Origin of the sequence: Yoonia maritima (assembly GCF_043641945.1) — a bacterium.
GTDB lineage: Bacteria > Pseudomonadota > Alphaproteobacteria > Rhodobacterales > Rhodobacteraceae > Yoonia > Yoonia maritima_B.
Genome location: NZ_JBHZRX010000004.1, coordinates 1 through 53,864, shown reverse-complemented (window position 1 = coordinate 53,864; position 53,864 = coordinate 1). Strand labels below are relative to the sequence as shown.

At 54.7% G+C, this 53,864-nt stretch carries 63 protein-coding genes (1 of these 63 running past the window's edge); 30 read left to right on the top strand and 33 right to left on the bottom strand.

What is annotated here, in order from left to right:
• The 3 genes from ACHUEV_RS09845 to fsa form a co-directional block, all read right to left on the bottom strand.
• Positions 1-290: the 5' portion of a tyrosine recombinase XerC gene (locus ACHUEV_RS09845; RefSeq protein WP_394179385.1), read on the bottom strand. Its footprint begins 625 nt before the window's first position; only the first 290 of its 915 coding nucleotides appear in the window; the start codon lies at positions 288-290; its stop codon lies beyond the left edge, outside the window.
• Between the two features lie 4 nt (positions 291-294).
• Positions 295-990 (bottom strand): DUF484 family protein, encoded by a 696-nt coding sequence (locus ACHUEV_RS09840; RefSeq protein WP_106354801.1) that lies wholly within the window; start codon positions 988-990, stop codon positions 295-297.
• 666 nt (positions 991-1,656) lie between these two features.
• Positions 1,657-2,310: a fructose-6-phosphate aldolase gene (gene fsa, locus ACHUEV_RS09835; protein ID WP_106354803.1), complete on the bottom strand. Its 654-nt coding sequence runs from the start codon at positions 2,308-2,310 to the stop codon at positions 1,657-1,659.
• Between the two features lie 84 nt (positions 2,311-2,394).
• Here fsa and ACHUEV_RS09830 point away from each other — a divergent pair, with 84 nt between their 5' ends.
• Positions 2,395-4,587 carry a primosomal protein N' gene (locus tag ACHUEV_RS09830; protein ID WP_394179382.1) on the top strand — a complete coding sequence of 731 codons (2,193 nt, stop codon included), beginning with the start codon at positions 2,395-2,397 and terminating at the stop codon, positions 4,585-4,587.
• On the opposite strand, the gene ACHUEV_RS09825 is transcribed toward ACHUEV_RS09830, so the two are convergent.
• Entirely contained in the window at positions 4,584-5,174 is a 591-nt protein-coding gene (locus ACHUEV_RS09825; protein ID WP_394179380.1) for a thymidine kinase, read from the bottom strand. The two genes, ACHUEV_RS09830 and ACHUEV_RS09825, sit on opposite strands and share 4 nt — an antisense overlap.
• Positions 5,175-5,418: 244 nt before the next feature.
• On the opposite strand from ACHUEV_RS09825, the gene ACHUEV_RS09820 reads away from it, so the two are divergent.
• Together ACHUEV_RS09820 and arsH are read left to right on the top strand one after the other, a co-directional pair.
• Entirely contained in the window at positions 5,419-5,859 is a 441-nt protein-coding gene (locus tag ACHUEV_RS09820) for a phage regulatory CII family protein (protein ID WP_394179378.1), read from the top strand.
• A gap of 5 nt (positions 5,860-5,864) precedes the next feature.
• Positions 5,865-6,572 (top strand): arsenical resistance protein ArsH, encoded by a 708-nt coding sequence (arsH, locus tag ACHUEV_RS09815; RefSeq protein WP_394179376.1) that lies wholly within the window; start codon positions 5,865-5,867, stop codon positions 6,570-6,572.
• Between the two features lie 89 nt (positions 6,573-6,661).
• On the opposite strand, the gene ACHUEV_RS09810 is transcribed toward arsH, so the two are convergent.
• Positions 6,662-7,780: a beta-ketoacyl-ACP synthase III gene (locus ACHUEV_RS09810; protein ID WP_394179374.1), complete on the bottom strand. Its 1,119-nt coding sequence runs from the start codon at positions 7,778-7,780 to the stop codon at positions 6,662-6,664.
• Positions 7,781-7,964: 184 nt separating this feature from the next.
• Between ACHUEV_RS09810 and ACHUEV_RS09805 the strand changes: the two genes are divergently transcribed.
• Positions 7,965-8,384 carry a BrnA antitoxin family protein gene (locus ACHUEV_RS09805; RefSeq protein ID WP_394179372.1) on the top strand — a complete coding sequence of 140 codons (420 nt, stop codon included), beginning with the start codon at positions 7,965-7,967 and terminating at the stop codon, positions 8,382-8,384.
• 88 nt (positions 8,385-8,472) lie between these two features.
• On the opposite strand, the gene ACHUEV_RS09800 is transcribed toward ACHUEV_RS09805, so the two are convergent.
• Positions 8,473-9,189, bottom strand: coding sequence for a hypothetical protein (locus ACHUEV_RS09800; protein ID WP_394179370.1), 717 nt, complete (start codon positions 9,187-9,189; stop codon positions 8,473-8,475).
• 148 nt (positions 9,190-9,337) lie between these two features.
• Positions 9,338-12,670 carry a carbamoyl-phosphate synthase large subunit gene (carB, locus tag ACHUEV_RS09795; RefSeq protein WP_394179368.1) on the bottom strand — a complete coding sequence of 1,111 codons (3,333 nt, stop codon included), beginning with the start codon at positions 12,668-12,670 and terminating at the stop codon, positions 9,338-9,340.
• 156 nt (positions 12,671-12,826) lie between these two features.
• Between carB and ACHUEV_RS09790 the strand changes: the two genes are divergently transcribed.
• The 3 genes from ACHUEV_RS09790 to aspS all read left to right on the top strand — a co-directional run bounded on the left by ACHUEV_RS09790 (position 12,827) and on the right by aspS (position 16,493).
• Positions 12,827-13,924 carry an aminodeoxychorismate synthase component I gene (locus ACHUEV_RS09790; RefSeq protein ID WP_394179366.1) on the top strand — a complete coding sequence of 366 codons (1,098 nt, stop codon included), beginning with the start codon at positions 12,827-12,829 and terminating at the stop codon, positions 13,922-13,924.
• Positions 13,897-14,547 (top strand): aminotransferase class IV family protein, encoded by a 651-nt coding sequence (locus tag ACHUEV_RS09785; protein ID WP_394179364.1) that lies wholly within the window; start codon positions 13,897-13,899, stop codon positions 14,545-14,547. The genes ACHUEV_RS09790 and ACHUEV_RS09785 overlap by 28 nt, the downstream gene beginning before the upstream one ends.
• Positions 14,548-14,639: 92 nt before the next feature.
• On the top strand, positions 14,640-16,493 hold the full coding sequence (aspS, locus tag ACHUEV_RS09780) for an aspartate--tRNA ligase (RefSeq protein ID WP_394179362.1): 1,854 nt from the start codon (positions 14,640-14,642) through the stop codon (positions 16,491-16,493).
• Between the two features lie 36 nt (positions 16,494-16,529).
• On the opposite strand, the gene ACHUEV_RS09775 is transcribed toward aspS, so the two are convergent.
• The gene (locus tag ACHUEV_RS09775) at positions 16,530-17,237 is read right to left on the bottom strand and encodes a response regulator (protein ID WP_394179360.1); all 708 of its coding nucleotides are present in this window, start codon (positions 17,235-17,237) and stop codon (positions 16,530-16,532) included.
• A 130-nt stretch (positions 17,238-17,367) separates the two neighbouring features.
• Here ACHUEV_RS09775 and mce point away from each other — a divergent pair, with 130 nt between their 5' ends.
• Together mce and ACHUEV_RS09765 are read left to right on the top strand one after the other, a co-directional pair.
• A complete protein-coding gene (gene mce / locus ACHUEV_RS09770) occupies positions 17,368-17,772 on the top strand; it encodes a methylmalonyl-CoA epimerase (RefSeq protein WP_394179358.1) in 405 nt (134 codons plus the stop codon).
• Positions 17,773-17,862: 90 nt separating this feature from the next.
• Positions 17,863-18,150: a DUF1467 family protein gene (locus ACHUEV_RS09765; RefSeq protein ID WP_394179356.1), complete on the top strand. Its 288-nt coding sequence runs from the start codon at positions 17,863-17,865 to the stop codon at positions 18,148-18,150.
• Here the strand turns inward: ACHUEV_RS09765 and ACHUEV_RS09760 are convergent.
• From ACHUEV_RS09760 to ACHUEV_RS09750, 3 genes are all read right to left on the bottom strand, one after another.
• Positions 18,113-18,826: an EI24 domain-containing protein gene (locus ACHUEV_RS09760; RefSeq protein ID WP_394179354.1), complete on the bottom strand. Its 714-nt coding sequence runs from the start codon at positions 18,824-18,826 to the stop codon at positions 18,113-18,115. The genes ACHUEV_RS09765 and ACHUEV_RS09760 overlap by 38 nt on opposite strands.
• A complete protein-coding gene (locus ACHUEV_RS09755) occupies positions 18,823-19,401 on the bottom strand; it encodes a nitroreductase family protein (protein WP_394179352.1) in 579 nt (192 codons plus the stop codon). The genes ACHUEV_RS09760 and ACHUEV_RS09755 overlap by 4 nt, the downstream gene beginning before the upstream one ends.
• Before the next feature lie 279 nt (positions 19,402-19,680).
• Positions 19,681-20,808, bottom strand: coding sequence for a hypothetical protein (locus ACHUEV_RS09750; RefSeq protein ID WP_394179350.1), 1,128 nt, complete (start codon positions 20,806-20,808; stop codon positions 19,681-19,683).
• Between the two features lie 216 nt (positions 20,809-21,024).
• Between ACHUEV_RS09750 and ACHUEV_RS09745 the strand changes: the two genes are divergently transcribed.
• Complete coding sequence (locus ACHUEV_RS09745; RefSeq protein ID WP_394179348.1) at positions 21,025-21,318, top strand: SH3 domain-containing protein; 294 nt, start codon at positions 21,025-21,027, stop codon at positions 21,316-21,318.
• 69 nt (positions 21,319-21,387) lie between these two features.
• Here ACHUEV_RS09745 and ACHUEV_RS09740 read toward each other — a convergent pair whose 3' ends face one another.
• Both ACHUEV_RS09740 and ACHUEV_RS09735 read right to left on the bottom strand, forming a co-directional pair.
• Positions 21,388-22,485 (bottom strand): class II histone deacetylase, encoded by a 1,098-nt coding sequence (locus ACHUEV_RS09740; protein ID WP_394179346.1) that lies wholly within the window; start codon positions 22,483-22,485, stop codon positions 21,388-21,390.
• 61 nt (positions 22,486-22,546) lie between these two features.
• A complete protein-coding gene (locus ACHUEV_RS09735; RefSeq protein WP_106354835.1) occupies positions 22,547-22,789 on the bottom strand; it encodes a hypothetical protein in 243 nt (80 codons plus the stop codon).
• Positions 22,790-22,886: 97 nt separating this feature from the next.
• On the opposite strand from ACHUEV_RS09735, the gene ACHUEV_RS09730 reads away from it, so the two are divergent.
• Positions 22,887-23,597, top strand: a complete 711-nt coding sequence (locus ACHUEV_RS09730; protein ID WP_394179344.1) for a M48 family metallopeptidase — start codon at positions 22,887-22,889, stop codon at positions 23,595-23,597.
• A gap of 134 nt (positions 23,598-23,731) precedes the next feature.
• Here the strand turns inward: ACHUEV_RS09730 and trhA are convergent, their stop codons facing one another.
• Positions 23,732-24,391 carry a PAQR family membrane homeostasis protein TrhA gene (gene trhA / locus ACHUEV_RS09725; protein WP_394179343.1) on the bottom strand — a complete coding sequence of 220 codons (660 nt, stop codon included), beginning with the start codon at positions 24,389-24,391 and terminating at the stop codon, positions 23,732-23,734.
• Between the two features lie 115 nt (positions 24,392-24,506).
• On the opposite strand from trhA, the gene ACHUEV_RS09720 reads away from it, so the two are divergent.
• Together ACHUEV_RS09720 and ACHUEV_RS09715 are read left to right on the top strand one after the other, a co-directional pair.
• Positions 24,507-24,863 carry a diacylglycerol kinase gene (locus ACHUEV_RS09720; RefSeq protein ID WP_394179341.1) on the top strand — a complete coding sequence of 119 codons (357 nt, stop codon included), beginning with the start codon at positions 24,507-24,509 and terminating at the stop codon, positions 24,861-24,863.
• Positions 24,860-25,207, top strand: coding sequence for a YigZ family protein (locus ACHUEV_RS09715; RefSeq protein WP_394179339.1), 348 nt, complete (start codon positions 24,860-24,862; stop codon positions 25,205-25,207). The genes ACHUEV_RS09720 and ACHUEV_RS09715 overlap by 4 nt, the downstream gene beginning before the upstream one ends.
• Before the next feature lie 256 nt (positions 25,208-25,463).
• On the opposite strand, the gene ACHUEV_RS09710 is transcribed toward ACHUEV_RS09715, so the two are convergent.
• Together ACHUEV_RS09710 and rimO are read right to left on the bottom strand one after the other, a co-directional pair.
• Complete coding sequence (locus tag ACHUEV_RS09710; protein ID WP_394179338.1) at positions 25,464-26,210, bottom strand: abortive infection family protein; 747 nt, start codon at positions 26,208-26,210, stop codon at positions 25,464-25,466.
• 4 nt (positions 26,211-26,214) lie between these two features.
• Positions 26,215-27,609, bottom strand: a complete 1,395-nt coding sequence (gene rimO, locus ACHUEV_RS09705; RefSeq protein ID WP_394179336.1) for a 30S ribosomal protein S12 methylthiotransferase RimO — start codon at positions 27,607-27,609, stop codon at positions 26,215-26,217.
• Between the two features lie 183 nt (positions 27,610-27,792).
• Here rimO and ACHUEV_RS09700 point away from each other — a divergent pair, with 183 nt between their 5' ends.
• Genes ACHUEV_RS09700 through ACHUEV_RS09690 form a run of 3 tightly spaced genes read left to right on the top strand, consistent with a single transcriptional unit; the run spans position 27,793 to position 29,005 of the window.
• Positions 27,793-28,143: a GerW family sporulation protein gene (locus ACHUEV_RS09700; protein ID WP_394179334.1), complete on the top strand. Its 351-nt coding sequence runs from the start codon at positions 27,793-27,795 to the stop codon at positions 28,141-28,143.
• Positions 28,144-28,160: 17 nt separating this feature from the next.
• A complete protein-coding gene (locus ACHUEV_RS09695; RefSeq protein ID WP_394179332.1) occupies positions 28,161-28,721 on the top strand; it encodes a DUF2953 domain-containing protein in 561 nt (186 codons plus the stop codon).
• Complete coding sequence (locus ACHUEV_RS09690) at positions 28,718-29,005, top strand: hypothetical protein (protein ID WP_394179330.1); 288 nt, start codon at positions 28,718-28,720, stop codon at positions 29,003-29,005. The genes ACHUEV_RS09695 and ACHUEV_RS09690 overlap by 4 nt, the downstream gene beginning before the upstream one ends.
• A gap of 22 nt (positions 29,006-29,027) precedes the next feature.
• On the opposite strand, the gene ACHUEV_RS09685 is transcribed toward ACHUEV_RS09690, so the two are convergent.
• Positions 29,028-29,423: a YbaN family protein gene (locus tag ACHUEV_RS09685; RefSeq protein ID WP_394179328.1), complete on the bottom strand. Its 396-nt coding sequence runs from the start codon at positions 29,421-29,423 to the stop codon at positions 29,028-29,030.
• A 107-nt stretch (positions 29,424-29,530) separates the two neighbouring features.
• On the bottom strand, positions 29,531-30,301 hold the full coding sequence (locus ACHUEV_RS09680; RefSeq protein ID WP_394179326.1) for an SDR family NAD(P)-dependent oxidoreductase: 771 nt from the start codon (positions 30,299-30,301) through the stop codon (positions 29,531-29,533).
• A gap of 293 nt (positions 30,302-30,594) precedes the next feature.
• On the opposite strand from ACHUEV_RS09680, the gene ACHUEV_RS09675 reads away from it, so the two are divergent.
• Both ACHUEV_RS09675 and ACHUEV_RS09670 read left to right on the top strand, forming a co-directional pair.
• A complete protein-coding gene (locus ACHUEV_RS09675; RefSeq protein ID WP_394179324.1) occupies positions 30,595-30,975 on the top strand; it encodes a hypothetical protein in 381 nt (126 codons plus the stop codon).
• A gap of 436 nt (positions 30,976-31,411) precedes the next feature.
• Entirely contained in the window at positions 31,412-31,681 is a 270-nt protein-coding gene (locus tag ACHUEV_RS09670) for a hypothetical protein (RefSeq protein WP_394179322.1), read from the top strand.
• Positions 31,682-31,795: 114 nt separating this feature from the next.
• Here ACHUEV_RS09670 and ACHUEV_RS09665 read toward each other — a convergent pair whose 3' ends face one another.
• Positions 31,796-32,092, bottom strand: a complete 297-nt coding sequence (locus ACHUEV_RS09665) for a YciI family protein (RefSeq protein ID WP_394179320.1) — start codon at positions 32,090-32,092, stop codon at positions 31,796-31,798.
• Between the two features lie 135 nt (positions 32,093-32,227).
• Positions 32,228-32,842: a GcrA family cell cycle regulator gene (locus tag ACHUEV_RS09660; protein WP_394179318.1), complete on the bottom strand. Its 615-nt coding sequence runs from the start codon at positions 32,840-32,842 to the stop codon at positions 32,228-32,230.
• A gap of 233 nt (positions 32,843-33,075) precedes the next feature.
• Here ACHUEV_RS09660 and ACHUEV_RS09655 point away from each other — a divergent pair, with 233 nt between their 5' ends.
• Positions 33,076-33,879, top strand: a complete 804-nt coding sequence (locus tag ACHUEV_RS09655; RefSeq protein ID WP_394179316.1) for an ABC transporter permease — start codon at positions 33,076-33,078, stop codon at positions 33,877-33,879.
• Here ACHUEV_RS09655 and ACHUEV_RS09650 read toward each other — a convergent pair.
• Positions 33,876-34,754: a DMT family transporter gene (locus ACHUEV_RS09650; protein ID WP_394179314.1), complete on the bottom strand. Its 879-nt coding sequence runs from the start codon at positions 34,752-34,754 to the stop codon at positions 33,876-33,878. The genes ACHUEV_RS09655 and ACHUEV_RS09650 overlap by 4 nt on opposite strands.
• A gap of 239 nt (positions 34,755-34,993) precedes the next feature.
• Between ACHUEV_RS09650 and ACHUEV_RS09645 the strand changes: the two genes are divergently transcribed.
• Genes ACHUEV_RS09645 through argF form a run of 3 tightly spaced genes read left to right on the top strand, consistent with a single transcriptional unit; the run spans position 34,994 to position 37,592 of the window.
• Positions 34,994-36,160: an aspartate aminotransferase family protein gene (locus ACHUEV_RS09645; RefSeq protein ID WP_394179312.1), complete on the top strand. Its 1,167-nt coding sequence runs from the start codon at positions 34,994-34,996 to the stop codon at positions 36,158-36,160.
• Positions 36,161-36,166: 6 nt separating this feature from the next.
• The gene (locus tag ACHUEV_RS09640) at positions 36,167-36,649 is read left to right on the top strand and encodes a GNAT family N-acetyltransferase (protein WP_394179310.1); all 483 of its coding nucleotides are present in this window, start codon (positions 36,167-36,169) and stop codon (positions 36,647-36,649) included.
• Between the two features lie 37 nt (positions 36,650-36,686).
• On the top strand, positions 36,687-37,592 hold the full coding sequence (gene argF, locus ACHUEV_RS09635) for an ornithine carbamoyltransferase (protein ID WP_394179308.1): 906 nt from the start codon (positions 36,687-36,689) through the stop codon (positions 37,590-37,592).
• An 85-nt stretch (positions 37,593-37,677) separates the two neighbouring features.
• Here the strand turns inward: argF and ACHUEV_RS09630 are convergent, their stop codons facing one another.
• From ACHUEV_RS09630 to meaB, 5 genes are all read right to left on the bottom strand, one after another.
• Positions 37,678-39,159, bottom strand: coding sequence for an inorganic phosphate transporter (locus tag ACHUEV_RS09630; protein WP_394179306.1), 1,482 nt, complete (start codon positions 39,157-39,159; stop codon positions 37,678-37,680).
• Between the two features lie 76 nt (positions 39,160-39,235).
• Positions 39,236-39,697: an NUDIX hydrolase gene (locus ACHUEV_RS09625; protein WP_394179305.1), complete on the bottom strand. Its 462-nt coding sequence runs from the start codon at positions 39,695-39,697 to the stop codon at positions 39,236-39,238.
• 71 nt (positions 39,698-39,768) lie between these two features.
• Positions 39,769-42,174: an ATP-dependent helicase HrpB gene (gene hrpB, locus ACHUEV_RS09620; protein ID WP_394179303.1), complete on the bottom strand. Its 2,406-nt coding sequence runs from the start codon at positions 42,172-42,174 to the stop codon at positions 39,769-39,771.
• 161 nt (positions 42,175-42,335) lie between these two features.
• The gene (gene rpmB, locus ACHUEV_RS09615; RefSeq protein ID WP_106354875.1) at positions 42,336-42,620 is read right to left on the bottom strand and encodes a 50S ribosomal protein L28; all 285 of its coding nucleotides are present in this window, start codon (positions 42,618-42,620) and stop codon (positions 42,336-42,338) included.
• A 221-nt stretch (positions 42,621-42,841) separates the two neighbouring features.
• Positions 42,842-43,831 carry a methylmalonyl Co-A mutase-associated GTPase MeaB gene (meaB, locus tag ACHUEV_RS09610; protein ID WP_394179301.1) on the bottom strand — a complete coding sequence of 330 codons (990 nt, stop codon included), beginning with the start codon at positions 43,829-43,831 and terminating at the stop codon, positions 42,842-42,844.
• Positions 43,832-43,969: 138 nt separating this feature from the next.
• On the opposite strand from meaB, the gene ACHUEV_RS09605 reads away from it, so the two are divergent.
• Positions 43,970-44,650, top strand: a complete 681-nt coding sequence (locus ACHUEV_RS09605; protein ID WP_394179300.1) for a site-2 protease family protein — start codon at positions 43,970-43,972, stop codon at positions 44,648-44,650.
• A complete protein-coding gene (locus ACHUEV_RS09600; RefSeq protein ID WP_394179298.1) occupies positions 44,650-45,081 on the top strand; it encodes a low molecular weight protein-tyrosine-phosphatase in 432 nt (143 codons plus the stop codon). Before ACHUEV_RS09605 ends, ACHUEV_RS09600 begins: the two co-directional genes overlap by 1 nt.
• Here the strand turns inward: ACHUEV_RS09600 and ACHUEV_RS09595 are convergent.
• Positions 45,041-45,376 (bottom strand): arginine transporter, encoded by a 336-nt coding sequence (locus tag ACHUEV_RS09595; protein WP_394179296.1) that lies wholly within the window; start codon positions 45,374-45,376, stop codon positions 45,041-45,043. The two genes, ACHUEV_RS09600 and ACHUEV_RS09595, sit on opposite strands and share 41 nt — an antisense overlap.
• A gap of 279 nt (positions 45,377-45,655) precedes the next feature.
• Here ACHUEV_RS09595 and ACHUEV_RS09590 point away from each other — a divergent pair, with 279 nt between their 5' ends.
• The 3 genes from ACHUEV_RS09590 to ACHUEV_RS09580 all read left to right on the top strand — a co-directional run bounded on the left by ACHUEV_RS09590 (position 45,656) and on the right by ACHUEV_RS09580 (position 49,373).
• Complete coding sequence (locus ACHUEV_RS09590; RefSeq protein WP_394179294.1) at positions 45,656-46,210, top strand: hypothetical protein; 555 nt, start codon at positions 45,656-45,658, stop codon at positions 46,208-46,210.
• Positions 46,211-46,509: 299 nt separating this feature from the next.
• On the top strand, positions 46,510-48,309 hold the full coding sequence (gene lepA, locus ACHUEV_RS09585; RefSeq protein ID WP_394179292.1) for a translation elongation factor 4: 1,800 nt from the start codon (positions 46,510-46,512) through the stop codon (positions 48,307-48,309).
• A 92-nt stretch (positions 48,310-48,401) separates the two neighbouring features.
• Entirely contained in the window at positions 48,402-49,373 is a 972-nt protein-coding gene (locus ACHUEV_RS09580) for a hypothetical protein (RefSeq protein ID WP_394179290.1), read from the top strand.
• A 262-nt stretch (positions 49,374-49,635) separates the two neighbouring features.
• Here ACHUEV_RS09580 and ACHUEV_RS09575 read toward each other — a convergent pair whose 3' ends face one another.
• Positions 49,636-49,779: an entericidin A/B family lipoprotein gene (locus tag ACHUEV_RS09575; protein ID WP_394179288.1), complete on the bottom strand. Its 144-nt coding sequence runs from the start codon at positions 49,777-49,779 to the stop codon at positions 49,636-49,638.
• A 145-nt stretch (positions 49,780-49,924) separates the two neighbouring features.
• Between ACHUEV_RS09575 and ACHUEV_RS09570 the strand changes: the two genes are divergently transcribed.
• Together ACHUEV_RS09570 and ACHUEV_RS09565 are read left to right on the top strand one after the other, a co-directional pair.
• Entirely contained in the window at positions 49,925-50,236 is a 312-nt protein-coding gene (locus ACHUEV_RS09570; protein ID WP_106354895.1) for a TraR/DksA family transcriptional regulator, read from the top strand.
• Positions 50,237-50,279: 43 nt separating this feature from the next.
• A complete protein-coding gene (locus ACHUEV_RS09565; RefSeq protein WP_394179286.1) occupies positions 50,280-50,786 on the top strand; it encodes an alkylphosphonate utilization protein in 507 nt (168 codons plus the stop codon).
• Between the two features lie 135 nt (positions 50,787-50,921).
• Here the strand turns inward: ACHUEV_RS09565 and ACHUEV_RS09560 are convergent, their stop codons facing one another.
• The 3 genes from ACHUEV_RS09560 to ACHUEV_RS09550 all read right to left on the bottom strand — a co-directional run bounded on the left by ACHUEV_RS09560 (position 50,922) and on the right by ACHUEV_RS09550 (position 52,322).
• On the bottom strand, positions 50,922-51,281 hold the full coding sequence (locus ACHUEV_RS09560; RefSeq protein WP_394179284.1) for a hypothetical protein: 360 nt from the start codon (positions 51,279-51,281) through the stop codon (positions 50,922-50,924).
• 115 nt (positions 51,282-51,396) lie between these two features.
• Complete coding sequence (locus ACHUEV_RS09555) at positions 51,397-51,513, bottom strand: entericidin A/B family lipoprotein (protein ID WP_394179282.1); 117 nt, start codon at positions 51,511-51,513, stop codon at positions 51,397-51,399.
• A gap of 56 nt (positions 51,514-51,569) precedes the next feature.
• A complete protein-coding gene (locus ACHUEV_RS09550; protein ID WP_394179280.1) occupies positions 51,570-52,322 on the bottom strand; it encodes an alpha/beta fold hydrolase in 753 nt (250 codons plus the stop codon).
• 78 nt (positions 52,323-52,400) lie between these two features.
• Here ACHUEV_RS09550 and ACHUEV_RS09545 point away from each other — a divergent pair, with 78 nt between their 5' ends.
• On the top strand, positions 52,401-52,769 hold the full coding sequence (locus tag ACHUEV_RS09545; protein ID WP_394179278.1) for a hypothetical protein: 369 nt from the start codon (positions 52,401-52,403) through the stop codon (positions 52,767-52,769).
• Here the strand turns inward: ACHUEV_RS09545 and ACHUEV_RS09540 are convergent.
• Together ACHUEV_RS09540 and ACHUEV_RS09535 are read right to left on the bottom strand one after the other, a co-directional pair.
• Positions 52,684-53,538, bottom strand: coding sequence for a DUF817 domain-containing protein (locus tag ACHUEV_RS09540; RefSeq protein ID WP_394179276.1), 855 nt, complete (start codon positions 53,536-53,538; stop codon positions 52,684-52,686). The genes ACHUEV_RS09545 and ACHUEV_RS09540 overlap by 86 nt on opposite strands.
• 113 nt (positions 53,539-53,651) lie before the next feature.
• On the bottom strand, positions 53,652-53,864 hold a 213-nt coding region (locus ACHUEV_RS09535; protein WP_394179274.1), incomplete at its 5' end, for a hypothetical protein.

Genomic DNA, 53,864 nt, shown 5'->3' with positions numbered 1-53,864 from the left:
CGTTCAGCCAGCCAACGATAGAAAGATTTTACCGCAGACAATGACCGCGCAAGCGACCGCGCACCAACACCGCGACCGCGTTCATGTGCCATCCAAGACCGCATGTCGCGCACGCCAATCTTTGCGATTGGGGCTAACCCCTGCGCGCCGCCATGATGTTGGGTCATGAATGACAAAAAACCCAATACGTCGGTTTGATAGGCCTTTAGCGTGTTGTCTGCAGCACCTGACAAGGCGCGCTGGTGATCCAGCCATTTGCCCAAAACATCGGTGAGTGCTGGCGAAATCATCGGCTTATCCCAGCCAGCGGCGCATGACCCGTTCAAAAACGCCTGTAAAGAACGTGAGCAAATCGGTGCCTTGCTGCGCTGTGAATTGCTGCGGGTCTTCGGACCCCATGATCAGCATACCGGGGCGGTTGCCTTCGCCAAGATCAAGCTTCAGACAAGCTTCGGACTGGATATAGCCGGCGCGTTCGCCGTACAGGCTGGCGCCTGCGTTATCGAATTTGCGCAGGGTGATCTGACGGACGGGCATGTTACGACCAAGGGTGATGTAATCGTCAATGAATCCTTCGGGGACCACGGCGACGGCAGGGCCCATGTCATTGTCAGCCTCGGGTTCAGCGCTTTCCAGAACCAACCGGATTGCATCGACGCGCAAGGTATTGGCGACATCGCCCGTTAAATCGTCAAGAAACGCAGTGAACGTATCGGCGTCCATCATGCGTAGGATCGCGCGGTGCACCTGATTGGTGCCAGCCAGATTGTCATAGGCGGCGGCGATGACGTTGCGATGGGTGTCTTCAAGGCGATCAAAACGCGCCTCTAGCCGTTCCATCGCGATGCCGCGCAGGTCAACGATATTCCCGCCTTTGTTATCATCATCGCCCCCCACAAGAGCGCGCATGACGTCGTGATCCTCTAGCAAAAGGTTCGGGTTAGCGATGATCTGCTCGCGGGTTTTTTCGTCCATCTCGGGTTTACTCATAAGCCTGCTCTTTTGTTTTGACGAAAGTGTAGCAGACTGCGGCATGGGGTTCTGCAACTATTTTTGCGCGATGATGCAGGGTGACTTTTGGGGCGCAGTTTACTGCTAAGAAGACTACTGAGCGGTGGCTTTCCGGAGCGCGACTTGAAGTGCGCATGAGCGCTCTACTATGTCCTCGTTGAACCTTCAGCGAAGGTCCGCTCTAGCGAAGGTGCTTTGGTATGCAATCAGCAGGAATGATATGTGTCGAGGGAAACGCGCTATTGCTCTCGGTTCTCTTCGAAAATGTCGGGTGTACAAAAAATGCTGTTTCGGGGTCGGTCGGGTTAGAAACGAGTATGCTGTCCGATGCGTCATCTTGCGCAATAAAATGTAGATTTCTAAGGAATGGAAATAGCACATGATTTGAACCTACTTCAATTCTTAGCTGGTTGGAAACCAATGCCACACGCTTATCGCAGGCAGGTGACCATGTAGACCAGTCTATGTAGATCTTATCGTCGAAGTAGTACTCATCCATGGGTCATTGCGGCCTTTGTAACGTCAAGCAGACAATGGAATACAAAACTCGGAACGTGTTGGCACCTGTTAGACATGCCGCAGTTATTCAAATTTCGATATGATTGCCGCCAAGTCACCCACGGGCAACTTGGCGGCAATCGTCGCTTACAGGATTTTGATACCTGCTTTTTCGATGTCAGCCATGAAGCCAGCCAGACCTTTGTCGGTCAGCACGTGGTTGGCCATAGCTTTGATCACTGCGGGTGGTGCGGTCGCAACGTCGGCACCTATTTTTGCGCATTCTGACATGTGGTTGGCAGAGCGGATCGACGCGGCAAGGATCTGTGTGTCGAAGCCGTAGTTGTCATAGATGGTGCGGATGTCTTCGATCAGTTCCAGACCGTCAATGTTGATGTCATCCAAACGACCGATGAATGGGCTAATGAATGTCGCGCCTGCTTTGGCGGCCAACAGTGCTTGGTTCGCTGAGAAGCACAGGGTCACGTTGACCATGGTGCCTTCGTCGGACAGCGCTTTACATGTCTGCAGGCCGGCCCATGTCAGTGGAACTTTTACAGCGATGTTTTTGGCGATTTTGGCCAGTTTGCGGCCTTCGGCCAGCATGCCTTCGGCGTCAAGAGCGACGACTTCGGCAGAAACTGGGCCATCGACCATGTCACAGATTTCTTTGGTGACTTCCAAAATGTCACGGCCAGATTTAGCGATCAGCGATGGGTTGGTTGTGACACCATCGACCATCCCCAGGTCGTTGAGCTCTTTGATCTGGTCGATCTCAGCGGTATCTACGAAAAACTTCATGTCTTCACTCCGAGTATGGGTTGGTGTTTGTTGTGTCAGCGTTTACCTGATGTCAGGCACAGCGTGAACCCGCAAAAGGCTGATATGACAGATAGCTATTTCCACGAGGGCGATTTGGTTGGGGTTTTGACCGCACAACCGCTTGATCGCTTATTGGATTATAAAGCCCCTGAAGGTGGATGTCACTTGGGGGCCTTTGTTGAGGTGCCTTTGGGCCCGCGCAAAGTGTTAGGCGTTGTTTGGGGCCCGGGTAAGGGTGATTACGATCGTAGTAAAATTCGGTCAGTTATCCGTGTGCTGGATGTCGCCCCGATGCGTGATGAAATGCGGGTGTTTCTAACGCGTGCTGCTGATTACACGTTGACCCCGTTGCATGCGATGTTGCGTTTGGCCACCCGTGCGCCCGGTCTTGGTGATGCGCAGTCGATGCGCAAGGTCTATCGCCTTGCCGACCGTGTGCCTGATCGCATGACCGATGCGCGTGAAAAGGTGCTGGCGGTGCTGCGTGACTACGGTGGGCTATCGTTTACTCTTGGCGAGTTGGCAGAAATGGCGGGTGTTGGGACTTCAGTCGTTAAGGGCTTGGTCAAGCACGGTGCCGTCCGCGAGGAAGAAGCCCCGCGCGATACGCCCTATCCGAAGCTGGACCCAGATTACGGTGGCAAAGAATTAAGCGCCGATCAGGCGGCAGGTGCTGACGCATTGCGTGACGCGTTGCGCAGCGACAAATACGGGACGACTTTGCTGAAGGGGGTGACCGGGTCTGGTAAGACCGAGGTTTACCTCGAAGCTGTTGCTGAATGTCTGCGGATGGGCAGGCAGGCACTGGTTTTGCTGCCAGAGATCGCCCTGTCTGGTGAATTCATTAGCAGGGTCGAAGCGCGGTTCGGGATGAAGCCCGCGGAATGGCATTCGGGTGTGACGATGACCGAACGCCGCCGTTGTTGGCGCATGGTTGGGCAGGGTGACGCGCAGATGGTCGTCGGTGCCCGTTCGGCGTTGTTTTTGCCGTTTCAGAACCTTGGGCTGGTGGTCGTCGATGAAGAACATGACACATCCTACAAACAAGAAGATGGCGTGCTGTATAACGCCCGCGATATGACAGTTCTGCGGGCAGCGATTAATGGTGCGCAGGTGGTTTTGGCGTCGGCCACGCCTAGCCTTGAAAGCTGGGCTAATGTTGAGACGGGGAAATATCAGCGCCTTGAGCTGAAATCGCGTTTCGGGGCGTCTGTTTTGCCGAAAATGTCTGCGATCGATATGCGTGCCGAAGATCTACCCGGTGGCAAATGGGTTTCGCCGACGTTGCGCGGTGCCATTGCGCAGCGATTGGAAAAGGGCGAGCAGTCGCTCGTGTTTTTGAACCGCCGTGGTTACGCGCCGGTCACGATTTGTCGTGCTTGTGGTCATCAGATTGCATGTGATCAATGCGACGCACGTATGGTTGAACACCGTTTCCTCAAGCGTTTGATGTGCCACCAATGCGGCGAAACCAAACCGATGCCCACCGTTTGCCCCCATTGCGAGGCCGAGGATCGTCTAAGCGCGGTTGGTCCTGGGGTTGAACGTATGGGCGAAGAAGTGGTCGAACTGTTCCCTGATGCGCGGATCGCGGTGCTTTCGTCCGATCTGTATGGCTCTGCCCGCGCGATGAAGGCACATATCGAAGAAATTGCGCAAGGTGGGACCGATATTATCATCGGGACACAGCTGGTTGCAAAAGGGCACAACTTTCCCAAGCTGACGCTTGTTGGGGTTATTGACGCGGATCTTGGCCTGCAAGGGTCGGATTTGCGCGCGGCGGAGCGGACGTTCCAGTTGATGCGACAGGTTGCAGGGCGGGCAGGTCGGGCAGAGGCCCCGGGCGAGGCGATGCTGCAAACCTACCAACCTGAACATGCGGTGATCCGTTCGATTCTGGCTGGCGACGAAGAGGCGTTCTGGGCTGCTGAGGCGGCAGAGCGAAAAGCCGCGGGTGTTCCGCCCTATGGCCGTATGGCTGGCATCGTTCTGAGTAGTCCGAATGTCCAAGAGGTTTTCGATCTTGGAGCTGAAATGGCGCGTCGGGATGAGCCCTTGCGGCGGATTGGGGCGCAGGTTTTTGGACCCGCTCCAGCGCCGATTGCGCGGGTCCGTGGACGGCACCGGGTGCGGCTATTGGTGAAGGCTGAAAAAACTGCGCCACTACAACAGGCGTTGGCGCAGTGGGCGGGGCAGTTTCGATTGCCAAATAACCTACGGCTCACAATCGATATCGACCCGCAAAGTTTTTATTAGGGCTGCGCAGTGTCGCCCATTTCTTCACGCCAGTGGCGACGGCACAGCGACACATAACGATCATTACCGCCAATGACGATCTGGTCGCCCGATCGTGAAACTTGCCCATTTTCGTCTTTGCGGACAACCATCGTTGCCTTTTTTCCGCAGTGACAAATTGTGCGGACTTCACGCATTTCATCGGCTAATGCCAAAAGTGCGGCGGAACCGGGAAACAGCTCTCCCAGGAAATCGACTCGCAAGCCATAGGTCATGATTGGCACGCGGAGGTCGTCAACAGCACGGGCAAGCTGCCAGACCTGCTCCGGTTCTAGGAACTGGGCCTCGTCCACAAAGACGCAAGCGCATGGGCCAGAATCAAGGCGCGCTTTGATTTTGTCGTACAGGTTTTCTGAAGGGGCGAATGTATCTGCCTCGGCGCCGATGCCAATGCGGCTTCCCACACGGCCTTCGCCAGCGCGGTTATCATGCTGCGCAATCATCAGATAGGTTTTCATCCCACGTTCGATATAGTTGTGAGATGCTTGAAGAAGCACTGTCGACTTGCCAGCGTTCATCGTAGAGTAATTAAAGTACAGTTTTGCCATAGCGCTCATTAACGTTGGCACTATTGTCTTGGCAAGAGCAAGGCGGTGAGGTATCTGCCGGGCCCGGCAGGATAGCCCCAATGGATCGCGATCCGAAAACACAAGATGTCCGTCGGCATCGAAACTGGTTACACTATCCCCCAACACGGGACAATTTATCAATGACACGGCTGCAGTTAACAATTAATGGGAATAGGACGATAGTTTTCCCCCTACGTTGGGACGCACGAGATGGAGTACGGGCATGAGCAATTACCTCAAACGGCACACAGAAGCGTTGGTAAAAGACGTTGGTATCGAAAGTGCTTGCGAGTTAACCGGGAAATCAAAGGCTACACTTGGCCGATATTACTCTGACAACCCAGAGCATGCTGACCGCTTTATGCCTGTTGATGCCGTAGCGCAGCTAGAGGCAGCCGCATCTTATCCGCATATTACATCGGCGCTTGCTGAAATGCGTGGAATCACGCTTTCGTATGATACGGACCGGCCAAACAGCGAAGGTGGCGTAAACAACGACGTTATCAAGCTAAGTCAGCGTTTCGCACAGCTGATGGCAGAATATAACATTTCCATCGAAGATGGGATTATCACGGTCAACGAAGCAAAGCGGCTTTTGCGTGAAACAACGGCACTGCAAAAAGTACTGATCGACATGAAGTTGCACCTAGAAGAAAGCAACTAAGTGCAATGACCGATCTGGATATGCCCAACCTCGTTCCGGATGCTTTGCAGCCGCTGGATTTTGCCGCGCTTGCAGGGCTGGGCGATGATGGGCATGCGCCACGTATTTTGTTGCTTTACGGTTCGCTACGCGATGTCAGCTATTCACGCCGCTGCGCAGAAGAAGGCGCGCGCGTGCTGAATGCGTTGGGTTGTGAGACGCGGTTTTTCGATCCGTCAGGGCTTCCGTTGCCGGGCGATGCCGAAGAAACCCACCCCAAGGTCGCAGAACTGCGTGAATTGGTGATGTGGTGCGAAGGCATGGTTTGGTCCAGTCCAGAACGTCACGGTGCAATGACCGGGATCATGAAGACGATCATTGATTGGATTCCATTGTCGCCAATCGGTGGCATCCGCCCAACACAGGGCAAAACCCTTGCACTGATGCAAGTCTCGGGCGGATCGCAGTCGTTTAATACGGTCAACCAGATGCGTATCCTCGGTCGTTGGATGCGTCTGATCACAATCCCAAACCAATCTTCCGTGCCTATGGCGTGGAAGCAGTTTGAAGACGGACGGATGAAGCCATCATCGCTTTATAATCGCATCGTTGATGTGATGGAGGAGCTTGCACGGTTCACCGTAATGACACGCGGCCGGTCTGCAATGCTAACCGACCGATATTCTGAGCGGGTTGAGACGCTAGAAGACGTGCACAAGCGGGTCAGTTCTTAGACCAGTGGAACAAACGGTACGCCGCATGCTGCAAGGCTGCAAAGTGCGGCGGCAATCATTAGTTTTTTCATTTCTTATTCTTCCTTAGGTTAGCCGCGTTCAACCACGACGGAACCCACGGAATAACCCGCGCCGAACGAACAGATCAACCCTTTGTCGCCTGTCTCAAAATCGTCAGAGTATTTGGTGAAGGCAATGATAGAGCCTGCAGACGACGTGTTGGCATAGTCTTGCAAGACGTTTGGCTGCTCGTGTGGTTCTGGTGGGCGACCTAGGACCTTTTTGCCGATGTAGTCGTTCATCGACTTGTTAGCCTGATGAAGCCATAGGCGGCGTAGCTCTGGTGCTTCGACACCAGTGTCGGTCAGGTGGTCGGCGATATGCTGACTGACCAGCGGTAGCACTTCTTTGAAAACCTTGCGGCCGTTTTGCATGAATTGCATATCGCGGCGGTCATCCATGGCGTCATGGGTGCGACGCAAGAAGCCGCTGTTGTTGCGGATGTTATTGCTGAACTGCGTCGCGCAACGGGTCGAAAGCACCTTAAAATGTGGGCGATCAAGGCCTTCGTCGCGTTCGAGGTATGTGGCGGTTGCCACGTCCCCAAAGATAAAGTGACAATCGCGGTCACGCCATTCGAGGTGGGCGCTGCAGATTTCGGGGTTCACGACAATTGCGGAACGGATAGAGCCGGCGCGGATCATGTCGGCGGCGGTTTGGATGCCGAAAGTCGCGCTGGAACAGGCGACGTTCATATCAAAAGCAAAACCACCGGCACCCAGCAGCTGTTGGATTTCGACGCCAACGGCTGGGTAGGCGCGTTCCATGTTGGAGGCGGCACAGATCACAAGATCAACATCAGCGGCGGTACGGCCCGCGGCCGAGATCGCTTTTTGCGCGGCATCTACGCCGATTTCAGCCATGTATCCGGGTTCGTCATCTGACCGTTGGGCGAGGCGTGGAAACATGCGTGCGGGGTCAAGAGGGCCTTCTTTATCAAGCACATAACGGTTTTCGATGCCGGACGCAGCCACGATAAATTCGGATGAGGAGTGGGGCTTTGCCTTAACGGTGCCTGCTTCAATCGCGGCGGCGTTTTCAGCGTTCCACAGATCGGCGTAGGCGTTAAAAGCTTCGACCAATTCGTCGTTTGTGATGACCTGAGAGGGCGTGAAAAGCCCGGTCCCGGTGATGGCGACTTTATGCATGACAACCCCCATTTTGCGTTGTGCCACCTTATTGTGCAGCGCTAACATTTGTCCACAGCGGCGAGTTTGTGACCTAGGGGAACATCGGCTGCATTGCGTGCAGACCGCGTACACACAGCGTGCGCACGGTCATGCAGCGGCGTTTTTACCTTTGGCGGACAGTGTGACGGCAAAGGAGACCACGATGATCGACCCCAAGAAAATGACCAAGACACAGCGGATCAATTGGAGCTATGCGGTTGATGCGCAGGCGATGATCGAATGGGATTTGCATACGTTTGTCGCCAAGGAAAAGATGCTGCCGCCACGCTGGGATGAAATCTGGAAAGACAATGACAGGCGCGATCCGAAACGGCAGCGGGTGACGATGCGTCTGGATGCTGATGTGGTGAAATTCTTTAAGGCGATGGGGGAAGGGTATCAGCCCCGGATCAACCGTGTGCTGCGGATGTTCATGCACTACCGATTGGCCGGGATCATAGATGGGCCTGACACGACCGACTATGTCCTGCGCCCCGAGACGTTATTGTCTGGGAATCCCCCGCGGCCCAAGTGGGGGGATTTTGAGCGGCTTCAGGAAGAGATTGCTTTGGGCGAGGGGTGATTAACCTAGGGACTCCCAACTGGCTCAACGATACCCGAAGATTTCCCATCCAAAGTCGCGCTGATTTGCTTATATAATCAGAACTACATTATCTGTCAGGGCCATTATTTTCTTCGGAAGCCATTGCTTCTGCCAAGATGCTGCTAGCTGAGCGGCCTCCTCGGGCCGTCCAATCACTTAGCTCACGAAGGTGAGTACGGTATGTAGCGTCGGTATGCTTTTGATTTCTTAGTGTTTTTTCAGCTGATATTTGTTTCATTTCCAGTAACGAAATGCGTCCCACCAATTGAGAAATGATCTCGTCTCTTGAATCCCCGGTGCTATCTAATGCAATTTTGCCGAGTGCCAAACTGACTGGCGTCGAAAAGTGTTCTGGATTTTCGTTAGCCTTAGAGACTTGGTTCTTAATACGTTCAATGCAGGCTACATGCGATGACGGGTCATCGTGAATATATTCGATTGTATTCTGGTGTGAGTTGTCGAACGGAATTTCGCCAATTGCGCTACTCATATGGATGATTGGTTTTTGAAATGCGTGGCGGATGCCGATTTCATAAAAGACATTCGCGTTGTGTCCGCTTAGATCCGCAACACACCAATCCGCTTGATGAATTTTATTGATGATATTCGGCGTTATTTGACCGGCTTCATCTGTTTCATCGATGCGCTCGACTTTTGTGAAGCCGAGTGACTCGAATGCGGGCTTGATGATGTACTGCAAGCAGCAGTCGGAACGACGCCTTATGTCTGATCCGGCGGAACCGATAGGTGAGATTACAAAGCAAGTTTTGGATTTATCATTCATGCTTCATCTTTAGGATGAAAACGGTTCTATCAAAAGAACAATCTCGCCCGGCATCGCCGGGCAGCGCCCGGACCTCCCCCATGGGGAGGGCGCTTTGCACCCACCCCGAGGTCCGGACGATGCCCTGTGTGGGCGATCCGTTTAGCTATTAGGCGCCTTGTAGTGAGCGCACCCCAACATCACCTTCTTCGCGTGCTTGCATGGCAAGTGCTGCTGCGTGGGACGCGGCGGCTGTCGTGAAGTAGGGGATTTTGTCGTAGAGGGCGACGGCGCGGATGTCGCGGCTGTCTTCTACGGCTTGGGCGCCTTCGGTTGTGTTCATGACCAATGCGATGTGCCCGTCTTTGAGGCGGTCAACGATTGTGAGGCCGCCCTCGTAGACTTTGTTCACGACTTCGCAGGCGACGTTGTTTTCGGTCAGCCACGCTGCGGTGCCGCGTGTTGCGACGATGTTCAGCCCAAGGTCCACGATGATTTTGGCGGCCTCTGCCATGTCAGCGGTTTTGTCCATGTCCTTGATCGAGAAGAACACGGTGCCTTCGGTCGGTAGCTGAGTGCCTGCACCCATTTGCGCCTTAAGGAACGCACGTGGGAAGGACCGATCCCAGCCCATGACCTCGCCTGTTGAGCGCATTTCTGGCCCAAGGATCGTATCGACGCCGGGGAAGCGGGCGAAGGGCAAGACGGCCTCTTTCACGGAGAACCACGGTGTGTTCGGGTCGGCCAATGTGAAGGCGTCGCCAAGCGGCAGCACGTCCATTGGGTTTTCTGTCGCAGGGTAAGGTTCGCGCAGTGGGAAGTTTGTCAGCGGCTCGCCTGCCATCAGCCGTGCGGCGATGGATGCGATGGCGCTGTCGGTCGCTTTGGCCACGAATGGCACGGTGCGGGATGCGCGGGGGTTTACCTCGATCAGGTAGACTTCTTCGTCTTTGACGGCGAACTGGATGTTCATCAGGCCGACGACGTTCAGCGCGAGCGCCAAGGCTTCGGTCTGTTTGCGGATTTCAGCGATCATCGCGTCAGAGAGCGAGTAAGGCGGTAGCGAACAGGCGCTATCGCCAGAGTGCACGCCGGCCTCTTCGATGTGCTGCATGATGCCTGCGACGTGGGTGTTTTTGCCGTCGGATAGGCAATCCACGTCAACCTCGACCGCGCCGGACAGGTAGCTGTCGAGAAGCACCGGGCTATCGCCGGACACAACAACAGCGTCAGAGATATAGCGTTCAAGCTGTGCTTGGTCGCGGACGATTTCCATAGCGCGGCCACCCAAGACGTAGGATGGGCGGATCACCAGCGGGAAGCCGATTTCTTTGGCGATTTCAAATGCTTCTTCGTCAGTGGAGGCGATGCCGTTGTGGGGCTGTTTCAGGCCTAGACGGTTGACGAGGTCTTGGAAGCGTTCGCGGTCTTCGGCAAGGTCAATCGCGTCTGGCGTGGTGCCAAGGATTGGGATGCCTTCGTCGTTCAGCGCGTTTGCCAGCTTCAGCGGTGTTTGCCCGCCGAACTGTACGATGACGCCGTGAAGCGTGCCGTTTTCCTGCTCTACCCGCAGGATTTCCATGACGTGTTCGAATGTCAGCGGTTCAAAATACAGCCGGTCAGAGGTGTCATAGTCGGTCGACACTGTCTCTGGGTTGCAGTTGATCATTATCGTTTCATAGCCCTGCTCGGTGAGCGAGAAACACGCGTGGCAGCAGCAGTAATCGAATTCGATCCCTTGGCCGATCCGGTTTGGGCCACCGCCAAGGATGACAACCTTTTTGCGGTCGGATGGGCGCGCTTCGCACTCGACCTCGCCCATGACGGGGGACTCATAGGTGGAGTACATATAGGGCGTCTGCGCTTCGAATTCCGCGGCGCAGGTGTCGATCCGTTTGAACACAGCTTTGACGCCGAGGTTCTTACGTGCACGGCGTACTTGGTCTTCGTCGCGGCCCGTCAGTTTGGCAAGGCGGGCATCGGTGAAGCCCATCATTTTAACTTTGCGCAGGCCATCTTCGGTGACGGGCAGGCCGTTCAGCGTGATTTCAGCCTCGGCTTGGATGATCTCGCGGATGCGGGCAAGGAACCATGGGTCGAATTTGGTGACGGCATGGATGTCGTCGTCGGACAGACCGTGACGCATTGCTTGGGCGATGACGCGGATACGGTCTGGCGTTTGTTTTGCCAGCGCTTTGGTGATTGCAGCGGCGTCAGGTGCACCGGGGATTTCGATTTCGTCGAAACCGGTCAGGCCTGTTTCCATGGATGCCAGCGCTTTTTGCATGGATTCGTGGAAGGTCCGGCCGATGGCCATTGCCTCGCCCACGGATTTCATCGCGGTGGTCAGGTGCGGTTCAGAGCCTGCGAATTTTTCAAAAGCAAAGCGCGGAATTTTGGTGACGACATAGTCGATTGTCGGTTCAAACGACGCAGGTGTGACGCCTGTGATGTCGTTGTCCAACTCGTCAAGCGTATAACCAACGGCCAGTTTTGCCGCGATTTTCGCGATTGGGAAACCTGTCGCCTTTGATGCCAACGCAGATGAACGTGATACGCGTGGGTTCATCTCAATGACGACCATGCGGCCGTCGGCAGGGTTTACGGCCCATTGTACGTTTGATCCGCCTGTTTCAACGCCGATTTCGCGCAGCACGTTGATCGAGTGGGTCCGCATGACCTGATATTCTTTGTCGGTCAGGGTCAGTGCAGGGGCGACGGTGATACTGTCACCTGTGTGCACGCCCATTGGGTCCACGTTTTCAATCGCGCAGACGATGATGGCGTTGTCGGCCTTGTCGCGGACGACTTCCATCTCGAATTCTTTCCAGCCGAGCAGGGATTCATCGACAAGGATTTGACCAACCGGGGACGCTTCCATCCCTGTGCGGCAGTAGTGTTCGTATTCTTCGCGGTTGTAAGCAACACCGCCACCAGTCCCGCCAAGCGTAAAGGCAGGGCGGATGATTGCAGGCAGGCCAACATATTCAATCGCGTCGATGGCCAGTTGTAGGCCAGCTTTGATGTCGTATTTACCGTTAACCTTCGGTGCGGTGATGATCGTCGCCTTTGGGTTTTCGATGCCAAGACGGTCCATTGCTTCGCGGAACAGTTTCCGGTCTTCGGCCATCTCGATGGCTTCGCGGTTTGCACCGATCAGTTGGACGTTGAATTTTTCAAGAACACCCATGTCGGCCAGTGCAAGTGATGTGTTCAGGCCAGTTTGGCCACCCATTGTTGGCAGCAACGCATCGGGGCGTTCTTTTTCGATAATCTTTGCAACAACTTCGGGGGTGATTGGTTCGATGTAGGTCGCGTCAGCAAGACCGGGATCGGTCATGATTGTCGCAGGGTTCGAGTTTACCAGAATGACCCGGTAGCCTTCTTCGCGCAGTGCTTTACAGGCTTGAGCGCCGGAATAATCGAACTCGCAGGCTTGTCCGATAATAATAGGGCCTGCACCGATGATCATGATCGACTTGATGTCAGTACGCTTTGGCATGGCGAGCCCCTCTGAAGGTAAATTTTCGTGGGTTATAGACAACAGCGCCCAAGGCGCAAGGGCCTTTGCGCAAAGGGGTAGGGTTGTCGCAAATGATCTGTAATTTTCGGGCTGGGCCGCGTATCTGAGGCCGTGAATCGGTAAGGAGAAACGGTTTTGCGTCTGCAATTTGATCATGGCCCGGATGGCGCAGGTGTTTTCGACAACTCCAAACGCATGATTCAGGCCGAATCTATTGCCGATGTAGATCATGCACTAGCCGAACTAGATGCGGCGCTTGCAGCTGGCGATTGGGTCGCTGGCTATGCGAGTTATGAATTGGGTTACGCTCTCGAGCCGCGATTGCAGGCATTGATGCCAGCAGATCGTCGCCTGCCGTTGATTTGTTTTGGCGTCTTTGATGCGCCAGTCCGTGGTGGTGCTGCGCCGGGCCCTGCGCAGATTGGCACATTGGATCCAGCATGGGATGACGCCACATACGCCAAAGCGTTTGCAAAGGTGCATGACTGGATCAGCACTGGCGATATATATCAAGCGAACCTGACGTTCCCAATAAATGCAGCGGTGCAGGGTGACGTTCCGGCGATTTATGGGGCGCTAAAGCAAGCGCAGCCCGTGGGATATGGCGTGTTGGTTGAGCAAGATGGCCTGCCCGATCTGTTGTGCCGTTCGCCTGAATTGTTTTTCACATTAGATGGCCGACAGATCACCACCCGCCCGATGAAGGGCACCGTGCCGCGCGGTGAAACGCCGGCCGAGGACGCGGAAAACCGGGAGTTTTTGGTCTCTGATCCAAAGAACCAAGCCGAAAACCTGATGATTGTTGATTTGCTGCGCAATGATATCAGCCGCGTTTCAAAGGTTGGGTCGGTTAAGGTGCCGCAGTTATTTGAGGTCGAAACCTATGCGACCGTGCATCAGATGACGTCGACTGTGACTGCCGAATTGTTGCCAGGTGTCGGTTTGGACGCGGTTTTTCGTGCGCTCTACCCCTGTGGGTCGATCACTGGCGCACCTAAAATCCGCGCTATGGAGATTATACGTGAGCTTGAGCCGTCCCCACGCGAGGCCTATTGCGGGACAATTGGCTGGGCCGCTCCTGATGGGCGTGCATCATTCAATGTCGCGATCCGTACGTTGATGGTTGAGGGAGGGAATGCCACACTCAATGTCGGCGGTGGCGTCGTTTGGGACAGCACTGCCGCATCGGAATACGAGGAAGCACTTTGGAAAGCGCGCTACGCATCCCTTTAGACACCAAGCTAGTCGAGACCTTTGGTTGGGTTCCCGCGCAGGGGTATGTGCGGCTTGACCTACATCTACGCCGGTTAGAACGGAGTGCGCGGGCGCTCGGGTTTGCCTGTGATCGATCCGCGATTGCCGCTGAGTTGGCTGAATATAAGGGTGACGCGGCAATGCGCTGCCGGCTGACGTTGGCGGCTGATGGGACGGTTGAGGTGACCCGTGCGCCGATGCCGCCCGCGAAGGGGCGGTGGGTCGTTCAGGTCGCGGACGTGCGTTTGGATTCGGCGTATCCATGGTTGCGGCACAAGACGACGAACCGTGCATTATATGATGAGGCGCGGGCGGCTATGCCAGAGGGCGTGGATGAGTTTATTTTTCTGAACGAACGCGATGAGGTCTGCGAGGGCACGATCACGAATATCTTTGTGAGAACGCAGGATGGGAAATCGCTGACGCCGCCCCTGTCATCGGGGGTGCTACCGGGTGTTTATCGCGAGCATCAGTTGGAGCAGGGACTTTGCCAAGAAGCTGTTCTGACGCTGGATGATTTGCGGCAGGCAAAAGCGATTACATTGGGGAATTCCCTACGTGGAGAGATCGCGGTAGACTATCAGGGGCCATTGGCCCGCTAAATCCTATCATATTCGGCGACCATCCTTGACATCGGGGCGTCAACCTTGTGTATCGGCTCAACAACTCCGTGAACCCATAGGAACATGATATTATGCACGCTTACCGCAGCCACACCTGTGCCGATCTGACTGCCGCCAATGTTGGCGAAACCGTCCGCCTTTCTGGATGGGTCAATCGGGTGCGCGATCACGGTGGCATCCTGTTTATCGACCTGCGCGACCACTATGGCATTACGCAGGTTCTTTGCGATCCTGACTCGGCTGCTTTTGCTGATGTTGAAAAGGTGCGCTCTGAATGGTGTATCCGCATCGATGGAGAAGTGAAGGCACGTGACCCTGAACTGGTGAACGCGAAACTGCCAACCGGCGAAGTCGAAGTATTCGTGCGCGGCATCGAAGTGCTGGGCGCATCGAAAGAATTGCCGCTGATGGTGTTCGGCGATCAGGAATACCCTGAAGAAACACGTCTGAAGTACCGCTATTTGGACCTGCGCCGCGAGGCGATGCAGGACAACATGAAGCTGCGTTCTGATGTGGTTGCATCTATGCGCCGTCGCATGTGGGATGGCGGTTTCCGCGAATACCAGACGCCGATCATCACAGCATCCAGCCCCGAAGGTGCGCGCGATTTCCTTGTACCGTCACGTTTGCACCCGGGTAAATTCTATGCGCTGCCACAGGCCCCTCAGCAGTTCAAACAGCTGATCATGGTGTCGGGCTATGACAAATACTTCCAAATCGCGCCTTGTTTCCGCGACGAAGACCCGCGTGCTGACCGTTCGCCAACCGATTTCTACCAACTTGATTTGGAGATGTCGTTTGTTGAGCAGCAGGACGTGTTTGACACGATCCAGCCTGTGCTGACTGGTATCTTCGAAGAATTCGGCGGCGGTCGTAAGGTTGACCAGACATGGGAGCAGATTTCCTATCGTGATGCAGCGCTTTGGTATGGGTCGGACAAGCCTGACTTGCGCAACCCAATCAAGATGCAGGTTGTGTCTGAACATTTTGCGGGTTCTGGTTTTGCGATCTTTGCGAAACTGCTTGAGCAAGAAGGCACGGAAGTGCGGGCTATTCCTGCGCCAAAGGGCGGGTCACGTAAGTTCTGTGACCGCATGAACGTGTTCGCGCAAAAAGAAGGTCTGCCTGGTATGGGCTATATCTTCTGGCGCGAAAAAACAGCTGATGCTGTGGCCCAAGAGCTGGGCATCACTGTCAAAGAAGCGCAAGCTAAGCTGAAATCAGGCGAAGTCGAAGGTGGCATGGAAGCTGCGGGACCACTGGCTAAGAACATCGGTCCAGAGCGCACTGAAGCGATCCGTCAGCAACTGGGTCTTGGCCTTGGTGATGCTGCGTTCTTCCTTGGCGGGAAACCAAAGGCGTTCGAAGGCGTTGCTGGTAAAGCCCGAAACGTGATCGGCGAAGAGCTGGGTCTGACGGATATGAACCGTTTTGCTTTTGCTTGGATCGTGGATTTTCCGATTTACGAGCAAGATGAAGAAACTGGTAAGATCGACTTTGAACACAACCCATTCTCAATGCCGCAAGGTGGGATGGAAGCGCTTCAGGGTGATCCGCTGAAAGTGCTGGGTTATCAGTATGATCTGGCCTGTAACGGTTATGAGTTGGTATCCGGTGCGATCCGGAACCACCGTCCAGAAATCATGTTCAAAGCCTTTGAAATTGCTGGTTACGGCGAAGACGAAGTCAACAAGCGTTTCGGCGGCATGGTCAACGCGTTCCAATACGGTGCGCCGCCCCACGGTGGTTGTGCTGCTGGGATCGACCGTATCGTGATGTTGTTGGCTGATGCGTCCAACATCCGCGAAGTCATCATGTTCCCAATGAACCAGCGTGCTGAAGATCTGATGATGGATGCGCCGTCTGAGCCAATGAACGAACAGCTGCGTGAACTGCACCTACGCACGATCCCAGCTGAAAGCTAATACATTGGGCCGCCCCTGTTTGGGGCGGCCTTTTTGTTAGAGCGGTCCACCCGCTGCGATACGTTTTTCGACCATATCCGATAGCGCGTTCACGCCCGGCGTAAGATCGTCGCCTGTCGATTTGAGGGCTGCGAGGTCTTCCACAGCTTTTCCCAACGCATCATCCTGAGCGCTGCGCGCAACGCCATCCAAGAACTGGGTGACGTAACTGATGTTTTTGCTGTTTGGCGGTGTGTTCAGGAATTCCGAAATATGGTGCAGGTCATCGCGGTAGGCGACCAAATCGGGGTTTATCATTTCATCGGTAATTATACGCGGGCCGGGCGGTTGTTTGTCGGCGGGTAGGTGGCGCAGGATCGCGGCCTGAAACGCGGCTAGATTTGCGATTGGTTTAGGGATGAACCCATCTGCGCCAGCGGCCAACACCTGTTCTTCGATATCAGTATCGCCGCTAATGCCGATGATGACTTCGATCCGTGGTGACGCTTGCGATAGCATCTCAATCAAATCCAGACCTGATCCATCAGGAAGGCCGACGTCAATCATCACCACCGATGGCCGGTAAATGGCCAGATGGCGGCGCGCATTTTCAAGGCTATCGGCGCGACGTATCCGTGCGCCAGACCGTTGACACAGCAGGCGCAACGCCTCGCAGGCGAAACGGCTATCTTCGACGACAAGTACGGTAAGCCCAAGCAATGGACGACGCGCGGTCGGCGCTGGTGTGAGCAATAATTCGTCCATCGCGATTCTCCTCTATGGATGTGACTTGTCGCAATCAAAGCAGGACAAGGTGAACGGGACGTTAATTTGGAAACCGCATTGCACTCGGGGCGGGCTTTCGCGATATTGCGCAAAACTGGGAGAATATGAAATGATCGGTCGCCTTAACCATGTCGCAATCGCAGTGCCGGACCTTCAAGCGGCAAGCGCACAATACCGCACCATGCTGGGTGCTGATGTAGGTGCCCCACAGGATGAGCCGGATCACGGCGTGACCGTCGTATTCATCAATCTGCCCAATACAAAGATCGAATTGCTGTACCCGCTGGGTGATGATTCCCCGATTAACGGTTTTCTAGAAAAGAACCCGTCGGGTGGCATTCATCACGTCTGCTATGAGGTTGACGATATTCTGGCCGCGCGTGACCACCTAAAGGCCGAAGGTGCGCGTGTGTTGGGGAATGGAGAGCCGAAGATTGGCGCACATGGTAAACCAGTGCTGTTCCTGCACCCCAAGGACTTTAACGGCTGTTTGGTCGAACTAGAGCAAGTCTAGCCCTGAGACAAATCGCGCAAGCCTAACAACAGTGCTTGCGCGACCCGCAAAGCGGCCTATGTAGCGCAGTAAGTTAGAAAAGGATCACCTATGGGACCGACCTCTGCCATTGTGCTATTCGCTGTTGTTTGGGCGATGGTGTTTTTTATCGTGCTGCCTTTGCGCGTAAAGACCCAAAGCGAGGCGGGCGAGGTTGTGCCCGGTACGCATTCCTCCGCCCCAGCTGATCCGCAGATCAAACGCAAAGCAATCATCACGACCCTATGGGCGGTGCCAATTTGGGCCGTGATTGCAGGAACAATCCTATCTGGCGCGATTTCGGTACGCGACATGGATTGGTTTAACCGGATGGCGACGCCCGATCTGAACGCAGACTGATCGCGTGATAGAGGTGCGTGAATGTTGCCGCACCTAGGATCGGAATAAACAAGTTCACGAGCGGTAAAGACAGCGGTAGCGCCATTAGGCAGCCAGCCGCCCAAATCGTGCCTTGGTGCTGTTTTGCTAGCGCTTTGGCACCCTCGCGCCCTTCCCGGCGCATGGCGGCAAGCTGAAAATATTCCCGCCCTAGCAGATAGCCGTTCATCCCATAAAAGATGAATACGGCTGCGAAGGGTAGGATGAGGTACAGCATAAAGGCTGCGATGTTCGCGCTAATCAATATCCCCAAGAAACCAACCGTATCGCGCAGCCCTTCGAAAAAGCCGATTGCAGGTGTTGGGGGCAGGGCAGGGAAGTGTTTCGCCTCAACTGCGTCAGCGACTTCGTCCAAGAACAGCGATGTAATTGCGGAAGCAACAGGGATCATGAGGAACACTGAGAGCAAGAGCATCAGCAAAAGCGATCCCCAGCCTAGTAGGTCTCTAAACCATGTGATTTCCCCGACGACGGGAAGTGTGATTGGCTCGGACGCGAGCCAATCGATCAATCCAAGTAAACCCCAATAGCAGGCGATCAACAGTCCAATGGTCACGCCAATGCCGCGCCAAAGGACCGACTGAAACCGGCTGTCAGGAAGCTGTGCGATCGCCTTAATAAAGGACGTGAAGATCATGCATTAACCCATGTTGTGATTGCTGACAGGTCTGGGCGTGGGCGTTCGGGTGGTGTGTTGGTCTCAGTCCCAAGGTGGATGAAGCCCGCGACGACTTCGTGATCCGCGAGGCCAAGGCCATCGCGGATAAAGTCGCGGTCATGACTTGCCCAGCCTGATAGCCAATTCGCACCCCAGCCAGCGGCTAGCGCCGCGTTCACAAGCGCCAAACAGACCGCGCCTGCAGAATAAACCTGTTCGATTTCAGGCACTTTCTCAGAAGCAACAGGGGAAGAGACGACGGCAATCGCCAAATCGGCCGTTGCGAACTGAGCATGGCTTTTGGCGATCTTAACAGGATCAATACCAAGCGCAGCACCACGTTCATCAACCAGCCCAGCAAGCCGTGTCAGAGCCGCTTTTTCCAGCACGATAAAACGCCAAGGTTCTAGCTTTCCATGATCCGGCGTCCGCGCTGCTGCGGTCAACAGCGTTTCAATCGTCGCGCGGTCAGGCACCGGAGACGTTAGCGTCTTGGCCGGGCGGGACCGACGGGTCAAAAGAAAATCAAGGGCGGCTTGGTTCGGTGTGGGCATAATAGTTCCTGCAATGTGATGCCTGACAGATATGTGCCGATGAGGGAGCTGACAACCGGGACATCCTGTGGAGTGGTCAAAATGCAATATTTCACATTGGGCCCAAGTTCAGTATTACCATAACCCTACTAGCTCTGAAGGCGTCCTGCAGCGTTGTGTATTGCCTCTAAAGAATATCTGAATGCATTTTAGTCTGTTGGCCTTGTGACGAGCCTTAGCCCTGAAGATCTAACAGAGGTCGTCCGATACGCCCTAGCTGGTGTCTTTGATACCGACACTTCAGTCCAGCAGTCGTGCTAAGAAACTATACGTGGTGACAACCGGATCATTTATAATGCCCCACGACAAAGAACTGACGAGCCATGCTGTCCGTTCGGCTGGCCGAATTGTGCCGACTTCTTGTAGAAGGCCGCGCTGTCCAAGGCCGAGAAGGATAATTGCGCATATTGCGAATTGTACTGCAAACCACCGGCCCCAATCGAGACCAACTGGATAGAGTAGACAAATCGGTGCCAACGCAGCCAGAATCAGCCAGGCTGACCTTGGGCGCAAGGGCAAACTGGTATTCCATATCCTCCAGAGCGGGCCCGTCGCAGCGATCCATGCCAACGGCAAGAGCCATGACGTCCAGCTACGATTTAGAGCTGCCCATACTTTTGCCGTGCCGTTCTGAGGATCCGCTAGCCAAGTGATTGCGCCACGGCATAGCGCATTCTCCGATAAACCTCGTTGGGTAAGCGCTTCACATACCGGGGCGGCGTCAGCAATCCCGATATGGCGTATCGCGTAGTGAAGTTCAATTGTTGCTAAAAAGAACAGTAGCGCAATAAAAAACCAAGTGTAGCGGCGACGCAGTAATGGAGCGTGTAGCAACCACAGTAAAACGAGCCATGCGGGTAGCAGCAAGATTATGATCTCATGGCCTAGGCCACCAATAAGCATCAAGATACCTGTAAGAATGAGGCGCGCCATGCCACCGCCAGGTTGTGCAAGCCAGACAAGTGCGGCAAGACCGATCAACTCCTTGCGTAAAGATGAGCTTGGATCGATTCCCCACAGAATCGCGAAAAATCCTGGAGAAAAGACGACAAGTGCCATAACGCTACGTTGTTGTCGTAGTAAGAGCCGAGCGAAGCCAAAGAAAACAAAGGTAACTAGTGCTGTCTGTATGGCGATTACCATAAAAAGTGGAGAAACCTTGAGTGCATCAGAGAGAGTCAATAGCAGCTCTCCGAAAGCACCACGTCTTACCGGGCCTGACGCTAGTGAGATTAGCCAATCACCCTGTTGCCAGATGTGACCGCCTGCGTGCCAATTGTCGTGCAGTAACTCTAGCTGAAAGCCAAACCCAACCAGTAGGATCCCTAGCGCGCTCAATATCCATGGATCGCGGAGGATGGTGGGCATGGTCAGTCCTAAAATTGGTTCGCCTACAGATACGTTCTCTGGGATGTCCTGACAACCGCGTGGTTATAAACCGTTGAGGTGAAATCTCACGACAGCAGGGAGTGCACGATTGCAGCTAAGGGCCGTCTCAGAGTAGGTGCAGTGACAGGTCGCGATAGTAGACTAGGAATGGACCAGCTATCAGTCTATTGATTGGAAAACGAATGGGGTCAGGTCATGCATCGCACTGCAATTTCAGCTATTTTGACGATTATGCTTGTTGTTGGCTGCAGCGAGATATCTGGTGAACGCGTTGTGGTCGAACGCGCTGGGCCGGATGACTTGCTTAAGCTGCGGTCAGGTCCGGGGCTTGGCTATAATGTGGTTTTGGGCCTGCCTGACGGAACCTCGCTTATTCGTCGTGATTGCGTGACCGAAGTTGGGCAGCTTTGGTGTCGGGTTTCGCTTGCTGAGGCGCCGGGAGTCACGGGTTACGTTTCTGCCGATTATCTCGCGGAGCGTTCGTTTTAAGCGCAAAGTTGGCTTTCTAGGTTTGACGATGCTGACAGTTTTTGTGTCGTGCGCCTGTCATGTGACTTCTCACAAGCTCTGTTCCATCACCCCAAGCACCCCGTCTAGATAGGCGTCGAAACCAGCGTCGGGTTGTCGTAGTGGGAAGACCTCGGCGAAGGGGTCGGGGGCTGTGATGTTGCTGCCGGACAGTGTTTGCAGGACCGCGTGGCCGCAGAAGGGCACGTAGGTTTTCGAATAGCCGCCTTCGTGGACCATCAGTAGTTTGCCGTCACATATTTCATTCGTGAGTGTCATCACCTGTTTGGTCATTTGTGCGAATGTGTCTGCGGTGGCGAGCATGCGCCCCAGTGGGTCGTTGGCAGCGGCGTCATAGCCACAGGCGATGATCAGCACATCGGGCGCAAAATCTCGGATCGCGGGCAGGGCGAGCCTGTCCATCGCGGCAAGATATCCTTTGTGCCCCGTGCCGGGCGGTAGGGGGATGTTGAGGTTGTAGCCCGTTCCTGCGCCGGTGCCGCGGTCGGCAAAGGCGCCTGTGTCCATCGGATAGTTGCGGTCTTGGTGGATTGAAACGGTGAGCACATCGTGCCGGTCATAGAATACGGCCTCGGTTCCGTTGCCGTGATGTACGTCCCAGTCTAGCACGGCAAAGCGTTTGGCGAGCCCGGCAGTGCGGGCCGCCTCGATCGCGATGCCGATGTTGTTAAGCAGGCAGAACCCGTTCGGAAAGTCAGGCAGGCAGTGGTGCCCCGGTGGGCGCGATAGGGCGTAGGCGTTGGTGAGTTCGCCTTTTAGAACGGCTGCTAACCCGGCCTTGGCTAGCCCTGCCGATAGTGCCGCGAGTTCGTACCCGCCAGGGCCAAAGGGCGTGCGGCGTCCCAGTTCCCCGCCACCAGCGTCTGACAATGCTTTGAATTCATCAAGATAGTGGGCTGGGTGAACCCGAAGTAGGTCTTTGCGCGTTGCCATTTCGGCGCCGCGTATGTCGAGTTCGCGGGCTAGACCGGTGACTTCGATCAGGTTTTTCAGGCGCCGTTTGGTTTCGGGGCTTTCAGGGAGGCCACCATCTAACGGTTGCACCAAACCGCCAACGGGCAGCATCCCTGCGTAGTTTCCGCCACTGTGCCAAAAGCTGCGTTCGTCCCAGAAGAAACCTGTTGTCATTGGTGAGCCCCCTTTGTTTGGGGTACCCTCGCCGAAGCAGCGTTAGGAATGCAAGAGGCGTCTAAGCCTCCTTTGGCTTGCGTAACTGATAGACGCCCTCTGGCAAATCAAGCGCGGCTTGCAGGTCGCGTAATTGGCTAAATGATATGGTGATTTGCATCACCTCATCGGTGCGCGGATCAAGCTGTGTGACCGTGACGCAATCATCGAACGCGTTAACCGTTACGTCTTCTAACAAGGGGGCTTTGCCCTCGTCCACGAGGGTCACAACGGTCGCGTCATATTCGTGTTCTATCGTAAACATGATTTCAGCGTAGCCCGGGGTTGCAAGTTGCGCAATCGGTACTGGTCATAGGTTGCGACCGTGTTAATGTGCATGCTGTTAACGAGAGGAAGACCCGATGCGTTTGACCCCAATTGCGCTTGTCTTAGCGATGGCCGCTTGTACGCCCGTTGTTGTGGATGAAGGCCCCGCAGTAGCACCCCTACAGCAAACGGCGAATGTACCCAAAGTTTCGCGGGCACAAGCAATGAACAATTATCGTCGTGCCGTTGCACGAGTTGAACCGGTTGCAGAGGCGTTGTGTCGCCAACGTGCCCCATCATTGAACTGCGATTTCCGGATCGTCGTTGATGATCGAAACGGGGAGGCGGTGAACGCCTATCAGACGCTTGATAACAATGGCCGCCCGATATTGGGGTTCACGACCGGGTTGATCGCAGAGGCGCGCAACGAAGATGAAATCGCCTTTGTCATGGCGCATGAAACAGCGCATCACATCGAAGGGCATATTGCGCGACAGCAGCAGAATGCGATGATGGGTGCGGTTTTGCTGGGCGGTTTGGCCGGTGCGTTGGGGTCGACCAGTGCCGATGCGATCAATAGTGCGCAGCGGATTGGCGCGACGGTTGGCGCGCGGTCCTATTCAAAGAACTTTGAGCTGGAGGCAGATGCCCTAGGAACCCGGATTGCACATTCTGCGGGGTATAACCCGCTTCGTGGCGCGCAGTTCTTTTTCCGTATTCCTGATCCGGGCGATCGGTTCTTGGGAACACACCCGGCCAATGGGGATCGGTTGAAAACCGTACAGCGCGTCGCAGCTGGCCTGTAAAAATGAAAAGGGTGCCGCCAAAAATTTGCGACACCCTTTAATTACAAAACTCAAGATCACCTCAGGACACGCGACTTAAGCTCGAAACATTTAACTTGTTACATGTACTGCAATAACGGCGGGCTTACGCCTCGTCAGGTCATGAATTCCATACCTTTGGCAATATGTGCTAACCCTATTGCTATCGCGACGAAAAAACAGGCTGAGGCGACGACCACGAATCCGTGCCAGATCGCGTTTGAGAACTTCATATTTTCGGCTGCGTAAAAGATCACACCAAAGGTATAGAGTAACCCTCCGATGGCGATCAGCGCCATGGCCGTGCCGGGGATGATTTCCCATAGTGACCAGATAAGCAGTACACTCAGCCAGCCCATGATGAGGTAAAGCGCAGGACCAAACCGCCCGGGTGTGCGCCAGAAAAACAGCTTGAGCGCCATGCCGATCAACGCCAGTCCCCACACGACGGCCAAGACCAGATAGGAAAATCCGGTACCGATCATCACGACAAGCGGCGTATAGGTGCCAGCGATTTTTAGATAGATCGCAGCATGGTCGAAGCGGCGTAGGGTGGGGCGGATGCTTTCCCAAGGGGTCATGTGATACATCGCAGAGGCGGTGAAATTCGCAATCAGCGTCGCGCCATAGATCGAGATTGCAGCAATATGGCCGGCTGATGCGACGCCAAGCGCCCAGACGATCAGCACGGTTGTACCGGATAGTGCGCCGATTACGCCAAGCGCATGCATTGCGCCATCTGCGATCCGCTCTGCACAGGAATAGATCGGATACATGGGGACTCCTTATTATTGCCACTAGCCTATGGCACGCGTAGGTTTGGTCAATTGTTCCGTCAGGTCATAGCAACGGCGATGGCGGTAAAGAAACGGTGAGGCAAGGAAAACTGATATGTGGCAACAGGTTATGCGGGTGCGGCAGCGTGCGATTTGGTCTTGGGAAGGGTTCGCCCACGTCTGGAAAACCGAAGGGTCGCTGGCCCAGTGGATCGTTGCGAATATCGTGTTTGGCATTCTTGCGCTGGTGCTGCCTTTGACGGCTGGCGAACGTGGGATGCTGCTGATGGGCGGGATCATCGTGCTGGCTGCGGAATGTATGAATACGGCGATCGAACGTATTGTCGATGATATCAGCACTGAAAAGCGCGATGCGGCGAAGCAGGCTAAGGATTGCGGGTCTGCTGCGGTGGCTGTGACGGCCATTGGTGTGGGCGTTGCTTGGGTCTGTGTGATCGCGCGCTTACTTTGAAAATCATCACGAATGTTGTCAGTGATCGCGGATCGAAATACGCGGTTTCAGGTGGGCCAGTAGGGTCCGCTGACGAGGCGCGTGATTTCATTAAGGCGCTGTGCAAGAACAAAAAATTCGCGAAGGCCACACATAATACTTGGGCCGTTCTGCTGCCTGACGCGCCGCTAAAGAACGACGACGGCGAAAGCGGTGCGGGCATGGTGATCTTGCGGATGTTAGAGCGCGAAGAACTGCACGGTCACATCATCGTGGTGACGCGGTGGTACGGCGGCAAGCACCTTGGCGGAGATCGGTTCCGGCATGTGCAGGACTGCGTGCGGACGTATATTGAGGCGCTTTAAAGCTGTCGGAACTGCGTCGGATTATTGTCGGACACACGTATGGCAAAGGGGTGTTTGCCCGATTGTTTTGCCCAACAGTAAGGCGGCGCTTGGACCGAGGGGGTGAGCGCCGTCTTGCAAACGATCCGGGGGATCGTTTGAGGCGCGAACGCGCGGAGCGCAGGGGGTGCGTTGCGTTTGTATTCTATCCCATCATCTGGGCGCTGCCCGGCGGGAAGTTTGTAAAATTCAGGCGCGTTAAGGAGAAGTGGCACTTTCACTGACTTTTAGCTTGCCACGTCTCGGTTATGAACGTGGCCATAGTAACTGCAAGGTTTACTGCCAACGCAGCGTGACGAGGTTTTGGTTTGACTGGTTTAGGTTGATCGACATGAGCATCACCGAGCTTGTTCCTTAGCGATGAAATATTGGCGACGATTGAAGTGCAGTTTCCAAGAATGGTTTTAAATACAGTTTCGTGATGCTGACTAGGACTTAGGTTTAACGCTTCACTACATTTTGCCCACAGTTTGGGTATATCGTCCTTATTTGAGTGATCTATTTCTAGATCATTCAAGATAGCTTTGCATGTGGCTTCAAGTAGTGTTCTTGCCATTGTTATCGCACCTTCAGGGTCATTCTCGACCCTGTTTGTTGCTTTATCCCAGTAAGCATGGACGTCTGCTTCGCCGTGAATTCGTAATTTTTCGTTAGTGATTTTAGCAATTGGGCTAGTTTCGCTAAACTCAATTCGTTCTATTCGTGGGGCAAATGCATCCCAAATCAGTGTCCTGCGTTCTGCATACGTTGGCTTTTCATATTTAATCCAACCCCAAAACTGTTCCAGTCCACTACACCTTCTTAGAAAGCTTGGTGCTACATCTTTTAATGTTGAAGAACTCGCAATTTCTTTCCGGAGTTTAATGTATTCGGCGTCGCCGCCTTCAAAGCTTTCACCGGTCGCTTCGGCGACAAGGCCTCTCTGTAACCGATGAACCCTATCGAGAAGGGTTTCTTCAAACATTTTATTACCTAACAGTTTTTCCCCACAAATCGTACTCCCCGGCTTCCTCAACTTCAACTTGTAAAACATCACCCGCGGCCAACCCTTTGGTTCCTTCGTCGATAAACAGGTTCCCGTCGATCTCGGGGGCGTCGGCCCATGTGCGGCAGGTGGCGATGCCGTCTTCGTCGATGTCGTCGACGATGACCTCTAGGGTTTTGCCGACCTTGGCTTCGAGTTTGGCTTCGGAAATCGCTTGGGCTTTGGCCATGAAGCGGTCCCATCGGTCTTGTTTGACCTCTGGCGCGACGTGGTCGGGCAGGGCGTTGGAGCGCGCGCCTTCGACGTTTTCGTACTGAAAACAGCCAACGCGGTCGAGTTGGGCTTCGTCCAGCCAATCAAGCATGTGCTGGAATTCTTCTTCGGTCTCGCCGGGGTAGCCCACGATGAATGTGGAACGCAGCGTGATGTCGGGGCAGATTTCGCGCCATGCCCGGATTTCATCAAGCGTCTTTGCGCCCGCCGCTGGCCGCGCCATCCGCCGCAGCACATCGGGGTGCGAATGTTGGAACGGGATATCGAGATAGGGCAGGATGCCGTTGTTTGGGTCCGCCATCAGCGGGATCAGGTCGCGCACGTGCGGGTAGGGGTAGACGTAGTGCAGCCGCACCCACGCGCCCAGTTGACCCAATTCGCGCGTGAGGTCGAGTATATGGCTGCGGACTTCGCCGTCTTTCCACGGATTAACGTCATATTTACGGTCCAGCCCATAGGCTGAGGTATCTTGAGAGATGACGAGGAGTTCTTTGACGCCAGCCTGCACCAGCTTTTCCGCCTCGCGCAGGACAGCGTGCGCTGGCCGTGACGCCAGTTTGCCGCGCATATCGGGGATGATGCAGAATTTACACTTGTGGTTACAGCCCTCGGATATCTTGAGGTAGCTGTAGTGCCGCGGTGTTAGGGATACCCCTGTCGCGGGCAGCAGGTCGATAAACGGATCAGGGTTCGCGGGCACGGCTCTGTGCACTGCATCAAGCACCTGTTCGTATTGGTGTGGCCCGGTGACCGCCAGAATATTGGGGTGATGTTCCCGGATGTAGTCGGGTTCTGCACCGAGGCAGCCTGTCACGATGACTTTGCCGTTTTCGGTCAGCGCCTCGCCAATCGCATCAAGGGATTCTGCCTTAGCGGAATCAAGGAAACCGCAGGTGTTCACGATGACCGCTTCGGCACCGGAATAGTCGGGCGAGATCGCGTAACCTTCGGCGCGTAGCCGGGTCAGGATGCGTTCTGAATCCACCAACGCCTTGGGGCACCCGAGGCTGACCATACCGATGGTCGGCTGGCCGGGGCGGCTGGCGTCAGTAATCTTGGCCGCAGGGGCAAGGTCGGGGCGGAGTGAAGGTGGGTTCTGGGTCATAGCCGCCATATAGCGAAGGGCGGAGGCGTTGGGAATGGGGAGATGTGCACGCCTGTGCGTCGTTTTCGCGGAAGGTAGCAACAAACTGAACGTGTGTTGCCCCAATTGATCGACATCAAAGGTTGTTCGCTGCGGTCTGGCAGAATGCCGTTGTGTTTCTAAGCCAGATGAAAGGACGAACAGATGGAAGACGTCGAACGCCTGCTGAAAGGCACTGTGGAAGAATTAGATCGACTTTTGAACGCGAAGAACGTGCTTGGTGACCCGATTGAGAAGGGGGCTGCCACGGTCATACCTATTGTAAGCTATGGATTTGCCTTTGGCGCGGGTGGCGGTGCGAGCCCCAAAAACGGTGATGGTGCCGTGACTGGTGGCGGCGGTGGGATCAAGCCACTGGGTGCGATCATTATTGATGAAAAGGGTGCTCGGGTGGAATCAGTGCAAGGGCCGATGACGACGCTGGCCGAAGTGTTGGGTTCAACTGCAGGCAAGGCCATTGAACAGGCCGCCGATAGCACGAAATCAAAGAAGTAAAACGCTGAGTAGAAGCTATGGCTTTGGCGCTTCTCATCATTCTCTATTTGCTGCTCGCAATTGTTGCTGTGCTGATCTTGGCGCTGGTTATGCCGCTTCGGATCGAGCTGGTGGTGACAAAGAACGATGCTTGGCATTTATCGGGGGCTTTGCGTCCGTTTGGCCGTTTTGGCCCCCGAATTGCGATGTCGAAGGATGTGGATGTTGTCGAAGCTACGCCAAAGGCAAAGCCCGAAAAACGCAAAAAACGTGGCGGCTGGAAGCGTAGGCCGCAAAGGATTGTGAGTTCTGCTGTGCAACTCGTTAGGGATATCATTCACTGTATCCGCTTAAACGCGGCGACTTGCGATCTGACGTTTGGGCTTGGTGATCCATGTGACACCGGACAGGCGTTTGGTTTTATGACGCCGCTGATTTACGGCACCTCCGCCAGTGATCGGGTGCGTTTAAATGTGGTGCCGGACTTTGATCGGGCCGTGTTTACGGGGCGAATGGCAGTTGATTTTTCATTTGTACCGGTCGCGTTGTTGGCGCCTGTCGCCCGCTTTGGCTGGTCAACCATGGGACCGAGACGATGAGCTGGACAATAGATACTCCCGTTCGTGTTGGGGCAATCACCGTTGCTGCGATTGTCGAGACAGAGCTATCCATTCGCACTGCTGATCCTGGATCAATGGGCGTTGGTACGAAGCGTCCGCTCTTGCTGTTGTTGGCACGTGGGAACGAGATTAGCGCCATTGATATGAATGCGCATCCTTACGAAGCCGAAGAGATAGAGTATCTCTATCCAGAGGCTATTGCGCGCATGAGATTGTTGTTGCGCGATCTTGTACCAGAGCAGAGCGAGGTGCGGTCCGACTAAAGGTACCGTTTTGATCGTATTTTCAGGCACTTCCATTTGGTCGCGTAAGGACAAATGTGCCCGCGCCAATCATGCAAGCGGCTTGGATCATGATCACCATTGGCGGCATCCTGAAAAAGATGCTTGCCGTTAGGGCCGCGCCCATCATGAGGATTGCCATCGCCTTGTATCGTGGCGCGATGGCGCCTGTGGCTTTCCAATCTGCGATCATCGGGCCAAACGTCGCGTGGTCTTCTAGTCGTTTTTGCAGTCTTGGCGATCCATTCCCAAATGCAAACGCGGCGAGGATTACGAATGGAGTTGTCGGCAATACCGGCAAAACAACCCCAATCGCGCCCAGCCCAAGCGACACCCAACCGGCGAGCAACCACAAGCCTTGGAATAGGGTTTTCCTAGAAGAGCCGAAAATTCGCGCCACGGGGTAATCCTTTGGTTGGGTTATCTTACCCTGATGTTGGACAATCCGATACAGATTCGAAATGCAGCTTGTTAGTTAGTTGTTGCAAGAACCTATTCAAGGCTCGTCTACTTTTCCTGCATTTTGCGGATGTTTTTCAGAATTACGCGGCGTGGCAAGAACGGGAATACCCAATTAAGCAGGAACGACAGTTTTGCTTCGTTGATCACGCGCAGCTTGCCTGCCTGCATGGCTTCATATCCGCATAGTGCGACTTGAGCCGGTGTTGCGCCTTTTTGTCTGGTAAGCCCGGTCCCTTCGAGCGCTGCTACCTCGGCAAATTCTGTGTGCACGTAGCCCGGTTCAAGCACTGTGACTGTCACGCCTTTTTCACGCAGTTCTTCGTCCATTGCTTGGCTAAAGCTGGACACATAGGCCTTGGTCGCGAAATAGGTCGCTTGCAGTGGGCCGGGCATATAGGCGGCGGTTGAACTGACGTTCAGGATTTTGCCGCCGCCATTCGTTGCCATCCTGTTTCCGACATGGTGGCACAGGGTTACCAAGGCTTTGACGTTCAGATCGATCATCGCAAGGTCGCTGGTCAATGTCCTGTCGGTAAATACGCCGTGCCCGCCAAAACCTGCATTGTTGATGAGGATTTCGATTGGGTGATCTTTGACCGCTTCAAACAGCGCGTCAGCACCGCCGTCGGCCCCAAGATCAAGAGCAACTGTTGTAACGCTGACCTTATGCGCGGTTTCAAGTTCAGATTTCAGCGCATCCAGTTCCGCACCGCGCCGCGCCGTGATGATCAGGTCACCGCCTTTGCTTGCGTGCAGGCGGGCGAATTCTCGGCCGATCCCAGATGATGCGCCGGTGATGAGTGCGGTATTTGGCATGGTAGATCCCTTTGTAAGCGGCATTGGTAAGCGACCCGTCCTAACGACGTTAGTCGGCTGCGCCTGTTGTTCAGTTCAATGTAGTTGCAGCTAAAGCAATTAGAAGAGGCGGCCGTACATGCTAACGAGGACACGTTATGCAACGTTGAGAATGAGTGCTGTTCTCCAAACATGCTTGGGTTGTAAAATGGGCGACATTTTCATCACGGCCCCAAAAATATGAAAAGCGAGTAGAGACAACTGTCCAATAGATGCGTACGCTAAACTTCTGATTTTAAACATTGAACCTACATATGATAATTCTTTCTCGAGCTAGATTTTTGCTATCTAGCATTGCTAGTACGTTCCCTGCGCCAGTAAAAAGTATTTTACGTGATGAGCCGCAACGGACCAAACATCTTGTTGTTGTTCGGCGAGAGGAAACTGTCGTCGGCAAATGGGTTGGATGCGTCGCACAGTTTTTTCTTTTTGCAGGACTTATTGGATTAGGTGTCGCGCTAAATAGTGACGCAATGCAATGGGTTGGGGCTGCGATCGGATGCCTTGTCGTCATTAGTCGAGCTGCAGGGGCTTATACGCAGGACACCTATGATCTTGAGGGGGCGCAAAAGCAGTTGGACAGGATTAAAAAACTTGAAACTGACCCAACTAATGGAAGGCCGTATGCTCGGTGACTGTTCACTTGCCGGAGCGATGCGGCACGTGTGAGTGATCAATAGATATATGAAAACGAGTTGCCTTGGATAGCCACCATGTAAGGGAGGTTAAGGCCAGCCCCAAGCAAGTTTGTTTTACCGCCGACCGTTGAAATTGGCTGGCATCCGATGCCTCTTGTTGAGGCCGAAAGCCATATTCCCAAGAAGCGCTGGCGGCCTGTAAAAAACCTATGGTGCGCAGACCTGAATTTTGAATTGCGCAGTGTAGGGGCGGGATCACGAACATGTGTGGTCGAGGAATGCGGCGGTCAAGCTGTTGATCGCTTTGACTAAGTCGGAATATGGGGCTGGGTTGAGTGGGTGATGTTGGAACAATCAGTGCATGTGCGCCTTGATATTCATCTTTTTGAATATAACTTCGTCCGATCTATAACTCAGAGCAAAGGACGACACTATGAACAGACAACTGACTGTTACGGCGGTTCTCGCCATTCTGGCGACGCCTGTACTTGCCGACCATGGAAATCCTTGGGCAACCGAAGGTGACACGGTTCTCAGCCAGTATCACGATGCCAACCAAGCTAAGAGCATCGACACGCCTGGTGAGGCCGAAATGCGGGGCGCTTTGGTGCGCAATGCGCGCGGCAAATTGGGCGAAACTGGTTCTTCCGCTGCTGGCAGCCAGTCGGGACAGCAGGGCGGCCGCAAATCCGGGCGCAACTGACCCTAAGCTACTGCGCGGGCCACTTTGCGTGTGGCCCGTGATCTACTGAGCAAGATTTTGAAACCGTTGATGGCGGTGCTTGTCGCTTAACAGGCTTTTCAGAAGTTGTATTTATCAGCCCGGCATCTGGTGTAGTTCACTTACTTGCATTGCAGAGTTTTCCATTTCGAGGAATGGGCAAGCCTGTGCTGTTGTACGTGCGGCGTCCATGTCTGCGGCTTCGATGATTGTGTAGCCCATCATGGGTGTGATTTGCATGTCGCCCAGCGTTTCAGTGCCTTTAAGGGGCTGTTGCGGGACGACCGCGTTTAACCCGCCGATCCACTGCATGTAGCGATCCATGTGGGCTTTGCCCTCTTCCGGGGTCTTGGGTTGGCTTCCGCCATGATAAGTTAGGATGAATTGTGGCATTTGGCTCTCCTACGTTGTTAGTGAGAGCCTGCCTTGTGAGCATGTGAGCTGTCAAATTGGCGACATGAACGCAAAAGGCCGCCTTGAAAGGCGGCCTTGTTTGGTGGATCAAGATCCACCCTACGTTATTTCGTTTTACCTCCGACGGTCGCGGCGTGACGACATTGGCTGGAATGCGACGCCGACGTGGGCTTCGCAGTATGGTTTGCCAGCTTGCACACCAAGGCCACAGAACCAAAAGTCATCAGTTGCTGGGTCGCCGACAGGCCATTTGCAGGTCTTCTCTGTCAGTTCCATCAAGCTAATACGCTTAGCGGTTTTTTCGACTTCGCTGACTTTTGCCAGTGCTTCGGGGCTGATTTCATTTGCCGAAGGCTGTGGTGGCAAAGGCTGGCCGGCGGGAATAATCGCGCGGCGTGCAGCTGAAATCGGAATACCGTTTTCGTCGAGTTCGACTTCTTCTTTGACAGCAGGCACGGATGCCGCTGCTGCGGGCGCAGGTGTTGGCTTGGCCTTTGGCGCCGGTTTCGGCGCTGCTGGCTTGGCCGCTGCTGCGGGTTTTTCTTTGGGGGCAGCTTTGGCTGCAGACGCACCGCCAGAACCGGCACGGTTTGAAAGGCCCAAGCGATGGACCTTACCAATCACAGCGTTACGGGTCACGCCGCCCAGTTCCTTGGCGATTTGGCTAGCGGACTGGCCTTCGCCCCACATCTTTTTGAGCGTCTCGACGCGCTCGTCTGTCCAGGACATATGGATTCCTTTGGTTCAGCGGACCGGACAAAGTAATTTGTCGGGCCTGAATATCTGTTCAAGCCTTATAATAGTCATTGTGGGCAGGGATGTGAAGCCGACGATCAAGCTTTTCGCCCGGTATGGCAGAATGGACCCAGCAGATGGTGCTGTCGGCAAGTGTTTTCAGTCCCTGCACTGGTCAATTCCGCCCGATAGGTTATGTCACAGCCCTAAGGATAAGGACATTGAGCATGACCACAAAGACTGCAATGGGTGTTCGCCGTTTTGGGCGCGTGAACTGGCTGGGAACTTGGACATTGGTGCGCCGCGAAATTCGTAGGTTTATGAATGTCTGGTCACAGACGGTGATGGCTCCTTTGATCAACGCTGGTCTCTTCTTGATGATTTTTACCATAGCGATTGGACCGCAGCGCGGTGATGTAATGGGCGTTCCTTTCATTAGTTTTCTTGCTCCGGGCATTCTGACAATGACTGTTATTCAGAACGCGTTTGCGAATACGTCCTCGAGCCTCGCATCCGCGAAAGTGCAGGGGAATATCGTGGATACGTTGATGCCGCCTTTGTCTGCGGGTGAATTGGTCTTTGGCTATATCGGTGGCGCGGTCGCACGGGGCGCTTTGGTTGCCGTTGTTATCGCAATTGGGTCGATGCTGTTCTTGGGTGTTGGGATGCAGAACCCGGCTTGGGTTGTGCTGTTTGTCCTGATGGGATCTGTCTTGATGGGTGGCTTGGGCATGATTGCCGGCATCTTCGCGAACAAGTTTGATCAGCTTTCGGCGATTTCAAACTTTTTGGTGACCCCTTTGGCGTTTTTGTCAGGGACCTTCTATTCAATCGACGCGTTGCCCGGGTTTCTTCAGGTGCTTAGCCACGCGAACCCATTCTTTTATATTATCGACGGTGTCCGCTTTGGGATGATTGGTGTCAGCGACAGCAGCCCTTGGGTCGGTGTCGTTGTTGTCGGTATCGCCTGTGTTGCCGTGCTAAGCGTTTGCTTGCGCTGGATGCACACCGGGTACCGTCTAAAGGCCTAAGCCTTGGTGCGTGTTTCACGCCAAGCAAGGAGAACCGCACCGCCAACAATAAGAAGCGCGCCGATCATGCTGATGTGGTCGGGGCGTTCGCCGAATATGATCGCGTCATAGAGCGTTGCGAAGATCAGCGTGATGTAGCTGAATGGGGTGATAAAGCTGGCGTCGGCCCGCGCGACGGCGTTCACAAAACAGGTTTGTGCCGTTGCCATTAACACCCCAATCCCGGCAAGGGCGGCCCACTGCGGTGCCGTTGGCATGACCCATACCGGCAAAACCGCCGCTGTTGCGATGGCAAGCCCGATCCCGTTGTTGATCAGCAGGACTTGGAAGGCGGGTTCACTATCTGCCAGTTTCTTCAGAAAGATGAGCTCCATGCCCATCATCAATGCTGCACCAAGCGCGAGTAGTCCTGCCAATTGAAATGAACTTGCGCCGGGGCGCAGTAGCACAATCGCCCCTATCATCGCCGCGAAGGCTGCAAACCAACGCCAAGGGCCGACACGTTCGCCCAAAAGGGGGATGGCAAGGATCATTGCGAAGACAGGGTTTAGAAAACTGATCGCGGTGGCATCTGACAGGCGCATGTTGGCAGCGGCTGCAAACATCAGGCTGACCCCGGCCCATCCAAACACGGTACGTCCGATATGGAGCCGCAGTCGGGGCTGTTTGATTTTTGGTCGTAGAATGCTCGCCGCTGTGCCGATCGCAATAAACGCAAAAAGGAACCGCCCATGGCTGACCTGAAGCGGGTGTAACGGCGGCCCCAAGACATCAGTGCCGAGCGTTTTCGCGAGCAGCATAGTGCCCGCGATGAATGCCGTTGCTGTGACGATCAGTGTCACCGCAAGGCGTGGATTTTGTGCCCGCAATGTCATGGCCGCATCTGGACCGGGTTTGGCGAATTTTGCAACGTCAGAATGCCGCTTGCGTTTTTTATCTTCACGGCTTCAATGATTTAGGCTATCGGGGGCACATGAAGATGCGCACAACATACGTAAGCCGACGCCGACGCTAATTTAGCGCCGCTGTTTGTCACGTCTTCTACTATCCCTAAAACATTGACACTTTGCCCTTGGTCCTGCACCAATCGGGCTTATTGATAAGGATGATCGCCATGATCGCATCTATTTTGCCAACCTATTCACGTGCCCCGCTGACATTTGTGTCCGGCGAGGGGTCATGGTTGACGGAAGCAGATGGCCGCCGATTTTTGGATTTGGGCGCTGGGATTGCGGTGAACGCACTTGGCCATGCTAACCCGGATTTGCTTGACGCATTGACGACCCAAGCGCAGTCGGTTTGGCACTTGTCTAACCTTTACAACATTCCTGCCCAACAAAAGCTGGCGGATGCATTGGTTGATAAGACCTTTGCAGACACGGTGTTTTTCACTAATTCGGGTACCGAGGCCTGCGAACTGGCCGTGAAAATGGCCCGTAAGTATTGGTTTGATAAAGGCCAGCCTGAGCGGACTGATATCATCACGTTCTCTGGTTCTTTCCATGGCCGGTCAAGCGCGGGTATCGCGGCTGCTGGGTCTGAGAAAATGACGAAAGGCTTTGGCCCGTTGTTGCCCGGCTTTGTTCATCTGGAATTCGGTGACCTGATGGGCCTGACCGATGCGCTGGGCGATACGACCGCTGCTGTGATGATCGAACCGGTACAGGGCGAGGGCGGTATTCGTCCAGTGCCAGACGCGGATCTAAAAGCGATGCGCGAATTGTGCGATGCGAATGGTGCCCTGCTGATCTTTGACGAAGTCCAATGCGGTATGGGTCGTACAGGCAAGCTATTTGCGCATGAGTGGGCGGGCGTCACCCCTGACATCATGATGGTTGCGAAAGGGATTGGCGGCGGCTTTCCTTTGGGCGCGGTTCTCGCGACAGAAGAGGCCGCATCTGGTATGACTGCGGGTACGCATGGGTCGACTTACGGTGGTAACCCATTGGCCTGTGCCGTCGGTGCAAAGGTGATGGAGATCATCGCCGATGATGCGTTTCTTGCAGAGGTGAACCGCAAGGCGGGGCTATTGCGCCAAAAGTTGGAAGGGCTGGTTTCATCCCACCCCGATGTATTTGAAAGCGTGCGTGGGTCGGGCCTTATGTTGGGTCTGAAATGCAAAGCGGTGAACACTGATGTAGTTCAGGCGGGCTATGGGCAGGGTGTATTGACCGTGCCTGCCGCCGATAATGTGATCCGATTGCTGCCCGCGCTGAATATTACAGATGAGGACATTACTGTCGCGGTCGATCTGCTGGATGCAGCGGCCTCGCAGTTGTAGGAGCATATGCGCAATTACGATTTCCGTCGGTTAACTCGGGATGATCTTCCTTTACTGCGTCGCTGGTTCAATGTGGCGCACGTAAAGGCGTGGTGGCCCGATCCGGAAATGCAGATTGCGCAAATAACCCAACATATGGATGATCAAAATTACGATCTACGCTTGGTGCAACTGGCACAAATGCCATTTGCTTTTTGCAGTGATTTTGACACGCGCGCGTCAGGAAAAGCCGAGTTCTCTGACCTGCCTATGGGATCAAGAGGGATGTCCACCTTTGTGGGTAACCCTGATTTTATGGGGCCGGGTCACTCGACTGGTTACATCGAAGCGCGCGTCCGGGAATTGCGCCGCAGCCACGCCTTGGTTGCGGTAGGTCCGAATACGACCGATACACGGACCATATCCATTTACAGGCAGGCGGGGTTTCATGCCCGACGTCTGGCTGGCACAAACGAAGGCAAACTCGTGCAGGTGATGACTCACCTTTGATTTACTGGCCAAAGGGCCCAACAACAAAGCGAACTCTATGACGCATTTTCTTGATATTCACACAACTCCCGCCGACGATCTGCATGAAATTATCCGTAATGGGCGCGCGATGAAGGATGCACGCAATGGTTTGCCAAAAGGTACACCTGATGCGGATCAACCATTGGCCAACCACATGGTCGCGCTGATCTTTGAAAAACCATCGACCCGTACCCGCGTTTCGTTCGATGTTGGCGTGCGCCAAATGGGTGGTCAGACCATGGTGCTATCCGGCAGCGATATGCAGCTTGGCCATGGCGAAACCATCGCCGACACCGCCCGCGTGCTGTCGCGCTATGTTGATATGATCATGATCCGTACGTTCGAAGAGCAGACGTTGCTGGAAATGGCGGAATATGCGTCTGTTCCGGTGATCAACGGTTTGACGGATCGTACGCACCCTTGCCAAATCATGGCTGATATCATGACGTTCGAAGAACATCGCGGTCCGATCAAAGGCAAAAAGGTTGTCTGGTCAGGCGACGGTAATAACGTCTTTGCCAGCTTTGCCCATGCAGCCAAGCAGTTTGATTTTGAACTTGTGTTCACGGGCCCAGAGACACTCGACCCTGAACCAGCGCTTGCGGGTTTGTACACGACTGTTCGCGACCCGAACGAAGCCGTGCAGGGTGCTGATCTGGTCGTGACCGATACTTGGGTGTCGATGCACGACCCACAGTCTGCTCGTGAGCGCCGGCATAACCAACTACGCGGTTACCAAGTCAACGACGCGCTGATGGCGAAGGCAAAACACGACTCTCTGTTTATGCACTGCTTGCCTGCGCACCGCGACGACGAGGCGACAAGCAGCGTTATGGACGGAAAGCATTCGGTGATCTTTGACGAGGCTGAAAACCGTCTGCATGCTCAAAAGGCCATTATGCGCTATTGCTTGGGCAAGTAAGTCAAAGCGACCAACAACAAGGGCCAATTCCTGATCAGGAATTGGCCCTTCTTTTTTCGTAGGGTGGATTTTAATCCACCGCACCTTAGACAAACGTTGCTTGCAGCCCCAAGAAGATGACAGCGGAAATCAGCGCTGCTGCAGGCACTGTGATCACCCATGCTGCAATGATCGTCATGAAGTGCGAACGACGTACCAGCTTGCGACGACGGCGTTCTTCTGGGGCGATGCGCTTGGCTTCTGGGCGCTTGGCTGACGAATTGCGCACACGGCGCTCTGCATGCCATTCGCGGAAGAAACCAACGCCAAAGACGCCACCTACCGCGATGTGTGTTGATGATACCGGCAGGCCCAGCCAGCTTGCGATGATGACTGTGATCGCGGCTGATAGGGCGACGCAATAGGCGCGCATCGGGTTGAGTTTAGTGATCTGGCTGCCGACCATACGGATCAGTTTTGGTCCGAATAGGATCAGACCAAAGGAAATCCCGAACGCGCCAATCACCATAACCCATGTTGGAATATCTACTTTGCCCGCGAATGTGCCAAAGCTTTCGGCGTGCACGATTGCGGCCAGCGGGCCAACAGCGTTGGCAACGTCGTTAGCGCCATGTGCAAACGACAACAGCGCTGCGGATAGGATCAACGGAATGTTGAATAGTACCTTCAAAGACTTGTTGCGGTTCTCAAGCCCCTCGGACTGACGGCGCACAAGCGGAGCAGACACGGCGTAGATGATCGCACCCAAGACCAGACCAATCAGGCAAGCTGTGAATAGATCGATCTTTACGATCTTCTTAAGCCCCTTCATCGTGAGGTACATCGAGAAAACGCCGCCCATGATCCCGATCAGCACAGGCACCCAACGGCGCGCGGCTGCGATTTTATCGTCTTGGTAGATGATCGCGGTTTTGATGAAGGCAAGGAACGCAGCCGCAATAACGCCACCCAGAAGCGGTGAGATAACCCAGCTTGCGGCGATTGCGCCCATGGTTGGCCAGTTCACGGCAGCAAAACCAGCGGCGGCGATACCGGCGCCCATCACGCCCCCAACAACCGAATGGGTCGTGGACACGGGGGCGCCGATCCAAGTCGCAAGGTTCACCCATAGTGCGGATGAAATCAGAGCGGCCATCATTGCCCAGATAAAGATTTCGCTGCTGGCGACGCTTTCGGGATCAATGATCCCTTTTGAGATGGTGGAAACCACATCACCGCCGGCAAGCAATGCGCCTGCGCTTTCGCAAAGGGCCGCGATGACAATCGCGCCACCCATGGTCAGCGCATTCGCCCCTACGGCAGGTCCCATGTTGTTGGCAACGTCGTTTGCCCCGATGTTGACGGCCATATAGGCGCCAAAGGCAGCCGCAGCGATGACGACATAAGACACTGAATCGCCGCCGAAAAACAGTGTGCTTGTAAGTGCGGCCACGATAATAAAGGCGAGCGAAATGCCCAAGCCAACCAATGGTTTGCTTACGTATTGCGTTGCGTATTCGACTGCGCCAATACGGCCAAGATCGCGATCAAGCGTCTTCCATTGGTTCGATGGTTTTGAATCAGGCATTGTGTCCCTCGGTTTTGAATTGGACCGGGGGTAACGCTATTGGGGCGATGTCACAATATATTTATAGAGTTATGCCTTAGACCGCAAAGTCACTGAGAACCTGCTGCAAGCCAGGTTCATCAACCAATTCCGCCGCCCGAGAAGGTGACGCCCACATGCGCTCGCGCCGCTCTGCTTCGGGGTAGGTTTTCGACAGCTTTTTGACCTTAAACGGAAAGACTTTTACTTCGCAGGGGATGACCGTACCGTTGTCAAACCGCTTTTGACCGATGAACGATTGCACGGCGGTTTCGTCGGGTGACGCTTTTTTCACACCGCCTTCTTCCCATGCTTCTTGCTTGGCGGCTTCGACCGCGGTCAGCCCGTCGATTGGCCAGCCTTTTGGCAAGATCCAACGCCCACTTGAACTGCTGACAAGCAACACCTCTGTCCCAGCGTCACCTTCGCGGTGGCACAGGGCTGCGACCTGCAAAGCAGGCGGTCGTTTAAAGAGCGGACGCAACGCGCCCTGCCACAGGGTGTTCAACATGGAAGTCATCGTCTGCCTGCCAATAGTCTTGTTTTATTGACATTTTATTAACACGTGCTGATTCGGAATGCAAATCACGCTCATGTGCCGCGCGGTTTTGCGCGCAAAGTGGGGTCCGCTTGGGTCGGGTCTTCGGGCCACGGGTGGCGTGGATAGCGGCCGCGCATGTCGCGCCGGACGTCGGCATATGATGACGCCCAAAAGCCAACGATGTCTTGGGTGACTTGGACCGGTTTTTGACCCGGAGAGAGAAGCGTCACACGAAGCGGGGTTTTCCCAACGGTTGGGTGTTTGGTGACACCGAACATTTCTTGCAGCCGAAGCGTAATGCCGGGTGCTTCACCGTCGTAGTCGATAGGTATTTTGCGCCCAAGTGGCGTTTCGAAATGCGCAGGCACCGCTTGGTCAAGCCGCTGCATCTGGTTCCAATCTAGCATGCCGCGAAGGGCGGGCAGCAGATCAAATGACTTCCAATCGGAGGTGCTGCGCACCCCGCTTAGATGCGGCAAAAGCCATGTTTCTAAGCTGTTCATCAGCGCGTCGTCATCCATCGCTGGCAGATCATCTAGTAAGGCGACCCTCGCACGGAACCGGTTCGCTGCTGCATTCGGACGCAGGCCCAGTTGCCGTATGCCATCTAGCATTGCGATGGCTACTGCATCGTCGGGTGCATCCGACCAATTACGATCATCTAGCACCAATGCGCCAAGCCGTTCCTGTTTACGCGTCAGCACCCGGCCTTCGCGGCGGGACCACGTGCAAACATCAGTCCATTTGATTTGGTCGCCAAAGGTTTCGCGCAGTTCGCTGTCAGTAATGGCAACGGCTTGTCTGATGCGCGCCTCGCGGTTGTCGCCATCCAGATCGGTCGCAACAATCAGGCGCTGCCCGGCGAGCGGATCACTTGCGTCCAACACAGCACCTTTGCCACCGGACAAGACGTAACGCGGGTCATCGCCCTTGCGGCGCAGTCCGATGCGGTCGGGGTAGGCCAGTGCGGCCATGCAGGCCAGCGACATTGGTGCAGCGTTAGGCAGTCCTTTGGATAGGCGTGGTATTTCGGATTTAATCTGTGCGAGGGCCGCATGGTTCACTTGGCCCGGCCCATCATAGCGGCGGTTAAGCGCGGTGATGCGCAACGACAGATCACCGGATGCACCGCGCAAAGGATCGCGAGCAGCAAGGAGAGCAGCCAGCGGTGCCGCCTGTGCGCCAGCGATTTGCAGCATATGTGCAAGGCGAGGGTGGAGCGGTAGTGCCGCCAGCGCACGCCCATGCGCGGTGATCCGTAGGTCAGAATTCAATGCACCAAGCCCCTGAAGAAGGGCGCGTGCCTCGGCCAAGGCGCCTTCGGGTGGGGGTGTTAGGAAGAGCAGATCGTCACTGCCCCATGTCGCGATTTCAAGTGCGAGGCTGGAAAGGTCGGCGGCTTCGATTTCGGCCGGGGCGAAAGCGGGCAGGGCGCCTTCTTCGCCTTTGGTCCATAGGCAATATGCGTCACCAGGGGCAACGCGGCCTGCTCGGCCCGCCCGTTGGGTGGCCTCGGCGCGGCTGACGCGCTCGGTGACAAGGCGGGACATGCCTGAACCGGGGTCAAATCGCGCACGACGGGATTTGCCTGCATCCACGACCACGCGTATGTCTTCGATGGTGAGCGAGGTTTCGGCGATGGACGTCGATAGCACGATTTTACGTCCCGATTTCACGGGGGCAATGGCTGCGCGTTGGTCTTTGAACGGTAAGGCACCGTAAAGGGGGCGGATCTGGCAATCCTCGGGCAAACGGCCTGACAGGTTTTGCGCGACGCGGCGAATTTCACCTTCGCCGGGCAGGAACACCAGCATCCCGCCGCTGGTCTCATGCGCGGCTTTGACGATCAGGTCTGCTGTCGCAGCCTCAAGCCGGATGCCCTTGGGTAGGGATTTGTCGAGGTGGTGGGTGGTGACCGGGAATGACCGACCTTCAGAGGTCACGATAGGCGCGTTGTCGAGCAGGGCCGCAACTGGTGCTGCGTCTAGGGTTGCGGACATGACCACAACGATGAGGTCGGGTCGCAAAACCTGACGCGATTCCCATGCAAGCGCGAGGCCTAGGTCGGCGTTTAAGGACCGTTCGTGAAATTCGTCAAAGATGATCGCGCCGATCCCGGTCAGATCAGGGTCAGATTGGATCATGCGGGTCAGGATGCCTTCGGTCACGACCTCGATTTTGCTACCCGATTTGCTGTCGCCACGCATACGGTAACCGACCGTCTGGCCCGGTTTTTCGTCCAACCCTTCTGCCAAGCGTTCGGCTGCTGCACGCGCGGCCAGACGACGCGGTTCTAGCATGATGATCTTGCCGTTCGTGAGATCAGCCTTGAGCATAGCCAGCGGGACACGTGTGGTCTTACCGGCACCCGGCGGGGCTTGCAGTACTGCACAGCCTTGGGCGCGGATCGCGGCAATTAATTCGGGTAAGATGGGATCAATAGGAAGGGTAGTCATGGCCAGTGTCTGGGCCATTCAGGCGGGGTGGGTCAAGACCCACCCTACGGGCGTCGCGTTTGCCGAGGTGTCGTAGGGTGGATTTTAATCCACCCCTGCAAACAGAAAAACCCGGCGACCAAAAGGCAACCGGGTTTCATAAACTCTAAAAAGAGAATCGCTTAAGCAGCAGTTGCTTTAGAGATTTCTTTTTTCACTTTCAGCGCTTCTGCAGAAAGCTCAGCATCTTTGGCTTTCGCCATGAATGCGTCCAGACCACCGCGGTGATCAACGGTGCGCAGAGCAGCGTTAGAGATTTTGAATTTGAACGAACGGCCAAGCACGTCAGACTGCAGTGTAACGTCTTGCAGGTTTGGCAGGAACCGACGGCGTGTGCGGTTCTTAGCGTGGCTTACGTTGTTGCCCGACATCGGGCCTTTTCCGGTCAATTCGCAACGGCGCGACATGAGCTGTTCCTTGTACTGTGGACATCACCAAACCAGATGTTTGGGCGTCCTGTCATAGGGGTGATGGCCCCACCAAGGCAGGGTCGTGAATAAGATTAGCGCCAGATAGGCGGATTCCTTAGACCCGTCAACCCGATTTGCCATCGCGGGCCGATCAATTCGCCCATCTGGGTGCCATTTATTGTGCCTGCGAATAGTTAGTCAAAGGTTTGTTGGCCTGCCTAGCTTCTACGAAAACGTGAAAGCACGGTTTCAGCGGCCATAGCTGGCGTTGCTTTGCCAGCGGCGACCTCGCTCTGGGCAATTTGCATTTGCTCTTTGGTTTGCTGATCATCAAGCAAGAGTTGAAGCATCCCTTGGTGGACGTCTTCTTTGAACCAATAGCTGGCTTGGTCTTTGCGCGTTTGGTCCCAAATGCCGGTTTCGCGCCGCCAGTCGCGCAGGGTCTTCATTTCGTCCCATGCGGTCTCGAGCCCGACAGTTTCAAGTGCGGATACGGTCAGAGCTTTGGGGAAGCCTTCTGGGTCTTGGGGACGTTTACGCAGTAGCCGCAATGCCCCAGCATAATCGGCACAGGTCCGGGTTGCTTGGGCCTTTAGGTCTCCGTCTGCTTTGTTCACGAGGATCACGTCAGCCATTTCCATGATGCCGCGTTTGACGCCCTGTAATTCGTCCCCGCCTGCTGGTGCCAAAAGCAAAAGGAAGAGGTCAGACATCTGCGCCACAACCGTTTCGGATTGCCCAACACCGACAGTTTCGATCAGCACCACGTCGTATCCCGCAGCCTCGCAAAGCGCGACGGCTTCTCGGGTGCGGCGGGCCACGCCACCCAGTTGGGTCTGGCTGGGGGAGGGGCGGATAAACGCATTGGGATCGCGGGCAAGATGATCCATCCGGGTTTTGTCACCCAAGATCGAACCGCCGGACCGGGCAGAGGATGGGTCTACGGCAAGAACCGCCACCCGCAGCCCTTGGCCCGTTAACATCAACCCAAAGCTTTCGATGAATGTCGATTTCCCGACACCGGGGGTACCCGACAGACCGATGCGCATGGCTTGGCGGTCGCTGCCAAGCAGCGTGAGAAGTTCAAGCGCTTGGGTCCGATGGTCAGCGCGTCCGCTTTCGACCAAGGTAATCGCGCGGGCCAATGCGCGGCGGTCGCCAGCGCGAACGCCCTCGGCGAGGGCAGTGATATCAATTTGCTTGCTCATGCTTGCATTCATATCGGGCAAGGGGCGGCTGTCTAGTGGCTTAGGGTCGCAAGCCAGAGTGGGTCAATAAGTGTTGCGATATGTGGGGCTTTGATATTGAACCATATGAAAGCGGAATTGGCTTAAGGGCAGGATTACATGTTTGGTAACGATACGGTGGTGTTCCAGTTCACTGGGCCTTTTGGCGTGCGGGTGGATGTGGGGCAGTCTTTGGCGATGCTCGTTCTATTCATCGTCGTGCTGTCGGGTGGCAATTTGGTGGGCAGCCTGATTTTCGCGACGATGTTGGTGCTTGCGATCTTTCTGCACGAATTCGGCCATGCATGGGCCTGTATCGTCCAAGGCATACCTGTACGACGCGTTATGCTGTACGGCGGTGGCGGCTTTTGCGAGCCTGCCCGGTCAACGACGCGCTATCAAAGCGAGCTGATCATCGCTATGGGGCCAATTGTGAACCTTGCGCTTTGGGCGCTGTGTTCGATTGCGGTCAAGACGATTTGGAACGCAGAAGCTTTGCCATCTGAGGCGATGAGGCAGTTTGCGTCTTATCTGTATATGTTTGGCTTCCTGAACTTGTCGCTATTCATATTTAACCTGATCCCAGTGCAGCCTTTGGATGGTGGCAAGCTGCTCCATCTGCTTTTGCTACGGTTCCTAAAGCCCGGCGTAGCGCATAGGACAGCTGGCGTGATCGGGCTGGCGATGGCTATCGCGTGGATACCTGCGATGATCTTTGTTTATGCCACTTATGGCTGGGTGCTGTTCTTTATGCCCTCGATCCCGGCGCATTACCGTATGGCGCGGGGGCAGTTGGCCTGATGCGCATTTTGTTCGTATGTTTGGGGAATATCTGTCGGTCGCCTGCGGCCGAGGGCGTTGTGCGTGCGATGGCGCCGCATTTAACGCTTGATAGTGCGGGAACCGGTGGTTGGCATGTTGGTGATCCGCCTTATGGGGCGATGCAAGAGGCGGCAGGACAGCGTGGGTATGACCTAAGTCCGCTGCGGGCGCGTCAGTTTACGGCGGAAGATTTCGATGCGTTTGATCTGATCGTCGCAATGGATCGGCAGAACCGCGCAGACATCGAACGGCTTCGGCCCCGCGGAAACGACACGCCTGTGCGCCTAATGGCGGCCCAAGACGTGCCTGATCCGTATTACACCCGCGATTTTGACGGGTGCCTTGATATTATCGAAGATGCCGCGCGGATTATGCTACGGGAACACAGACTTGAGACGCCATCTCGGTGAAGCCCTTATAGCGTTTCCAGAATGCTTCTGAGTTTGGGTTGTCTGATTGACGGGTGTCTTGGGCAAGTTGCGGTTCTGTAAAGAACGCCACCGCGCGGGATTGGTCACGGCCAGATAGGGTCTGGTTCGCAACGCCCTGCACGCAGCCACATAGTGCAGGCGACGCCGCCTTGCGATCGGCGGCCATACAAGCCTGACTGATAGGGCCGCTCGCATTAGGTACGCCACTCGGGCGGCTACCGCCGCCACACGCCGCCAAGCTCACCAAAGCCCCAATTAAAACTAAATACCGCATATTGCCTCTCTCTGGCCGCTGTCTGCGCAGACGGTCCGACTGATGATGCCCTCAGGCGGGATTATGGCGAGGGAAGGGGCGTGATGCAATTGGGGAATGTGATAGGGGCATATGACATGCACGAGTTTTTGTGAGACGCATGGCGTATTTGACGGAGTGCAGAAAACAATAATGGTCAAACTAGTGAATATCAGGAATGAGCCCAAATTGACTAATGCTGCAAGTTGAACCAAAGTCCGCTTTACTTAGGATACACAGATAACGTTGTCGGAGCAGTCGATGGAAACGGATGCCATGCTCATCGAATATCGAGACGAGACGACGCCACGTGTCAGGCTGTTCATTGCGGTCGTGGTGATCCCGTTCATGGTCATCTTGGCAATGAATTTTATTTTGGCTTTTGGATTGTTCGGACGTGACGCACTGGATTTAGTCGGGTCCATGTTGCGAGGCGACTTCACGCGCTTGGGCGATTTTGTGGGCTATTTGGCTCTGCTGCTGCTCTGTGTCGGAATACCTTGCGTCTTTATCTATGCTTCAATCAGCAAGGGCGTTTTCGCTCCCAACGTTGTTGTGACAATTGACCCAAGCAGACAAATTGTTTCGATCTGTCGCGGTGTAACGTGGCAAAGCTCACACCACGCAGAATATGCATTTAGTGATGTTGCGGCCATTGAACTGGCAAACAGTTCGCTGACAGCGAGTGAACAGAACGAAATTTCGCTTCGTATTCGCAGCTTGAAGCGGCCACTGGTCTTAGCGGCCACTTTTGATGCGCAGGCCGCAGCACAGGAGTTTCAAAAGCTGAAGGAGATGGGCCTACCAAGTCGGTAGGACGTCTTGGTGAATGTGCAAAGCTACTCTGTGTTTCTCGCCAAGAAATCTAAGAGCCTCTTGTATGCCTGAAGCGGCCTTCTAAGACTTGGGCATGAATAGCGGCTTCGTCCCGCACACCCGTCGTTGAGAAGGCGGTGTGATGTTTGGTGTTGTGGTGCTCCACGTTGGCTGGGGGAGCGTAGGTGTTTTACACCCGTGCGATATCGTTTCTTTGCGGTATCCTCATCTCAATCCACTTGCAAAACCCGTGTTCTTTGGCCATTGACGGTTCAAACTTTGCATAGGGCTTCCCCTTCATGACTGACCTCGATCACATCCGTAACTTCTCTATCGTCGCGCATATTGACCACGGTAAGTCCACGCTTGCCGATCGGTTGATCCAAGAGACCAACACGGTGGCCGCGCGTGATATGAAGGCGCAGTTGCTGGACAGCATGGATATCGAACGTGAACGCGGCATCACGATCAAGGCCAACACGGTGCGTATCGACTATACTGCGCAAAACGGTGAATCTTATGTGTTGAACCTGATCGACACTCCCGGTCACGTGGATTTCGCCTATGAGGTGTCGCGGTCCATGCGTGCGGTCGAAGGGTCGCTCTTGGTTGTGGACAGCACCCAAGGGGTCGAAGCCCAGACGCTGGCTAACGTGTATCACGCGATTGATGCGGACCATGAAATCGTGCCTGTGCTGAACAAGATCGATCTGCCTGCGTCCGAATGCGATCAGGTCGCTGCGCAGATTGAAGACGTGATCGGGATCGACGCGTCTGAAGCGATCCGCGTGTCAGCAAAAACCGGTGTTGGTATCGTGGAAACGCTTGAGGCTATCGTGCACAAGCTGCCTGCGCCCAAAGGCGACCGCGATGCGCCGCTGAAGGCGATGCTGGTAGATAGTTGGTACGACAGCTATCTGGGCGTGATCGTTCTGGTGCGGATCATCGACGGCACCATGAAGAAAAACGACCGGATCAAATTCATGTCCAACGGGACCGTGCATGGGATCGATAAGATCGGTGTGTTCCGTCCGCAGATGCAGGACGTCACTGATCTTGGGCCGGGCGAGATTGGGTTTATCACCGCATCCATCAAGCAGGTGCGCGATACACGGGTGGGTGACACCATCACATCCGAGAAAAAGGGAACCGAAGTCGCGCTGCCGGGCTTTAAGCCTGCGCAACCGGTTGTGTTCTGTGGCTTGTTCCCCGTGGATAGCGCCGAATTCGAAGACCTGCGCGATGCGATTGATAAACTGGCGCTGAACGACGCGTCATTCAGCCACGAGATGGAAACATCTGCCGCGCTGGGCTTTGGGTTCCGTTGTGGTTTCCTTGGGCTGCTGCACCTAGAGGTCATTCGTGACCGGATTGAACGCGAATACAACATTGAGCTGATCACGACCGCGCCGTCGGTGGTTTACCACGTCTATATGCGTGACGAGACGATGATCGACCTGCACAACCCTGCTGACATGCCCGACATGACCCATGTGGACCATATCGAGGAACCGCGGATCAAGGCGACGATCCTTGTGCCGGATGATTATCTGGGTGACGTGCTGAAACTGTGCCAAGACCGTCGTGGCGTGCAGCTGGACCTGACCTATGCGGGTAGCCGCGCGATGGTGGTTTATGACCTGCCATTGAACGAAGTTGTGTTTGATTTCTACGACCGCCTGAAATCCGTGACCAAGGGCTATGCGTCGTTTGATTACCAAATGACGGGCTATCAGCAGGATAACCTTGTGAAAATGTCGGTTCTGGTGAACGACGAACCTGTGGATGCGCTGTCGATGATGGTGCACCGTGATCGCGCCGAACAGCGGGGCCGGGCGATGGTTGAAAAGCTCAAAGACCTGATCCCGCGTCACATGTTCAAAATCCCGATCCAAGCGGCCATAGGCGGCAAAGTCATCGCCCGCGAAACCCTATCTGCCCTGCGCAAAGACGTGACCGCCAAATGCTACGGCGGCGACGCCACACGGAAACGCAAACTGCTGGATAAGCAGAAGGCGGGTAAGAAAAAGATGCGGCAGTTCGGTAAAGTGGATATCCCACAAGAGGCGTTTATTTCAGCGCTTAAGATGGATAGTTAGAGGCATTTTACGGCTGCGCTTTTTGAATGGTAACCTAGTCTAATTGGATTAGGGTGATCAAGGAGGGCGCAATTTCGCGCCAAAAAGAGTAGATGACAGATAAGAAATCTAAGGAACTTACTCAGCAACCGCTTCGAAGCAAATACCAGGCAAGTGCGATCCACTTCGTTGGTAAATATCGTGTTGAACTGTCTATTCTTTGCGCGGTGTTTTCGTCCTTCCAGGTGGTTTTTTGGTCTTTCGTCTTATCGTTCGGAGGTTATTTAATCCGAATTGTCGATCTTAGCTTTTTCTTGTCGTTCTCCATATTCTTAACGTTTTCTATTGCGATGGCGAGCGCTGCCACTGCAGTTATTTATGGCGGTCTATCGCTGCTGTTAAATTTTACCCCGCTCAGTTGGTTTTCAAAATCAAGCGTCAGAAAAGCCTATAAATATATTGTTGTTTCTTGGCGGTTTAGAATGACAGTTTTTGTGTGTGTGATGTTCTTAATTATTGCACCGAGCGCAGTTTGGTACCTTTGGGTTGCTTTGCTAATAGTTAGTGTAGTTTTATCTTTGGGTTCGAAAATTTATTTACGTCGTTCAGTGATGGCCTTTAAGCAATATGAGGGAGTTAAACGCTATTTCAGTAGCCTTGTTTCCGGCAATGTCGCTAATATTGAGCATTTGCGCCCGGTGCTTACTCACGATGAGATATCGTCGATTGATGGCTTAGAGCGTGACGATCAGCTCCAGAAGGTGTCCGTTATGCTTAAAAGACGCTCGCTCGCTTTGAGGAGAAGCCGGTTAAAGCGAAATACTGCTCGCGGAAAATCCATTAAGCAAGGTGGAGGAATTCTTGTTATCGCGGTGCTCAGCGGACTCTTGGGTCACTCTGCCGCGTTGAACATTAAGCGAGGAGAAGAGATTTCATTAAGCGCTGACGGGTTGCATCATGGCGTTATTATTGGAGTCACGAAGGACTTCCTTCTCTATTATGATCAAGGTGATGGTACAGCTAAGGGGCTGCCGTTAAGTTTTACCTTCTTGAATCAAGAGCCTTCGTTCAAGCCTCTCGAATGAGTTTGTGACAAACGTCATTTATCAATCATCTGTGTCTAGGTACATTGGGGTGACCTTTGAGTTGATAGGTAAAGGCTCTAACTCCATTTTGTACATGCCAAATCTCCGATTTGGCAGCGCCCGGACCTCCCCCATGGGGAGGGCGCTTCGCACCCGCCCCGAGGTCCAAGCGCCCGACTACTGAGGCGCGGCGCGTAAACGATGCGTGCATCGGGGCTCCGCCCGTTCGCTCCACGCATGGTGTACTTAAAAAACGCGACGTTTAAAGATCGTTCTGCACGTCTTGGCTTTCTTCGGTAATCGCATCGCCTGCGTTGGAAATGTCTTGGCCAGCGCCTTTGACTGTCTCGCAGGCGCTTAGGGTAAAGGCGGCTACGATCAGGGCAATCATGGGTGACTTACGCATTGGGTCGTCCTTTCATTTGTAAATATCTGTGGGACCAACGCGTGATTGTCGCCTCGGTTCCATAATTGCGCAGATTGTCTTGACCCAAATCAAAGCGTCACAGGCGCAACCGGGGCATTGTCGTCAAAACTTTAGGAGGCACGACATGGATATTGATACCTATGAAAAGACGCTTATCGCGCGCCGCGCAGAGCTGGTGGGTGATATGGTTGAGATAGAAGATCAGCTGGACGATCCGCCGTCCAAGGACTGGGATGACCGATCAACCGAGCGTCAAGGTGATGAGGTGCTAGAGGCGCTTGGCAATAGCGACTTGGCCGAGATTAAGCGGATTGATGCGGCGCTTGCACGCATCAAAGCGGGTACATACGGCTATTGCCAGAAATGCGGTGAGCAAATTTCTGAGGCGCGGTTGGCGCTGTTGCCTGACACGCCATTCTGCAAGACATGTGCCTGAACAACCGCTGGCCCTTGGACCGTAAACCGGGTATCGCGGGGGCATGATTTGCCCCCTTTGCCAAACCCCCGATACGCCGCTTTCAAGCTTTCCTGTGACGGGTGGCCCCGAAGGGGCAACTGTTGAGATTTGCGGGGCCTGTGTCGCGCAGCTTGATACCCCGTCCGAGGATCATTTCCGCGCGCTTGCCAGCACAATGTGGTCCGAAGATCCCGGTATCGCCGTGCTTGCCGCGCGGGTGCTGGTGAAGATCGGCACGCCCTGGGCGCTTGACCTCGCGGATCAGCAATATCTCGATGATGAGACTCGCGCATGGGCCGACAACGTGGTCGCCGCAAGCGAACACAAAGATGCCCATGGTGCGACCCTGAATGCGGGTGACACTGTGGTCTTGATCAAAGACCTGCCGGTCAAGGGCGCGGGCTTTACCGCGAAGCGTGGCACGGCTGTCCGGGGTATTTCATTGGTCGCGGAAAACGCAGGCCACATCGAAGGCCGCGTCGAAGGACAGCGCATCGTCATCCTGACCGAGTTCGTTAAGAAAAAATAACGACGGAAATTTCAGGCGGCTGCGTATTAGCTTTGTCTAACGATGGAGCCGCCCGATGTACTATTACCTTCCCCATGCTTTTGTTGTCCTGATGGGCGGTCTGAGTGTCGCGACCTTTGTGACATCCTGCGTGATTTAGGGCTGCTGCGTTAGCTGTGTCCATGCGGCGTGATCTGCGCGCTTTAGCCGTGCCAGCGCGTTTTCAGCGTCGGCACGCAATGCACCCTTGGTATCGGACTTTACCTCTTCGATCTCGGTGATCAGCGTGTCGATTTCCGGCAGGGCGACCCCGGTTTTGTCGGACAGCAATTTTAGCGCCTCAAGCACTTTGCCCAGCTGCTTGCCATAGCTGGCAACCTCGGTCTGGATCTTATGTTCGATCAGCGGGTTGCCTTTGATGTCAGGCGAAAACAGGCGTGGCGTGATTTCTTGGGTGACGTCACCCGAAAACGGTGCCCGGAAAATTGGGGACCAAATGTCAAATGGGGTGATCATAGCAATCTCCTTATTGATGAATAAGAGAATGCGACCAGTTCGAGGCTGGTTGAGTCAAGAGGCCCTGACAATGTTGCGTGATTTATCCCCGGCTGCCCAATAAATGGGCGCGCGGTCAGAGCGCGTCGCTGACTGCTTCGCCTGCGTTGGTGATGTCGCGACCGACGCCTTTGACAGTTTCGCAGGCTGACAGCCCAAAGACGGATAGAATAAGAAGTGCGCGGATCAGCATTGATAGACCTCTGTATTGCAGTTTCGTCAAAAGCCTAGCCGCTGATTTTTCACCGATCAACCCGGGGAGGGCATGTTTAGAAAAGCTGTTGCAGCGGCTTCAAATTCGCGTGGTTTTTCCGCGTGAAGCCAGTGGCCCGCGCCCGGAATTTTGGCGAATTTTGCGTTGGGAAATAGCGGTTTGATGATGGGGCGATGTTCAGGCAGAACATAGGTCGAATTGGCACCGGACAAGAAAAGCGTTGGCCTATCAAAGACGCCTGTGACATCTGGGAAGCCGACGATTTGGGGCATGTCCGCTTCGAGTACGTCCAAATTCAGCCGCCAGCGTTTTTCTTTCATATCAAGACTTTGCAAAAGAAAATCCGCGACGCCCGGTTCAAGGTCGCCAAGCTGTTCTTTCGCATCGTTGCGGTTACTGACCTTGGCGGGATCAACCCGCCGCATAGCACTTAGCGGTCCCATTTGGGTGTGCTGATAGGGAACGGGTGCAATGTCAGCGACGATCAAACGCCGTAGTTTTTCGGGGTGTTTTAGCGCCAGTACCATGGCTGCTTTGCCACCCATCGAATGGCCCAAGACATCCATCGGCTGATCAATGATTTCGGCCAGATCAGCGGCCATATCTGCATAGCTTTGGCTATCAAACCATGGGCTGTTGCCGTGGTTGCGCATGTCTACAACGATCACCGGGCGGTCCGCTGAAAGCCGTTTGGCGATCACCCCCCAGTTTCGTGCAGATCCAAACAAACCATGTGCAATTAAAAGGGGTGTGCCCGCAGGCCCATCATATCGTACCGTGTTCAACATGCATCTGTTTTAACCCTTTGTGCGGCCCGAGTGCCAGAGGCATTGAGCGACGCATCGTTTACAATTACCCGGTGCAATATGGTGCATACGATTGAACAACAGGTTGCTGAGATTCGCGGGTTGCTTGAAACCAAACTGCGCGTACGTGGTCCATCGCTTGCAGCGCAGGTGCGCAAGGCAGGGCGGGCATTGCCACGTGCAGTACGTCGTGATTTGGCGTTTATGGTTCAGTCTGCCGATTTGGTCAAAAATCCCAAGCTAGCCCGGATGGTTGATCCGCAACGGGCGGAACGCGCACATCGCAACACGGTTGCCTATCTGAACACAGTAGATGCCCGCGAACAGCGTATCACTGCGGTGATCAATGTGGCTGCGTCAATTGCCCTTGCGGTGTTGGTGACAGCGGCTGTGGTGCTTTACGTGCTGGTACAAAGGGGCTTTGTCTAAGCGGGTCTTTGACGACCAGCGTGACTGTGGCGAAGGCCACGTAAAGCAACAGATACCACGAGCCTATTTTTGCAAAGCTAACCAGATCTAACGGGTTTTGTCCGCTGTAAATCCATGTGCCCGTCAGCGTGCCGATGTTTTCTGCGATCCAAAGGAACAAACTGCTAAGGAACGCAGCGAGGGGCAGGGGCATCCAGTACCAGTTCGCGCCGATGCGGAACCAAATGCGCGTGCGGATGTAAAATAGGACCGTCGCCGCGAACAGCAGATTGCGGAAATCCCAGATGTAGTGATGGCTGAAAAAGTTGACGTAAACCGCAACGGCCAGCCCAAAGTGCAGCAGCATCGGTGGGAAGGGCGCGAACTGCATGTCAAACAAGCGGATCACTCGCGCCATGTAGCTGCCGACGGCGGCATACATGAAACCAGAAAACAGCGGGACACCGTATAGCTTGAACAAAGCAGGTTCGGGATAGCCCCATGACCCGGCGCTGACCTTGAACCACTCCATCGCGGTGCCAGTGATGTGAAACAACAAAATCACGCGCGCCTCGGCCCATGTTTCTAGCTTGTACCACAAAAATAACGCCTGCAGGCCAAGGGCGATTAGAAAAAGCACGTCATAACGGGCAAGGGGCCAGTGATCCTGCCAGATCACCTTGGTCCCAATGATCGCCGCCAGCAAGCACGCGCCAAACAGACAGGCCCAGCCTTGTTTGAAGACAAACATAATCAGCTCGCTGACTGACGCAGGAAGATGACGGCGCATGGCATCGCCGAGGCGGCGTTCATTGAGGCGGGTTTTGTTCATGGGAGTTTTGTTAGCTACCGTGTTGTGAAAGGATCACGATGGTTTGTGCAGCTTTTGCTTAAAACGGGAAATTAGTTAACACGGCACCGAACGAGCTTAAACGCATTTTTCATACGCGCCTTAATGAGCGCTTGACCCAATCGATCACTCATAAAAAACACGTTTTTTATCTTTGGATCGGCCCAGAGATCAGGGCCTTCCAAACATGAACGATCAACCAAGATGTTATCGTCTTCGACCCATAGTTCAGGCGAGAAAAAGTCATGCCGAGGCCACAGCCGCTT

Coding starts and splice junctions, on each gene's coding strand:
- argF (WP_394179308.1), top strand. CDS start 36,687: ATGACGCATTTTCTTGATATTCACACAACTCCCGCCGACGATCTGCAT.
- ACHUEV_RS09600 (WP_394179298.1), top strand. CDS start 44,650: ATGCGCATTTTGTTCGTATGTTTGGGGAATATCTGTCGGTCGCCTGCG.
- lepA (WP_394179292.1), top strand. CDS start 46,510: ATGACTGACCTCGATCACATCCGTAACTTCTCTATCGTCGCGCATATT.
- rpmB (WP_106354875.1), bottom strand. CDS start 42,620: ATGTCGCGCCGTTGCGAATTGACCGGAAAAGGCCCGATGTCGGGCAAC.
- ACHUEV_RS09730 (WP_394179344.1), top strand. CDS start 22,887: ATGCGTTTGACCCCAATTGCGCTTGTCTTAGCGATGGCCGCTTGTACG.
- carB (WP_394179368.1), bottom strand. CDS start 12,670: ATGCCAAAGCGTACTGACATCAAGTCGATCATGATCATCGGTGCAGGC.
- mce (WP_394179358.1), top strand. CDS start 17,368: ATGATCGGTCGCCTTAACCATGTCGCAATCGCAGTGCCGGACCTTCAA.
- ACHUEV_RS09660 (WP_394179318.1), bottom strand. CDS start 32,842: ATGTCCTGGACAGACGAGCGCGTCGAGACGCTCAAAAAGATGTGGGGC.
- ACHUEV_RS09825 (WP_394179380.1), bottom strand. CDS start 5,174: ATGGCAAAACTGTACTTTAATTACTCTACGATGAACGCTGGCAAGTCG.
- ACHUEV_RS09745 (WP_394179348.1), top strand. CDS start 21,025: ATGCATCGCACTGCAATTTCAGCTATTTTGACGATTATGCTTGTTGTT.
- fsa (WP_106354803.1), bottom strand. CDS start 2,310: ATGAAGTTTTTCGTAGATACCGCTGAGATCGACCAGATCAAAGAGCTC.
- ACHUEV_RS09650 (WP_394179314.1), bottom strand. CDS start 34,754: ATGACATTGCGGGCACAAAATCCACGCCTTGCGGTGACACTGATCGTC.
- ACHUEV_RS09830 (WP_394179382.1), top strand. CDS start 2,395: ATGACAGATAGCTATTTCCACGAGGGCGATTTGGTTGGGGTTTTGACC.
- ACHUEV_RS09565 (WP_394179286.1), top strand. CDS start 50,280: ATGATTTGCCCCCTTTGCCAAACCCCCGATACGCCGCTTTCAAGCTTT.
- hrpB (WP_394179303.1), bottom strand. CDS start 42,174: ATGACTACCCTTCCTATTGATCCCATCTTACCCGAATTAATTGCCGCG.
- ACHUEV_RS09750 (WP_394179350.1), bottom strand. CDS start 20,808: ATGCCCACCATCCTCCGCGATCCATGGATATTGAGCGCGCTAGGGATC.
- ACHUEV_RS09720 (WP_394179341.1), top strand. CDS start 24,507: ATGTGGCAACAGGTTATGCGGGTGCGGCAGCGTGCGATTTGGTCTTGG.
- ACHUEV_RS09695 (WP_394179332.1), top strand. CDS start 28,161: ATGGCTTTGGCGCTTCTCATCATTCTCTATTTGCTGCTCGCAATTGTT.
- ACHUEV_RS09625 (WP_394179305.1), bottom strand. CDS start 39,697: ATGACTTCCATGTTGAACACCCTGTGGCAGGGCGCGTTGCGTCCGCTC.
- ACHUEV_RS09630 (WP_394179306.1), bottom strand. CDS start 39,159: ATGCCTGATTCAAAACCATCGAACCAATGGAAGACGCTTGATCGCGAT.
- ACHUEV_RS09645 (WP_394179312.1), top strand. CDS start 34,994: ATGATCGCATCTATTTTGCCAACCTATTCACGTGCCCCGCTGACATTT.
- ACHUEV_RS09540 (WP_394179276.1), bottom strand. CDS start 53,538: ATGCGCCGTCATCTTCCTGCGTCAGTCAGCGAGCTGATTATGTTTGTC.
- ACHUEV_RS09805 (WP_394179372.1), top strand. CDS start 7,965: ATGATCGACCCCAAGAAAATGACCAAGACACAGCGGATCAATTGGAGC.
- arsH (WP_394179376.1), top strand. CDS start 5,865: ATGACCGATCTGGATATGCCCAACCTCGTTCCGGATGCTTTGCAGCCG.
- ACHUEV_RS09690 (WP_394179330.1), top strand. CDS start 28,718: ATGAGCTGGACAATAGATACTCCCGTTCGTGTTGGGGCAATCACCGTT.
- ACHUEV_RS09655 (WP_394179316.1), top strand. CDS start 33,076: ATGACCACAAAGACTGCAATGGGTGTTCGCCGTTTTGGGCGCGTGAAC.
- rimO (WP_394179336.1), bottom strand. CDS start 27,609: ATGACCCAGAACCCACCTTCACTCCGCCCCGACCTTGCCCCTGCGGCC.
- ACHUEV_RS09570 (WP_106354895.1), top strand. CDS start 49,925: ATGGATATTGATACCTATGAAAAGACGCTTATCGCGCGCCGCGCAGAG.
- ACHUEV_RS09640 (WP_394179310.1), top strand. CDS start 36,167: ATGCGCAATTACGATTTCCGTCGGTTAACTCGGGATGATCTTCCTTTA.
- ACHUEV_RS09755 (WP_394179352.1), bottom strand. CDS start 19,401: ATGCCCACACCGAACCAAGCCGCCCTTGATTTTCTTTTGACCCGTCGG.
- ACHUEV_RS09800 (WP_394179370.1), bottom strand. CDS start 9,189: ATGAATGATAAATCCAAAACTTGCTTTGTAATCTCACCTATCGGTTCC.
- ACHUEV_RS09735 (WP_106354835.1), bottom strand. CDS start 22,789: ATGTTTACGATAGAACACGAATATGACGCGACCGTTGTGACCCTCGTG.
- ACHUEV_RS09820 (WP_394179378.1), top strand. CDS start 5,419: ATGAGCAATTACCTCAAACGGCACACAGAAGCGTTGGTAAAAGACGTT.
- ACHUEV_RS09810 (WP_394179374.1), bottom strand. CDS start 7,780: ATGCATAAAGTCGCCATCACCGGGACCGGGCTTTTCACGCCCTCTCAG.
- ACHUEV_RS09760 (WP_394179354.1), bottom strand. CDS start 18,826: ATGATCTTCACGTCCTTTATTAAGGCGATCGCACAGCTTCCTGACAGC.
- ACHUEV_RS09550 (WP_394179280.1), bottom strand. CDS start 52,322: ATGTTGAACACGGTACGATATGATGGGCCTGCGGGCACACCCCTTTTA.
- ACHUEV_RS09545 (WP_394179278.1), top strand. CDS start 52,401: ATGGTGCATACGATTGAACAACAGGTTGCTGAGATTCGCGGGTTGCTT.
- ACHUEV_RS09775 (WP_394179360.1), bottom strand. CDS start 17,237: ATGGACGAATTATTGCTCACACCAGCGCCGACCGCGCGTCGTCCATTG.
- ACHUEV_RS09740 (WP_394179346.1), bottom strand. CDS start 22,485: ATGACAACAGGTTTCTTCTGGGACGAACGCAGCTTTTGGCACAGTGGC.
- ACHUEV_RS09590 (WP_394179294.1), top strand. CDS start 45,656: ATGGAAACGGATGCCATGCTCATCGAATATCGAGACGAGACGACGCCA.
- ACHUEV_RS09580 (WP_394179290.1), top strand. CDS start 48,402: ATGACAGATAAGAAATCTAAGGAACTTACTCAGCAACCGCTTCGAAGC.
- ACHUEV_RS09840 (WP_106354801.1), bottom strand. CDS start 990: ATGAGTAAACCCGAGATGGACGAAAAAACCCGCGAGCAGATCATCGCT.
- ACHUEV_RS09765 (WP_394179356.1), top strand. CDS start 17,863: ATGGGACCGACCTCTGCCATTGTGCTATTCGCTGTTGTTTGGGCGATG.
- ACHUEV_RS09710 (WP_394179338.1), bottom strand. CDS start 26,210: ATGTTTGAAGAAACCCTTCTCGATAGGGTTCATCGGTTACAGAGAGGC.
- ACHUEV_RS09675 (WP_394179324.1), top strand. CDS start 30,595: ATGATAATTCTTTCTCGAGCTAGATTTTTGCTATCTAGCATTGCTAGT.
- ACHUEV_RS09700 (WP_394179334.1), top strand. CDS start 27,793: ATGGAAGACGTCGAACGCCTGCTGAAAGGCACTGTGGAAGAATTAGAT.
- ACHUEV_RS09560 (WP_394179284.1), bottom strand. CDS start 51,281: ATGATCACCCCATTTGACATTTGGTCCCCAATTTTCCGGGCACCGTTT.
- ACHUEV_RS09605 (WP_394179300.1), top strand. CDS start 43,970: ATGTTTGGTAACGATACGGTGGTGTTCCAGTTCACTGGGCCTTTTGGC.
- ACHUEV_RS09665 (WP_394179320.1), bottom strand. CDS start 32,092: ATGCCACAATTCATCCTAACTTATCATGGCGGAAGCCAACCCAAGACC.
- ACHUEV_RS09670 (WP_394179322.1), top strand. CDS start 31,412: ATGAACAGACAACTGACTGTTACGGCGGTTCTCGCCATTCTGGCGACG.
- ACHUEV_RS09595 (WP_394179296.1), bottom strand. CDS start 45,376: ATGCGGTATTTAGTTTTAATTGGGGCTTTGGTGAGCTTGGCGGCGTGT.
- trhA (WP_394179343.1), bottom strand. CDS start 24,391: ATGTATCCGATCTATTCCTGTGCAGAGCGGATCGCAGATGGCGCAATG.
- ACHUEV_RS09680 (WP_394179326.1), bottom strand. CDS start 30,301: ATGCCAAATACCGCACTCATCACCGGCGCATCATCTGGGATCGGCCGA.
- ACHUEV_RS09575 (WP_394179288.1), bottom strand. CDS start 49,779: ATGCGTAAGTCACCCATGATTGCCCTGATCGTAGCCGCCTTTACCCTA.
- aspS (WP_394179362.1), top strand. CDS start 14,640: ATGCACGCTTACCGCAGCCACACCTGTGCCGATCTGACTGCCGCCAAT.
- ACHUEV_RS09555 (WP_394179282.1), bottom strand. CDS start 51,513: ATGCTGATCCGCGCACTTCTTATTCTATCCGTCTTTGGGCTGTCAGCC.
- meaB (WP_394179301.1), bottom strand. CDS start 43,831: ATGAGCAAGCAAATTGATATCACTGCCCTCGCCGAGGGCGTTCGCGCT.